This is a genomic window from Streptomyces sp. 8N706, from assembly GCF_052245415.1.
In the GTDB taxonomy this organism is placed as follows: domain Bacteria; phylum Actinomycetota; class Actinomycetes; order Streptomycetales; family Streptomycetaceae; genus Streptomyces.
Window position 1 is genome coordinate 1 of sequence record NZ_JBQQBW010000004.1, and the last position, 57,671, is coordinate 57,671.

General features: G+C 71.7%; 44 protein-coding genes and 1 pseudogene (1 of these 45 running past the window's edge). 21 read left to right on the forward strand and 24 right to left on the reverse strand.

Going from position 1 to position 57,671, the window contains the following annotated elements; translation table 11 throughout:
* Positions 1 to 594: 594 nt before the first annotated feature.
* Positions 595 to 2,040 (reverse strand): transcriptional regulator, encoded by a 1,446-nt coding sequence (locus tag ACTWQE_RS02715; protein WP_443327157.1) that lies wholly within the window; start codon positions 2,038 to 2,040, stop codon positions 595 to 597.
* A gap of 314 nt (positions 2,041 to 2,354) precedes the next feature.
* On the opposite strand from ACTWQE_RS02715, the gene ACTWQE_RS02720 reads away from it, so the two are divergent.
* The 5 genes from ACTWQE_RS02720 to ACTWQE_RS02740 all read left to right on the forward strand — a co-directional run bounded on the left by ACTWQE_RS02720 (position 2,355) and on the right by ACTWQE_RS02740 (position 7,442).
* Positions 2,355 to 3,041, forward strand: coding sequence for a bifunctional DNA primase/polymerase (locus ACTWQE_RS02720; RefSeq protein WP_443327158.1), 687 nt, complete (start codon positions 2,355 to 2,357; stop codon positions 3,039 to 3,041).
* Between the two features lie 585 nt (positions 3,042 to 3,626).
* Entirely contained in the window at positions 3,627 to 4,376 is a 750-nt protein-coding gene (locus ACTWQE_RS02725; RefSeq protein WP_443327281.1) for an ABC transporter ATP-binding protein, read from the forward strand.
* The gene (locus ACTWQE_RS02730) at positions 4,373 to 6,028 is read left to right on the forward strand and encodes a transporter (RefSeq protein ID WP_443327159.1); all 1,656 of its coding nucleotides are present in this window, start codon (positions 4,373 to 4,375) and stop codon (positions 6,026 to 6,028) included. The genes ACTWQE_RS02725 and ACTWQE_RS02730 overlap by 4 nt, the downstream gene beginning before the upstream one ends.
* Before the next feature lie 185 nt (positions 6,029 to 6,213).
* Positions 6,214 to 6,555 carry a hypothetical protein gene (locus tag ACTWQE_RS02735; RefSeq protein WP_443327160.1) on the forward strand — a complete coding sequence of 114 codons (342 nt, stop codon included), beginning with the start codon at positions 6,214 to 6,216 and terminating at the stop codon, positions 6,553 to 6,555.
* 530 nt (positions 6,556 to 7,085) lie between these two features.
* Positions 7,086 to 7,442 carry a hypothetical protein gene (locus ACTWQE_RS02740; protein ID WP_443327161.1) on the forward strand — a complete coding sequence of 119 codons (357 nt, stop codon included), beginning with the start codon at positions 7,086 to 7,088 and terminating at the stop codon, positions 7,440 to 7,442.
* Positions 7,443 to 7,546: 104 nt separating this feature from the next.
* On the opposite strand, the gene ACTWQE_RS02745 is transcribed toward ACTWQE_RS02740, so the two are convergent.
* From ACTWQE_RS02745 to ACTWQE_RS02760, 4 genes are all read right to left on the reverse strand, one after another.
* On the reverse strand, positions 7,547 to 9,697 hold the full coding sequence (locus ACTWQE_RS02745; protein ID WP_443327162.1) for an ABC1 kinase family protein: 2,151 nt from the start codon (positions 9,695 to 9,697) through the stop codon (positions 7,547 to 7,549).
* A 425-nt stretch (positions 9,698 to 10,122) separates the two neighbouring features.
* Positions 10,123 to 10,986, reverse strand: a complete 864-nt coding sequence (locus ACTWQE_RS02750; RefSeq protein ID WP_443327282.1) for an alpha/beta fold hydrolase — start codon at positions 10,984 to 10,986, stop codon at positions 10,123 to 10,125.
* A gap of 815 nt (positions 10,987 to 11,801) precedes the next feature.
* Positions 11,802 to 12,038: a hypothetical protein gene (locus ACTWQE_RS02755; protein WP_443327163.1), complete on the reverse strand. Its 237-nt coding sequence runs from the start codon at positions 12,036 to 12,038 to the stop codon at positions 11,802 to 11,804.
* Positions 12,039 to 12,163: 125 nt separating this feature from the next.
* The gene (locus tag ACTWQE_RS02760; protein ID WP_443327164.1) at positions 12,164 to 12,856 is read right to left on the reverse strand and encodes a metal-dependent transcriptional regulator; all 693 of its coding nucleotides are present in this window, start codon (positions 12,854 to 12,856) and stop codon (positions 12,164 to 12,166) included.
* Between the two features lie 173 nt (positions 12,857 to 13,029).
* On the opposite strand from ACTWQE_RS02760, the gene ACTWQE_RS02765 reads away from it, so the two are divergent.
* A complete protein-coding gene (locus ACTWQE_RS02765) occupies positions 13,030 to 13,791 on the forward strand; it encodes an SIS domain-containing protein (protein WP_443327165.1) in 762 nt (253 codons plus the stop codon).
* Positions 13,792 to 14,006: 215 nt separating this feature from the next.
* Here ACTWQE_RS02765 and ACTWQE_RS02770 read toward each other — a convergent pair whose 3' ends face one another.
* Entirely contained in the window at positions 14,007 to 15,554 is a 1,548-nt protein-coding gene (locus tag ACTWQE_RS02770) for a PAS domain-containing protein (RefSeq protein ID WP_443327166.1), read from the reverse strand.
* Between the two features lie 496 nt (positions 15,555 to 16,050).
* On the reverse strand, positions 16,051 to 16,761 hold the full coding sequence (gene pdxH, locus ACTWQE_RS02775; protein ID WP_443327167.1) for a pyridoxamine 5'-phosphate oxidase: 711 nt from the start codon (positions 16,759 to 16,761) through the stop codon (positions 16,051 to 16,053).
* Between the two features lie 459 nt (positions 16,762 to 17,220).
* Between pdxH and ACTWQE_RS02780 the strand changes: the two genes are divergently transcribed.
* A complete protein-coding gene (locus ACTWQE_RS02780) occupies positions 17,221 to 18,321 on the forward strand; it encodes a citrate synthase 2 (protein ID WP_443327168.1) in 1,101 nt (366 codons plus the stop codon).
* 276 nt (positions 18,322 to 18,597) lie between these two features.
* On the opposite strand, the gene ACTWQE_RS02785 is transcribed toward ACTWQE_RS02780, so the two are convergent.
* The 9 genes and pseudogenes from ACTWQE_RS02785 to ACTWQE_RS02825 all read right to left on the reverse strand — a co-directional run bounded on the left by ACTWQE_RS02785 (position 18,598) and on the right by ACTWQE_RS02825 (position 31,254).
* Positions 18,598 to 19,338 carry a TetR/AcrR family transcriptional regulator gene (locus ACTWQE_RS02785; RefSeq protein ID WP_443327283.1) on the reverse strand — a complete coding sequence of 247 codons (741 nt, stop codon included), beginning with the start codon at positions 19,336 to 19,338 and terminating at the stop codon, positions 18,598 to 18,600.
* A gap of 182 nt (positions 19,339 to 19,520) precedes the next feature.
* The gene (locus ACTWQE_RS02790) at positions 19,521 to 20,393 is read right to left on the reverse strand and encodes an enoyl-CoA hydratase family protein (RefSeq protein ID WP_443327169.1); all 873 of its coding nucleotides are present in this window, start codon (positions 20,391 to 20,393) and stop codon (positions 19,521 to 19,523) included.
* Between the two features lies 1 nt (position 20,394).
* Positions 20,395 to 20,681 (reverse strand): annotated as a pseudogene (locus tag ACTWQE_RS02795) (AMP-binding enzyme); the annotation flags it as partial.
* Between the two features lie 13 nt (positions 20,682 to 20,694).
* Positions 20,695 to 21,861, reverse strand: coding sequence for an acyl-CoA dehydrogenase family protein (locus ACTWQE_RS02800; RefSeq protein ID WP_443327170.1), 1,167 nt, complete (start codon positions 21,859 to 21,861; stop codon positions 20,695 to 20,697).
* Positions 21,862 to 22,033: 172 nt separating this feature from the next.
* Complete coding sequence (locus tag ACTWQE_RS02805; protein WP_443327284.1) at positions 22,034 to 23,962, reverse strand: acetyl/propionyl/methylcrotonyl-CoA carboxylase subunit alpha; 1,929 nt, start codon at positions 23,960 to 23,962, stop codon at positions 22,034 to 22,036.
* Between the two features lie 8 nt (positions 23,963 to 23,970).
* Positions 23,971 to 25,566, reverse strand: coding sequence for an acyl-CoA carboxylase subunit beta (locus ACTWQE_RS02810; RefSeq protein ID WP_443327171.1), 1,596 nt, complete (start codon positions 25,564 to 25,566; stop codon positions 23,971 to 23,973).
* Positions 25,563 to 27,242 carry an acyclic terpene utilization AtuA family protein gene (locus ACTWQE_RS02815; protein WP_443327172.1) on the reverse strand — a complete coding sequence of 560 codons (1,680 nt, stop codon included), beginning with the start codon at positions 27,240 to 27,242 and terminating at the stop codon, positions 25,563 to 25,565. The genes ACTWQE_RS02810 and ACTWQE_RS02815 overlap by 4 nt, the downstream gene beginning before the upstream one ends.
* Complete coding sequence (locus ACTWQE_RS02820) at positions 27,239 to 28,033, reverse strand: TIGR03084 family metal-binding protein (RefSeq protein ID WP_443327173.1); 795 nt, start codon at positions 28,031 to 28,033, stop codon at positions 27,239 to 27,241. The genes ACTWQE_RS02815 and ACTWQE_RS02820 overlap by 4 nt, the downstream gene beginning before the upstream one ends.
* 335 nt (positions 28,034 to 28,368) lie before the next feature.
* Positions 28,369 to 31,254, reverse strand: a complete 2,886-nt coding sequence (locus tag ACTWQE_RS02825; RefSeq protein ID WP_443327174.1) for an FAD-binding and (Fe-S)-binding domain-containing protein — start codon at positions 31,252 to 31,254, stop codon at positions 28,369 to 28,371.
* Positions 31,255 to 31,663: 409 nt separating this feature from the next.
* Between ACTWQE_RS02825 and serC the strand changes: the two genes are divergently transcribed.
* On the forward strand, positions 31,664 to 32,782 hold the full coding sequence (serC, locus tag ACTWQE_RS02830; RefSeq protein WP_443327175.1) for a phosphoserine transaminase: 1,119 nt from the start codon (positions 31,664 to 31,666) through the stop codon (positions 32,780 to 32,782).
* Between the two features lie 404 nt (positions 32,783 to 33,186).
* Positions 33,187 to 33,828: a DUF2238 domain-containing protein gene (locus tag ACTWQE_RS02835; protein ID WP_443327176.1), complete on the forward strand. Its 642-nt coding sequence runs from the start codon at positions 33,187 to 33,189 to the stop codon at positions 33,826 to 33,828.
* A gap of 99 nt (positions 33,829 to 33,927) precedes the next feature.
* Here ACTWQE_RS02835 and ACTWQE_RS02840 read toward each other — a convergent pair whose 3' ends face one another.
* On the reverse strand, positions 33,928 to 34,929 hold the full coding sequence (locus ACTWQE_RS02840) for a hypothetical protein (RefSeq protein ID WP_443327177.1): 1,002 nt from the start codon (positions 34,927 to 34,929) through the stop codon (positions 33,928 to 33,930).
* Positions 34,930 to 35,159: 230 nt separating this feature from the next.
* Positions 35,160 to 36,326, reverse strand: a complete 1,167-nt coding sequence (locus ACTWQE_RS02845; RefSeq protein ID WP_443327178.1) for a helix-turn-helix domain-containing protein — start codon at positions 36,324 to 36,326, stop codon at positions 35,160 to 35,162.
* Between the two features lie 160 nt (positions 36,327 to 36,486).
* Between ACTWQE_RS02845 and ACTWQE_RS02850 the strand changes: the two genes are divergently transcribed.
* The 5 genes from ACTWQE_RS02850 (at position 36,487) to ACTWQE_RS02870 (ending at position 41,149) form a co-directional block, all read left to right on the forward strand.
* Entirely contained in the window at positions 36,487 to 36,714 is a 228-nt protein-coding gene (locus ACTWQE_RS02850) for a hypothetical protein (RefSeq protein ID WP_443327179.1), read from the forward strand.
* Between the two features lie 152 nt (positions 36,715 to 36,866).
* A complete protein-coding gene (locus tag ACTWQE_RS02855) occupies positions 36,867 to 37,739 on the forward strand; it encodes a radical SAM protein (protein ID WP_443327180.1) in 873 nt (290 codons plus the stop codon).
* 275 nt (positions 37,740 to 38,014) lie between these two features.
* Complete coding sequence (locus ACTWQE_RS02860) at positions 38,015 to 38,875, forward strand: methyltransferase domain-containing protein (protein WP_443327285.1); 861 nt, start codon at positions 38,015 to 38,017, stop codon at positions 38,873 to 38,875.
* Between the two features lie 207 nt (positions 38,876 to 39,082).
* Positions 39,083 to 40,321 (forward strand): helix-turn-helix domain-containing protein, encoded by a 1,239-nt coding sequence (locus tag ACTWQE_RS02865; protein WP_443327181.1) that lies wholly within the window; start codon positions 39,083 to 39,085, stop codon positions 40,319 to 40,321.
* A 240-nt stretch (positions 40,322 to 40,561) separates the two neighbouring features.
* Positions 40,562 to 41,149, forward strand: a complete 588-nt coding sequence (locus ACTWQE_RS02870) for an ATP-binding protein (protein WP_443327182.1) — start codon at positions 40,562 to 40,564, stop codon at positions 41,147 to 41,149.
* A 304-nt stretch (positions 41,150 to 41,453) separates the two neighbouring features.
* On the opposite strand, the gene ACTWQE_RS02875 is transcribed toward ACTWQE_RS02870, so the two are convergent.
* Positions 41,454 to 41,666 (reverse strand): hypothetical protein, encoded by a 213-nt coding sequence (locus ACTWQE_RS02875; RefSeq protein WP_443327183.1) that lies wholly within the window; start codon positions 41,664 to 41,666, stop codon positions 41,454 to 41,456.
* 489 nt (positions 41,667 to 42,155) lie between these two features.
* Between ACTWQE_RS02875 and ACTWQE_RS02880 the strand changes: the two genes are divergently transcribed.
* Together ACTWQE_RS02880 and ACTWQE_RS02885 are read left to right on the forward strand one after the other, a co-directional pair.
* Entirely contained in the window at positions 42,156 to 42,833 is a 678-nt protein-coding gene (locus ACTWQE_RS02880) for a GDSL-type esterase/lipase family protein (RefSeq protein WP_443327184.1), read from the forward strand.
* Positions 42,834 to 43,143: 310 nt separating this feature from the next.
* A complete protein-coding gene (locus ACTWQE_RS02885) occupies positions 43,144 to 44,139 on the forward strand; it encodes an aldo/keto reductase (protein WP_443327185.1) in 996 nt (331 codons plus the stop codon).
* Between the two features lie 421 nt (positions 44,140 to 44,560).
* Here the strand turns inward: ACTWQE_RS02885 and thpR are convergent, their stop codons facing one another.
* The gene (gene thpR / locus ACTWQE_RS02890; RefSeq protein WP_443327186.1) at positions 44,561 to 45,124 is read right to left on the reverse strand and encodes an RNA 2',3'-cyclic phosphodiesterase; all 564 of its coding nucleotides are present in this window, start codon (positions 45,122 to 45,124) and stop codon (positions 44,561 to 44,563) included.
* 131 nt (positions 45,125 to 45,255) lie between these two features.
* Between thpR and ACTWQE_RS02895 the strand changes: the two genes are divergently transcribed.
* On the forward strand, positions 45,256 to 45,495 hold the full coding sequence (locus ACTWQE_RS02895) for a ribbon-helix-helix protein, CopG family (RefSeq protein ID WP_443327187.1): 240 nt from the start codon (positions 45,256 to 45,258) through the stop codon (positions 45,493 to 45,495).
* The gene (locus ACTWQE_RS02900; protein ID WP_443327188.1) at positions 45,492 to 45,863 is read left to right on the forward strand and encodes a fic family toxin-antitoxin system, toxin component; all 372 of its coding nucleotides are present in this window, start codon (positions 45,492 to 45,494) and stop codon (positions 45,861 to 45,863) included. Before ACTWQE_RS02895 ends, ACTWQE_RS02900 begins: the two co-directional genes overlap by 4 nt.
* A gap of 160 nt (positions 45,864 to 46,023) precedes the next feature.
* Here the strand turns inward: ACTWQE_RS02900 and ACTWQE_RS02905 are convergent, their stop codons facing one another.
* Positions 46,024 to 47,388, reverse strand: coding sequence for an MFS transporter (locus tag ACTWQE_RS02905; protein WP_443327189.1), 1,365 nt, complete (start codon positions 47,386 to 47,388; stop codon positions 46,024 to 46,026).
* 39 nt (positions 47,389 to 47,427) lie between these two features.
* Positions 47,428 to 47,892 (reverse strand): MarR family winged helix-turn-helix transcriptional regulator, encoded by a 465-nt coding sequence (locus ACTWQE_RS02910; protein WP_443327190.1) that lies wholly within the window; start codon positions 47,890 to 47,892, stop codon positions 47,428 to 47,430.
* Positions 47,893 to 48,026: 134 nt separating this feature from the next.
* Here ACTWQE_RS02910 and ACTWQE_RS02915 point away from each other — a divergent pair, with 134 nt between their 5' ends.
* From ACTWQE_RS02915 to ACTWQE_RS02925, 3 genes are all read left to right on the forward strand, one after another.
* Positions 48,027 to 48,212: a ribbon-helix-helix protein, CopG family gene (locus ACTWQE_RS02915; RefSeq protein WP_443327191.1), complete on the forward strand. Its 186-nt coding sequence runs from the start codon at positions 48,027 to 48,029 to the stop codon at positions 48,210 to 48,212.
* Positions 48,213 to 48,390: 178 nt separating this feature from the next.
* The gene (locus ACTWQE_RS02920) at positions 48,391 to 48,678 is read left to right on the forward strand and encodes a DUF2530 domain-containing protein (RefSeq protein ID WP_443327192.1); all 288 of its coding nucleotides are present in this window, start codon (positions 48,391 to 48,393) and stop codon (positions 48,676 to 48,678) included.
* A 492-nt stretch (positions 48,679 to 49,170) separates the two neighbouring features.
* A complete protein-coding gene (locus tag ACTWQE_RS02925) occupies positions 49,171 to 51,648 on the forward strand; it encodes an HAD-IC family P-type ATPase (RefSeq protein ID WP_443327193.1) in 2,478 nt (825 codons plus the stop codon).
* Between the two features lie 252 nt (positions 51,649 to 51,900).
* On the opposite strand, the gene ACTWQE_RS02930 is transcribed toward ACTWQE_RS02925, so the two are convergent.
* Positions 51,901 to 54,357, reverse strand: coding sequence for a SpoIIE family protein phosphatase (locus tag ACTWQE_RS02930; protein WP_443327194.1), 2,457 nt, complete (start codon positions 54,355 to 54,357; stop codon positions 51,901 to 51,903).
* 594 nt (positions 54,358 to 54,951) lie between these two features.
* A protein-coding gene (locus ACTWQE_RS02935) for a sacsin N-terminal ATP-binding-like domain-containing protein (RefSeq protein ID WP_443327286.1) crosses the window boundary here: on the reverse strand, positions 54,952 to 57,671 show its 3' portion. The gene runs 661 nt beyond the window's last position; only the last 2,720 of its 3,381 coding nucleotides appear in the window; its start codon lies beyond the right edge, outside the window — the gene reads right to left on this strand; the stop codon is at positions 54,952 to 54,954.

Here is a 57,671-nt window from a genome sequence, read left to right on the forward strand (position 1 = left end):
CCGCCGACGCAGCCCGCTCCCACCCCCTCCCGCCGGCGGAGCTACGGGCCCGAGGCAAGCCCGCACCCGGACGACGTGCGACCCTGCCTCCCGCCCGGCTGGGCGCACCCACTGCGCACGCTCCTGGCCGGAATGGATCACGTCCCTGAGGGCGCACAAGCATGCCGTGCGCGGCAGCCCGAGCCCCACGGACATCCCTCCTGGACGGGAGGGGACGGGGCGAACCCCACGGACACGGGCGTGAACGAACTGCCGCCGACCTCGCCCCCGGGGCGGGAAAGGAAGGGGACGGGGCCGTAGGGGTGGGGGTTCTGGAACGTGGGCCCCCATGCCGAAGGCCAGGGGAGTGTGCGTGGGCCGCCAGGCCCGTAAAGAGAGGTTCCAGAGCCCCCGCCCCGAAGGGCCCGGCCCCGGAACCACAGCGTGCCGCACCCGGAGAACCCACCGCACCCCGAAGCACCACACCCCGCCGCACCCCGAGGCACCCACCCCGCGCACACCGGGCAGCCCGCCGACGGAACATCGCGGAGCGGCCCGCCCGGCGAGGGCTGATCGGCCCCGCCCGCGCGGGGGCAGAGCCCCGCCCCGCGAGGGCTACGCCGCCTGCCCCTGCGCGTCCATGCGCGCCGAGAACTCCCGCACCACCGCCTCGTTGCGGAACGGTTCCAGCCGGTGCTGCAGGTCCTCCAAATACTCCGCCCCCCGGTTCGACCGCAGACCCGCCAACAGATCCAGCGCCTGCGTCCCCGTATGGCAGGCCTGTTCGATCTCCCTCTGCTGCACCTGCGCCGACGCCAGCAGCACCAGGTCGATCGCCCGTCGCCGCACCCGTGGCTCCGGATGGCCGGCCAGGGCTTCCTCAGCCCGTCTGCGCGCGGGCTCCGCCTGCCCCAGGTCGCGGTGGCAGTGGGCCAACTCATCGGCCAGATAGGCGTGGTCGAAGTGGGCGATCCACACGGGATCGTCACCCGACGCCGAGCCGGGCCCCGAGCCGCCCGCCGGTCCGGCTCCCGGTCCGGCCCCCGGGACGAGATCCCCCGCCCGTTCCATCGCCGCAACCGCCTGTCCCGCCACGACCTGGAACGCCCTGCCGTCCCCCATCAGCGCATGCCCCCGCGCCTCCGCGGCGAAGAACATCGCCTCGGCCCGTGGCGTCACCCGTCCCCGCGCCCCCTCCTGCGCGGCCCGCGCCAACTGCGCGATCTCCCGCGGATTGCCCAGGGTCGCGGCCAAATGGCTCATACCGGCCGCCAGCACATAGCCGCCGTACCCCCGGTCCCCTGCCGCCTGGGCGAGCCGGAGCGCCTGGATGTAGTACCGCTGGGCGAGCCCCGGCTGCCCGGTGTCGACCGCCATATAGCCCGCCAGCTCGGTCAACCGGGCGACAGCCGCGAAGAGTTCACGCCCGACGGATTCGCGGTAGGAACCGCCCAAAAGCCCCGACACCACGCTGTTGAGGTAGTGGACGACCACCGGCCGTACGCGCCCGCTGCCGAACCGGTGGTCCAGGTCGACGAGCGCATCCGTCATGGCGCGTACGGCCTCGACGTCGGCGAGCCCCACCCGCGCCCCGGCCGTCCGCGCCACCTGTGCATCCACACCCGTGATGAGCCAGTCGCGGCTCGGCTCGACGAGCGCCGAGGCGGCAACCGTCGCCCCGCTCAGGAAGTCACGACGCCCGACGTCGCTGCGCCACAGCTCGCAGACCTGCTCGATCGCTCCCAGGACCGTGGGGGCGAACTGCAGGCCGACACCCGAGGCGAGGTTCTTGCCGTTCGCCATCCCGATCTCGTCGATGGTGACCGTACGCCCGAGCTTGCGTCCCAGCGCCTCGGCGATGATCGCGGGGGCGCGGCCCCGCGGCTGCTGCCCGCGCAGCCACCGGGCTACGGAGGTCTTGTCGTAGCGCAGGTCGAGCCCGTGCTCGGCACCGCACATATTGACTCTGCGGGCCAGACCGGCGTTGGAGCAGGCGGCCTCCTGAATGAGCCCCTGCAATCGTTCGTTGGGCTGACGCGCTACGAGTGGCCTGGCGGCCATGGCACTACCCCCTTGGTCGACGCAAGTGTTCTCTGCCCAGCCCGTATGCTGCGAATTCGTGCTATTTCTGCTGTTCGATGTCTTCGCGGACCTGGTTCTTCGGTTCGCTCGCTCGGTGCTCTTCCTGGGCATCCGGGCGATGAGGCAGAGGGCTTCCGGATGACTCGTGCGTGATGTGCCGCCCTACGGACTACCCGGTCCGCGCAGCCGTTCGCCCGCGCGCCCCCACCCATGCACCCATGCGCCCCACGTGCCAAAACGATGCTCCTCCGGCAACGTGCCCCGCCCCGTAACCCTTGGTCACAAGGGGAGTTGTGTTCCTTGTGGAAGAGACCATTGGAGTGACCGGCACTGATACCCCCCAGATCCCCCAGCAGCGCGGAACCCAGCTGCTCGACACCGCGGTGCGCTACGCGGAGGAGCGGCACTGGGACGTGTTCCCCGGCACATGGCTCAGGGCCGAGGACGGCGTCGAGCGCTGCTCCTGCGAGGCCACCGAATGCCCGGCGCCGGGAGCGCATCCGACCCGGACCGACTGGGCGGGCCAGGCGACGGGGAGTGCGACCGCGGCCCGGCGCCTGTGGGCCAAGCAACCACGGGCGGCGATCCTGCTGCCGACAGGGCGCACCTTCGACGTACTGGAGGTGTCGGAGACGGCGGGGTGCCTCGCCCTGGCCCGGATGGAGCGGATGGCCGTGCCGCTCGGGCCCATCGCCTGCACCCCGGACCGGCGCATGCTCTTCTTCGTCCTCCCCGGCGCGGCGGCCAAGGTCATGGATCTCGTACGGAAGCTGGGCCTGCCGCCGCAGACCCTGGACCTGGTCGCGCGGGGCGAGGGCGACTACGTGGCAGCGCCGCCGACACGCTTCGGCTCGCGGGGCCCGGTGCAGTGGGCACGGCGGCCGACGGCCGCGAACCGCTGGCTGCCCGACGTGGAGGAGCTGATCAGTCCGCTGGTGTACGCGTGCGGGCGGGAGGCCGCGGCGACCCGCGGCCGCTGACAGGTCCACGGCGTCCATGTCACTCCCCGGGGAGCCGGCAGCGCGGCCCGCCTCCCGGGGCGAGGCCGGCAGCACGGCACGCGTTCCTGGGACGAGGGCCCGACTGCACGGCCCGCGTCCTGGCATGAGGGCCCCGCAGCACGGCCCGTCCTGGCGTGAAGGCCCCGCCCCTCGCCCCCGGAGGCCGACGTCCGCCCGCGTCCAGCCCCTGGGACGCAAGGGGGTGACACGGGCATTCCCCCCGCCCGTATCGTGAGCGGCGGACGGGGGCGTGGTGCGCCCCTGCGGGGACGTCGAAAGGCACCACAGATGGCAACGCAGCCGGAACATACCGACGACCGGACGGAAGCCGCGTCCGCTACGGGAACGGGGGCGGCCGGGCACGCCGGAACAGCCGCGGCCGGGGCCGCCGGAGACCCAGGGGCCGGGGCCACCGGTACGACAGGGGCCGGGCCCGCCGGAACCGCAGGGACCGAGACCGCCGGAACCGCCGCGACCCGGGCCCCCGGAACTGCCGGGACCGGGGCCGCCGGAACCGCAGGGGCGGCCGGGGAGCCCGCGGCGGCGCGGCCGCCCGCCGTACGCATCCAGGGGCTGTGGAAGCGCTTCGGTGAGCAGGTCGCCGTCGCGGGGATCGACTTGGACCTGCCCACGGGCCAGTTCGTCGGCCTGGTCGGCCCGAACGGAGCGGGCAAGACCACGACGCTGTCGATGGTGACCGGTCTGCTGCGGCCGGACTCCGGACGTGTCGAGATCGGTGGCCACGATGTGTGGCGGGACCCGGTCGAGGTCAAGGCGCGCATCGGTGTTCTGCCGGAGGGGTTGCGCCTCTTCGAGCGCCTCTCCGGCCGGGAACTCCTGGCCTACACCGGGCGGCTGCGGGGGCTGCCCGGCCAGGAGGTCGACAAGCGGGCCGCCCAGCTGCTGGACGTCCTCGACCTCTCCGGTGCACAGCACAAGCTCGTCGTCGACTACTCGACGGGTATGCGGAAGAAGATCGGGCTCGCTTCCGCCCTGCTGCACAACCCCGCTGTGCTGTTCCTGGACGAGCCCTTCGAGGGCGTGGACCCGGTGTCGGCGCAGACGATCCGCGGGGTGCTGGAGCGCTATACGGCCTCGGGCGCGACCGTGGTGTTCTCCAGCCATGTGATGGAGCTGGTGGAAAGCCTCTGCGACTGGGTGGCGGTGATGGCGGCGGGACGGATCCGCGCACAGGGCACGCTGGCGGAGGTGCGCGGCAACGCAGCGTCGTTGCAGGCGTCCTTCCTGGAGCTGGTCGGCGCGAACGGCCGCGCGACCGGCCAGGACCTGGACTGGCTCGGCGGCGCCCGATGAGCACCGACACCTCGCCCGCTGTCTCCGCCTCCCTCTCCCCCTCGCCCCACACCTCCCCCGCTGCGTCCCTCACCGCGGTCTTCCTCCGGCTGAAGCTGTCGCTGCTCCGCAACGGGCTGCGTCAGTCATCGGGCCGTACGGCCGCCTATGTGGCCTCGATCGTGGTGACCCTGCTGTTCGCGGCGCTCCAACTGCTCGGGCTGATCGTGCTGCGCGGCACCGCGCACGCACCGGCGGTGGTCGTCACCATCACCGCGGTCATCGCCCTGGGCTGGACGGTCATGCCGCTGTTCTTCCCCAGCGGGGACGAGACCCTGGACCCCACGCGCCTCGTCATGCTGCCTCTGCGGCCGCGTCGGGTCGTCACCTCGCTCCTGGCCGCCTCGCTGATCGGAATCGGCCCGCTCTTCACCCTCACCCTGGCGGTCGGCTCGGTGATCGCCGTGGCCCATGGCGTGGCGGCCGTGGCGGCGGGCGTGGTCGCCGTACCCCTGGTGGTGCTGGTCTGCGTGGCCCTTGCGCGGGCGGTCGCGGCGGGCAACATCAGGCTGCTGACCAGCCGTAGGGGTCGCGACCTGGCACTGCTGAGCGGCCTGATCATCGCGGTCGGCGCGCAGTTCGTGAATCTGGGCGCGCAGAAGCTGGCCGCGCCGGACGGGCTGAGGGTGCTGGAGCCCGCGGCGGACGTGCTGCGCTGGGTGCCGCCGGCGGCGGCGGTGGACGCCGTACGGGCGGCGGGCGACGGCTCGTACGTCCAGGCCCTCGCCCAGCTTCTGTTGAACGTCGCGGCGCTCGTGCTGCTGCTTCTGTGGTGGCAGCGCAGCCTCGCTCAGCTGATGACCTCCCCCGACGGCTCGACACTCCAGGCGGCCACCCACGAGGAGAAGAAGGAGAGCCGGAGCGCGGGGCTGGCCCGGCTGCTGCCGACGGGCCGTACGGGCACGGTCATGCTGCGGACGCTGCAGTACGCGTGGCGGGACCCGAAGGCGCGGGCGTCATGGGCGTCATCGCTGGGCATCGGACTGCTGCTGCCGGTGGTGACGGCGGTGCAGGGCAACGGCAGCGTCTACACGGCGTGCTGGGCCTCGGGGCTGCTCGGTATGCAGATGTACAACCAGTTCGGGCAGGACACCTCGGCCTTCTGGATGGTGGCGCAGACCATCTCCTCGCCGCGCGACGCGTATCTCGAACTACGCGGCCGGGCCATGGCGTTGGGCGCTGTGGCGCTGCCGTATGTGACGCTGGTGGTCCTGGGCACGGCGGCGGTCATGGGGAAGTGGAGCGCGTTCCCCGAAACCCTGGGGCTCTCGTTCGGACTGCTCGGCGCGCTGCTGGCCACGGGCGCCCTGGCGTCGGCCCTGTTCCCGTACTCGATCCCGCAGGACAGTGGCTACAAGAACGTCGCGCCGGGGCAGGCGGGGCTGGCCTGGATCAGCATCCTGGGCGGGATGGTGGTCGGGGCGCTGCTGACGGCGCCGCTGATCGGGTCCCTGATCTGGCTGCATATGGCCGGGGCGCACGCCTGGCTGTGGCTCGTGCTGCCGGTGGGAGCGGCGTACGGGCTGGGACTGGCGGCGCTGGGCCTACGCCTGGCGGCGCCACGGACCGCGGCGAGACTCCCGGAGATCCTGACGGCGGTGAGCAAGGGCTGACGGGTCCCGGCGCGGGGGTGCGGGTTCCGGCGAGACTCCGCCCCCTCGCTCGCCGGGCCCTCGGACCTCTCAGGTTCACACCCGCCGGCCGGTCCCCTTCACTGGTCACAGATCATCAGGCCTCGTACGACACAGCAGCGATCAACCAGCTGCATCCAACGACCAACGAGCACCACGGGGGCACCGTGAACCGCAAGAAGAGCACCTTCGCCGTCGGTATCGCCGCAGCGATCTCCGCCCTGGCCTTCAGCCTCGGCGCACCGGTCGCTCAGGCGGCCCACGTCGGCGCGCAGGGCACCGTGGACTGTGACGGCTGGACGCACGCCAACAACCCGGACCACGGCATCGCCGGCTGCAAGAACAACACCGACCACCCGGTCACGTTCCGCGCGGAGATCGTGTGCGGTCTGGCACCGGATGTCTCCGGCCAGTGGGTGACCCTGGCTCCCGGGGAGTACAGCGAGTCCCAGGGCGTCTGCGCGATCTACAGCAGCGGTGTGGGCCGCGTGGGCTGGACCATCCAGTAAAGCCGGGCACCCTCAGCGCACTTCGCACCGAGGGGCCGGGACGCCGACATGAGTCCGCGTCCCGGCCCCTCGCCGTCCGCGGGCCCCACCGACTCCGGTCACCGGCCTACGGCCTGCGCGCCGTAGGCCGGTGGCATCCGCCGTACCACCAGCGCGCGTTCGAGGAGCCTGCCTCTCACGACCGGTCCGTGCCACCTCGGCGTATCACGTGCACCGGGCTTCGGCCCCGGGACGGGTGAGCTCCGGTGCAAGGGGAGTCGGTAGCAACAACGGAGGGGAACCGGCGCCAAGCCTCGGTCACCCCTGGTGGGCGGCTGACGGGTTTCGGACGCGGGACGGTTCCGTCGCGGTCACCGCGGCGACAGCAGGCGGTGACATCGGGGGCGCACCAGGGCGAGCACGCTGGTGAAGGGTGCGACCGGGGAGGCGATGCCGGGCAGCACCGGGCTGCTGCCCATGGGGAACGCCGGGAGCCTCTGGTGCGTTCACCGGGCATGGTGGGCACTGCGTGGCAGGTTACCGGGGGAGCCATGGGGGCGGGCGTTGCCTTGTTCCTCGCGGACCGCGTTCTGTTATGGATGGAGAGCCGGGGATGGGTCTACTGGCGCAAGCGCAAAGGCCTGTCGTCCATAGGCGTCGGCTTCATTCAGGAAGGTGATCCCGGCGCGCAGGCGGTCAAACGTGCCATGGCACAGGAGCGTGTGCGCAAGAACGTCAGACCGGCGGAAGACCCGCCCGTCCAGGTGGACCTGGAGGCGGGGGTGGTGCGTGTGTGCACCGAACACCACGGAAGAGGTGTGAGGGAGTCGCCCGAGCGGTCATCGGCTTGCCGCGACGGCGGAGCGGCGGGTGCGCCGCCGACCCTCGCGATCCGGCGTCGGACGTAGGCTCCGTTTCATGGGTGCGTTCTTGCCGCTCGCGCTCGGCCGGTCGACGACGCTGTCGGCGGGGAACGGCAGACCGCACCGTGCCGTGCGCCTGAGCGCCCTGGTTACGGCGCGCGGCGCATCGCCGCGTAGAGCACCCGCAGCGTCAGAACCGCGCTCACCGCCAGCAGGTTGTAGCCCAGCAGCGGAAAGAGCTCCAGGTGCTTGGTGACACGGGGGCCTTCGCCCGTGCCCAGAACCAGCATCAGGACGGCCATCAGTCCCGTACCCGCGGCGAGCAGGGTGACCAGGAGCTGGTGGACCAGACCCGAGACGAAGCGTCGGTCGCGGTCGTCCGCCAGCAGGCGTACCCGGGCGGAGAGACGCCCTTGTTCGAGGGACGCGGTGATGCGTTCGGCGCGGCGCGGCAGGCGGCGCAGCATCGGGAGGAGGGGCAGCAGCTCCTGAGCCACCGTACGGGCCAGGACCGCGCCGTCCATCGTCTCGGAGCCGGGGCCGGAACGGCTTTCGGAGGTGCCGGTCCAGGTCGCGTACGTACGGCCCGCATGCGCTGCGAGACGTCCCGCGGGCCCACCGGAGAGACGTTCCGTCACCAGCGCGGTCGCCACCCGGCGCGCTTCGCCCACCAGGTCGAAGCCCGGCGAGAGTCGGCTGAGCGTGCCCTCCAGGGTGGCCAGGGCCCGGAAGACGGCCGCGACCTCCGGCGGTACGGCCAGTCCGAAGCGGGCGAGCAGCCGGAAGAGAGCGGTGAACATCTCCGTGTCCGGCTGGCTCGACGGCCCCAGATGGCGGGCCATGAACCGCCCCAGCTCGCGCTCCAGGAGCAGCGCGTCGAGCGCCGGCCCGTCGTGGTGGTCCGGACGCGGCCCGAGGAGTTCGAGCAGGGCGTCGCACATCCCCGCCGAGTCGCCCCGGTCCACGGCCAGCAGCAGATACTGGATGGCGTCCCGTACGGTCGCGTCGATACGGCCGACCGATCCGAAGTCGAGCAGCCCGATACGTGCCTTCTCGACGCCGCCGTCCGCGAGCAGCAGCATGTTGCCGGGATGCGGGTCGGCGTGGAAGACGCCGTCGCGCATGATCTGGCGCAGCATGGCGCCCAGTACGGTACGGGCGAGGGCGTCCCGGTCCAGACCGCGGGCGTCGGCGTCGGCACCGGCGCGTTCGAGGGTCACCCCGTCCAGCCACTCCTGGACCATCACACGCGCCGAGGACAGCTGGTGATGGACGGCCGGTACGCGGACCGGGGCGTCCGGTGCCCGGCCGTCGCACGCCGCGGCCACCGCGTCCGCGTTACGGGCCTCGGTCCGGAAGTCCAGCTCCTCGCGGACCGCCACGGCGAAGCCGTCCGCCAAGTCCCGTAGACCCAGGCCCTGTACGGCACGAGCGTGGACATGCAGCCCCTGCGCCATCGCGAGGACGATGTCGAGGTCACGCTCGACGGACTCCCGGATGCCGGGTCGTTGGACCTTGACCACGACCGTCGAACCGTCGCGGAGCGTGGCCCGGTGCACCTGGGCGATGGATGCGGCGGCGAGCGGCTCGTGGTCGAAGTCGGCGAACACCTCGGCGACCGGCGCGCCCAGCTCCTCCCGCAGAACGGTCTCGACCTCGTGCCAGGCCGCCGGCGGCACATCGCTCTGCAGTCGGCTGAGTTCCTCGACGATGTGCGGGGGCAGCAGGTCGCGGCGGGTGGAGAGGACTTGGCCGAGCTTGATGAACGTGCCGCCGCACTCCTCCAGCGCGAGGCGGAGCGAGCGCGCGGCTTCGCGTCCGGCCTCGTCGGCATGGGCGGCGCGGTCGAGGCTCGCGCGGCCGCGTACGTAGCGGCCCAGGCCGTGGCGCATGAAGATGCGGCTGATCTGGGAGTAGCGGCGGGCGCGGGTGAGGCGGCGGCGCACCGCCCGTACCCACTGCATGGGGCGCGGCCAGCTGCCGGAGGGCACGGCGATCTCGACGAGGACGAGGACCGCCATCGCCGCGAGCAGGGAGACGGTGAGGGAGACCGTGGAGAGGGCGGCGCGGCTGTCGTTGTCGGCCAGGGCACGGTTGAGGAGCTGGAAGGCGGTCATGCCCACGGCGCAGGCCATGAGGGTGCGCAGCGCTCCGATGCGGATCCCGAGCAGACGACGGGCGCCGACCGAGATCGCGGTGAAGAAGACGCCGACGGTGACGACGACGGCCAGAGCGGTGAGGATCCACTGGGCGGCTTGGTCGAAGGCGCTGGCGGCCAGCGGCAGCGGCGACGGCTGCATGACGGGTCCCTCCCGGCGGGAAGCGGTTGCGGTCGGTGCGGGGCGACCGGGCGGGTCGGTGCGGGGTGCGGGTCGCGGGGCGGTGCGACCGCACGGCGCTTACGGGGGCAGGGCTGCGTAGTGGCCGACGCCCGCCCCCACGCGTCGTCCGAATGCCACGGAGCCTAAGGCATCGCACGGTCCCGGCAGCGAACCGGGCTGCGCGGCGGCCCGGCCGGACCAGCAGGCAAGCGCCATGGCACGCCCTCGCCGAGGCGGGCGCCCCACCACACCTCGGCGCAACGCACCGGGCAGCCGGTGGCACGGGCCCGGCCCCCGGCCACGAGGCACCCGGGGCCCCGCCCGGAGCCGGAAGAGCTCCCGCCGCGCCGGGGCGGGACCCGGAGCCCGGGGCCCGTCCCGGGGTCACGGCCGGGCTCTCCGGATCACGCGGGGAGTGAGGCCTCCAGGAAGGGTTCGATCGCGGCGCGCCAGCCGTCGGGCTGGTCGTAGTGCACGAGGTGACCGGCGTCCGGGATCTCGGCGTACTGGCCGCGGGGCAGGACCCGGACCATCTCCTGGGCCTCCGCGCGCCCGAGCTCGCCGTCGAGGCCCCGTACGACCAGGGCCGGGCACTGGACCAGCGCCAGCTCCTCCCAGTGCGCGTCGTACACCCAGGTCTCGCGGGAGGTCAGCATCTGGCGGCGGGAGAACACCGGGCACCAGCCGTCACCGCGCTCGGTCATCACCTCGGCGTAGAACTCGCCGCGCGACGGCCGCGGACGCTCCAGCGCGGGATCGTCCTCCCCGAACCACTTGCGGACGTCCGCGAGCGTCGCGAACGGCAGCGGCCAGGTCTTGAACCACTCCTCCCATTCGCGCTGCGACTGCGCGCCCAGTGCCGAGGCCCGCATGTCGCAGATCACCAACGCCCGTACGAGATCGGGCCGGCGGGCGGCCAGCTGCCACGCGGTGAGGGCGCCCATCGAGTGCCCGATGAGGACGACGGGGGCGAGGTCGAGCTGTTCGACGACGGCCTCGACATCGGCCACGTACGCCTCGCGGGTGTACGGGCCGTCGGCGGGCTTCTCGCTGCGCCCGTGGCCGCGCTGGTCGAGCCCGATGGCCCGGTAGCGGGCGGAGAGCCAGCGGCCGGTGTCGGCCCAGTGCGCCGCCCGTCCCATCAACCCGTGCAGTAACAGCACTCCGGGGGCCTTCTGGTCCTCCCGGCCCTCCTTGGGAGGGTCGCCGAACTCCCAGGCTGCGAGCCGCACGCCGTCGGCTCCGGTCACATCGATGCGCCGCACCATGTGTCCTGGCACCCCCAATCCTTCCGGCCGCTGCGTGTCGTCAGCTGCGGGGTCCTCACATACGTACCCGAGTACGGGGTGAAACACAGACACATTATCGAACCCACATTCGAATGGGTGGCTCCGACTCACAACACCCCTCTTTCGAGTGACCGCGCTCAAGGGTTGACGACCCGCGCCGAGGGGAGACAGCTACCGGGAGGCGGGCCCTTCGGGGAAGGGGGTCCGCGGGGAACGACCCTGAGAGCTCGGGGCTCCGGGTCGCCACGGGGGGACATGGGGAGGCGGGGCCCCGGTTGCGGAACGCACCGGGGCCCTCGCTACGGGCGCTCCCGCCCCTGTTCGACAAGGCCATCACAGCCCCCTCCCCTCCCCGGTGACCGCCCCGTCCGGCGGACCGTGAAAGCCCCCGCGCCATATGCCTCAGCGACAGAGTCGCACGGCCGGGGGCGGAGCGCTGCCATTCCGGCGCCATTGCCCGGGAAACCGGAGAAGTCCGGCCGACCGCGCACCCGGGCGCACGCCCGACATGCCTCCGGTACCACCTGCGCCGATGCCGGCGATCCCCTGGGGCCCGGCCCGACCTGCCGTCTCAGGACGGCCGGGCCGGCGGGACCCAAGGGGTCGCCGGGCCCCGCGAAGAGCCCCCTCCCAGCGGCGTGGGAAGACAACGGGGTGGACGCGCCGCGGACGACGAGGAGAGCCAGGCAGAAGCAGAAGAGGCGGAGGGCGGGAGAGAGGATCTCCCGCCGGAAACCATCGTCCGACGCGCCGTTCAGCCCGCAGCCGGCACCGGAATCGCCTCGGTGCGCCGTTCAGCCCACGGATCCGCGCACGCGCACCGGATAGCCGACTTCACCGTCCCCGGCCCGCTCCACCACGACCCGGCCGCCCTCCCGCCGCGACCCGAACCGCTCGACCGGCGGGTGCTCCCAGCCGCACCGGCGTCGACGACGACCAGCCCGCCGCCCGAGCGCGGGCGGCCACACCTCCGGCTCCACCCGGCCGTCGTCTCCCACGACGGGCGGCACAGAGCCGACCCGCGTCAGCACCGGAATCCATGACGGCGGCGCGTCCGACACCGCCTGCTTCAGGGCGTCGTACGCCGCACCGCCCGCCGGGTCGCGCCGCCGCTCGGGAGAGGGCGTGAGAGGGAGAGGCGGGACGGTGCGTGGCGTCAGCGCTTGGCGACGAAGACGTGCGAAGCGATCTCCGCACGCAGCTCCGCGGCCTCACCGCTGCTGCCGACCAGGACCCCGCCCGCCGACTCCGTCACGCTGACGACGGCCCCCGGCTGCACACCGGCGCGACGCAGCGTGTACATCAGCTGGGCGTCCGTCTGGATCGGCTCGCCGATCCGCCGCACCACCGCGGTCGTGCCCTCGGCGCCCGGGTCGAGGTCCATCAGGCTCACCATGCCGTTGTCGAGGAACGGGTCGGCCTCGGCCTTCTCGCCCAGCTCCTCCAGGCCCGGGATCGGGTTCCCGTACGGCGACTCCGTCGGGTGCCTGAGCAGTTCGAGCACGCGGCGCTCGACCGCCTCGCTCATCACATGCTCCCAACGGCACGCCTCGGCGTGCACCTGCTCCCACTCCAGGCCGATCACATCGACGAGCAGACACTCTGCCAGCCGGTGCTTGCGCATCACCCGGGTCGCCAGCCGGCGGCCCTCGTCGGTCAGCTCCAGATGCCGGTCCCCGGCGACGGTGACCAGTCCGTCGCGCTCCATGCGCGCCACCGTCTGACTGACGGTGGGACCGCTCTGGTCGAGCCGCTCCGCAATCCGGGCGCGCATAGGAACCACACCTTCCTCTTCCAGCTCCAGGATGGTGCGGAGATACATCTCCGTGGTGTCGATCAGTCCGGACATGCGTGCCCCTCGGGATCTCGTGCGGTGGCCCTGGCTTCAATTCTGACGCATCCCGGCGACAACCGGACCCTCCGGTCCCAGGCGGCCCTTGACAGTTCCCCGGACGGCCCGCAACGTGATCCGCGCCACCAGGTACGGACCAGTGGAATCCTACGGAGAGGGCCTCAGCGGCGATGAGCGGGAGCAAGGGGCTGACCGAGAGGTTCTTCGACGCGGCCATCGATCTGTTGCGGCAGGTCCGTGACGAGGAGGCCGGGAACATCGCCACGGCCGGCGGCATGATCGCCGACACGGTGGCCGACGGCGGCCGGCTCTTCGCCTTCGGCGCCGGGCACTCCTCGCTCCCCGCGCAGGACGTCGTCTACCGGGCCGGCGGGCTGGCCGTGATGAACCTGCTCGCCGTACCCGGTGTGGTGGGCGTCGACGTCGTGCCCGCCACGCTGGGCAGCGCGCTGGAGCGGGTCGACGGCCTCGCCGCCGCCGTACTGGACACCAGCCCCGCCCGGGCCGGTGATCTGCTAGTGATCATCTCCCTCTCCGGGCGGAACCCGCTGCCCGTCGAGATGGCGACGCACGCCCGGGCTCTCGGCCTCACGGTGATCGGCGTGACCTCGGTGGCGTACGCGGACGGCACCCGGTCCCGGCACGCGTCCGGCACCTACCTCAAGGACCATTGCGACCTCGTCCTGGACAGCAGGATCGCCGTGGGGGACGCGGAGCTCACGCTCGAGGGCATCGAGGCGCCCTTCGCACCCGCCTCGACCGTGGTGACGAGCGCGCTGATGCAGGCGGTGATGGCGACGGCCGCGGGCGAGCTGGCCGCACGGGGGATCGCCCCACCGCTGCTGCGCTCGGGGAACGTGGACGGCGGACACGAGTGGAACGGGCGGGTGATGGCCGAGTACGGGGACCGGATCTTCTTCCGCCACACGTAGACCACTGCGTATGGGGCCCGCCCACCGGTCGCCATCGGCACCACGCGGCGGGGCCACGCCCTGCGGCTGAGCGGGCGGGACGTGCCCCCGACGGCCGACCGGCCGGGCAGGGACCAGTGCCCTCTTGCTCAGTGTCCGTGCGCCCGGCCCGTACGGGTCGGGCGCGGCCGGGGCCCGTGCGGTCGGGAGCGGCCGGGCCCGTGCGGGTCGCGAGGTCAGCGTAAGCCGCCCGTACGGCCCAGTTGTTGCGCGAGGTCGAGGGCCCCGGCCACCCGGTACGCCACATCCTCCGCATACGCCGCGTCCACCCGCTCGAAAGCGCGGCGGCCGCCCGAGCGCAGGAACGTCGCGACGCCCATCGTCCGGCCGCGGCTGCGCAGCACCACGCACAGCGCGTGGACCGAGTCGTCCGGCCACTGCCGGGCCCGTGCCCACTGCCTGGCGTCCTCGCTGCCCGCCGAACCGACCGTACGGCCCGCCCCATGGGCCCGCGCGGTACGACCGCCCGAGCTGGCCCGGACCGATCCGGCGCGTTCGAGGGCCTGGAGGGCGGGGTGGCCCTCGATGTACCGCGCGGGGATCCCGCCCGGCACGATCGGTGAGCACGGTCCGCCCGAGCCGGCGGGCGTGGCCGCGGCCCGTACGAGCCGGACCGGCTCGCTCTCCGACGCCAGATCCAGCAGCGCGTGGTCCGCGAAGCCGGCCAGCGCGAAGTCCATGAAGACGGTCGCCGCCTCCAAGGGGTCCTCGCACTCGGACGCGGCCTGGCCCGCGCGGTGCAGCTGGTTGCTGCGGAAGCGCAGCAGGGAGCCCTCCTGTTCGAGCTGCTTGGCCTCGGTGACGTCATGGAAGAACCAGCCGACGCCCAACGGAACCGGCTCTTCCGCCAGCGGCGAGGCCAGGCGCAGGAAGCCGCTCCGCCAGCAGCGCCGCTCGCCCTCCTTGCCGTCCGTGCCGCGCAGCGTCACCCACAGATCGGCCGGGGCGGGGGGCGCGCCCTCGGCGAGGACGTGCTGCAGCACGCTCTCCAACTCCTCCACGCCCTGCGACAGCAGCTCGCCCAGCGGGCGCCCGAGCACCGCCGTGCGCTCGGCGCGCAGGGCCCGTACCGCATGGGTGTTGGCGACGGCCGGGCGCAGATCGGCGTCGATGAGCACCACGCCCCACGACGCGCCCTCGAACAGCGCCTCGCTGAGCGCGATCGACCGCTCGAGGTCGATCTGGGCATGCACCTCGCTGAAGGCGCAGTAGACGCCCGCGTACCGGCCGTCCGCGCCCCGTACACCGGCCGACTGGGTACGGACGAGCACCCGCCCGCCGTCCTTGGTCAGCAGCGCGAACTCATGGACCTGTCTGCCCTCCGCCTCCATGGCGCCGAGCAGCCGGCCCTGCACCTCCTCGGCGTCCGCGCTGCGGATCGCCCATCCCGCGAAGCCGTGGCGGCCGACGGCCTCCTCGGCGGTCCAGCCGAGGATGCGCTCGGCCTCACGGTTCCAGTGGGTGACGACGCCGTCGGCATCGAACGCGCAGAGGGCGGCGTCCATACCGTCCAGGAGCGCGGCGAGCAGGTCGGAGTCATCGCAGTCGGGCTGCGACGGAGACGTCGGGGCCTGCGGGCCCGGGCCCGCTCCTGAGGCGGCGTCCGCGGCGTCGCCCGAGCCCTCCGGGGCCGAGCGGGCCGGCCGGGTGGGGCCGGAAGGCCGGGAAGCAGTCACCTGGCACCTCCTGCTGGACGTGGCTGCATGTGCTGCACGTCGGATCATTCAACTGGAACGTGACTCATCCCACAGCGTGTTCCCGGAAATCGTTGTGCACCGGAAATTGGGTTGTCGGGTGCGGAACCGGTGCCTAGCGTGTGGGGTACACGAGAAGGGAGGTGGTTCGGCAGATGTATGCAATCCGGACGCGTGAGGTGACTGCGGGCTAGCAGTCCGTCGTCGCGCTTTGCGCATCGCCGGACCGCACACGCAGATGTGCGGCAGCCGGCCCAATTTCCAGCAGTCACCCGACCCGCGAGCTGCCGGTACGTCCGACCGGCCCCTGCGCGCCCCTGGGCGCCGGGGACAGGCTCGCGGGTCGTCTGCGTTCCGCCTCCCGGCGGTGGGCGCTCCGCGTCGGCGGAGCGGCAGGCGGGCCCGGTGCGTGGGCCGCGCGGAGTCAGGCGTGGGCCGCCCCGCCCGGCTTCGGACTCGGGCCGCCCCGCCCGGCTTCAGGCGTGGCCGCCCCGCCCCGCGGGCGTTATGGGCAGAGGCGTACGTTTTACGGGCAGAGGCGTTCCACGTGCCAGCCGCCTTCGGTGAGGACGTAGCGCAGCCGGTCGTGGAGACGGTTCTCGCGGCCCTGCCAGAACTCGATCGCCTCCGGCCGCACCCGGTAGCCGCCCCACTCCGGCGGGACCGGGACCTGCTCCTCCGGGGGGTAGCGGTCCGCCAGCTCCGTGTACAGCCGGTCCAGTTCGGCGCGCGAGGCGACCGCCGAGGACTGTTCGCTCGCCCACGCACCCAGCTGCGACCCGTGCGGCCGGGTGCGGAAGTACGCGGCCGTCTCGTCGCGGCCCGTCCGCTCCGCCACCCCGCTGACGACCACCTGCCGGGCGATGGGGTGCCAGGGGAAGAGCAGCGAGATGTACGGGTTCGCAGCGAGCTCACGGCCCTTGCGGGACCCGTAGTTCGTGTAGAAGACGAAGCCGCGCTCGTCGAACTGCTTCAGCAGGACCGTGCGGGAGCTGGGCCGTCCGGTCGTGGGATCGGCCGTGGAGACCACCATGGCGTTCGGTTCGAACAGTCCGCTCGCCGCCGCCTGCTCGAACCAGTGGGCGAACTGCTGCATCGGTCCGGCGGCCAGGTCGGCTTCCGCCAGGCCCTCCGCCCGGTAGTGCTCGCGCATGGCGGCCGGGTCGAGAGCGCGCCTGGTCGGGGGGACAGCCGGTTGCTGCGGATCAATGTCGGGCACACGCATATCTTGACGCATGGTCTGCCCGGCCGGTCGGCGGCCCGAGTTCGCGCAGGCCCGGGCCCCGCAGCCTTGCCGGACACGATCGCGGCAGTGTGCCGGATCTCACGCTTCCCCGCCCGTGCCGAACCCACCAAAATCGTACGCCTGGCCACTGTGGCGTCCGGACACCGCGAGATATCGTGCGGCCTGAAACGACCTGAGTGACCTGTAGCGAACCGTAGTGACCTGCATCAACCGGTGATCGACCCCTCACGTACCCGCGGCGCGGACGACCGTACGACCGCCCGCACAGCGGCCCTCTCGGGCCAGCTTGCCGCCGCGACCGGGTGACCAACGCCCGCGCGGGGCATCACCGGGGTGACCGATACGGACAGCGAGCCGCAGCGCCGCGGCCGCGCGAAGTCTCGGCACCGCGCCCTGTACTGACATTTTGGCCATAAGCCGCGTGTCGATCACATTATGAGGAGCCGCCTGATGTCCGACTTCGTCCCCGGACTCGAAGGAGTCGTCGCGTTCGAAACGGAGATCGCCGAACCCGACAAGGAAGGCGGTGCGCTGCGCTACCGAGGGGTCGACATCGAAGACCTCGTCGGCCATGTGTCCTTCGGGAATGTGTGGGGCCTCCTGGTCGACGGCGCGTTCAACCCGGGGCTGCCCCCCGCCGAGCCGTTCCCCATCCCCGTCCACTCCGGTGACATCCGGGTGGACGTCCAGTCCGCGCTGGCGATGCTTGCCCCCGTCTGGGGCCTGAAACCGCTGCTCGACATCGACGAGGCGCAGGCCCGCGACGACCTCGCCCGAGCGGCTGTCATGGCCCTGTCGTACGTTGCCCAGTCCGCGCGCGGCCAGGGCCTTCCGATGGTCCCGCAGAAGGAGATCGACAAGGCGGAGACCGTCGTCGAGCGCTTCATGAAGCGCTGGCGGGGCGAGCCAGACCCGAAGCACGTCAAGGCTGTCGACGCGTACTGGACCTCCGCCGCCGAGCACGGCATGAACGCGTCCACCTTCACGGCGCGGGTCATCGCCTCGACGGGCGCCGATGTGGCCGCCGCGTTGTCGGGTGCGGTCGGGGCCATGTCCGGACCGCTGCACGGCGGCGCGCCCTCCCGCGTCCTCGGCATGATCGAGGAGATCGAGCGGACCGGCGACGCCACCGCGTACGTCAAGCAGGCCCTCGACAAGGGCGAGCGGCTGATGGGCTTCGGCCACCGCGTCTACCGGGCCGAGGACCCGCGGGCGCGCGTGCTGCGCCGTACCGCCAAGGAGCTCGGCGCGCCCCGCTTCGAGATCGCCGAGGCACTCGAGCGGGCCGCCCTGGACGAGCTGCACAACCGTCGGCCCGACCGGGTGCTGGCCACGAACGTGGAGTTCTGGGCGGCCATCGTGCTGGACTTCGCGGAGGTCCCGGCGCACATGTTCACCTCGATGTTCACCTGCGCCCGCACCGCCGGATGGAGCGCGCACATCCTGGAGCAGAAGCGGACCGGGCGGCTCGTACGGCCGTCGGCCCTGTACGTGGGGCCCGCCGCCCGCAACCCGCGCGAGGTCACGGGGTACGGGGACATCGCCGGCTGAACCCGCTCACTCGCGCACTCGCTCAGAGCGCCGCACTCGCTCAGTGGGCTCCGTCCGCTGAGCCCACACGGTCGCCGGGACCACGCGGTCCGACAGGCCCACTGAGCGGGGCCGTACCCAGCCGGTGAAGGCGCCGGACGGATCAGCCCGTCCGGCGCCTTCGGCTGTCCGGAGGGCGGGAGAAGTACCCGCGACGGCCCGGGTCCGCCGCTCCGCAACGGCGTGGCCGGGCGCCCTTCCGGCATCGTTCGCGGCGGTCAAGGCGGGGCGTTCGCGCTACGGCACCGGGTTCAGCACCCCGTCGAGGATGCGGGCCCACTGCTCGACGACCCCGTCGCGCCGTGCCTTGTCGTCCGTCAGGAGATTGGCCAGCCCCAGGCCCCGGGCCATGTCGAGCAGCCCCTGAACGGTCTCGCGGACGCCCGGCCTGCGCTCGTCCGCCCCCAGCAGTTCGACGGCCATCCGGTGTGTCTCCCTTCCCACACGTGCCTCGAGGGCGATCACCCGCTGCCGCAACTGCTCCTCGTTCGAGGCCGCCACCCAGAGCTGCAAGGCGGCCCGGAAGAGCCGGCCGGTGTAGAGGTCGACCAGCTCCTCCACGATCATGCGGGTCCGGGCGCCCGAGCCCGGCGGCGGCAGAGCGCGGGTGACCGCCCGCAGCGCGCCCGACCGCTTCTCGGAGACATGCTCGACAGCCGCCGTGAACAGGTCCTCGCGGGTCGGGAAGTGGTGCTGGGCCGCGCCACGGGAGACCCCGGCGCGCTCGGCGACCACCGTGACCGTGCTGCCGCTCCAGCCGTACTCGGCCAGACAGGCCACGGCGGCCTCCAGCAACCGCATTCGGGTGGCGCGACTGCGGTCCTGCTTGGGGCTGCGGTCCTGCTGCCCGCCGCGGTCCCGCCGGCCTTCCAGGCCCAGCTCGTCCTGCCCGTCGCGGTCCCGCCGACCCTCCTGGCCCGGCCCGTCCGGCCCGCCGACCAGCTCATCCCGCTCGTCCCTCTCCTGCTGGGAGCCCATGCCCTGCCGGAGGTTCAGGTCCTGCTCCGAGCCGCGCTCCCGCTCGGCGTCCCCGCCCCGCCGGGAGATCCGGCCTTCCTCGGAGCCGCTCTCCTGCCGTGCCGCCCAGTGCTCCTCCCCGGAGTCCCCGGTCCCCCGGGCGTCGGCGCCGGAAGAGGGTCCGCGGCCCTGTCCCGGGCTCGTCACCGTGCCCATGCCGGATCCCGCCGTTCGAGGAAGGCCGTCATGCCCTCGCGTGCCTCGTCCGAGGCGAAGAGGCGGGCGGACTGCTCGGCGAGGACCCGGGTGTCCCGGTCGAACGTGCGGAGGACCTCGGCGGTCACCAGCCGTTTCGACTCGGCCAGTCCCTGCGGCGACGCTCGGCGCAGACCGTCCAGGACGGGAGCCAGGGCCTCGTCCACCTCACCCTCGGCGGCAAGGGTGACCAGGCCGATACGGGCCGCCTCGGCCGCGTCGAAACGCTCCCCGGTGAGGTAGTAGCGGCCCGCCGCCCGTGGATCGAGACGCGGCAGCAGCGGCAGGGAGATCACGGCCGGGGCCAGGCCGAGCCGCGCCTCCGTGAAGGCGAAGCTCGCTCCGGGCCCCGCCACCGATATGTCACAGGCGCCCAGCAGCCCGAGCCCACCCGCCCGTACATGCCCCGTCACCCGGGCCACGACCGGCTTCGGCAACTCGACGATCGTGCGCAGGAGTCCCGCCAGCCCGAGCGGCCCGGACGTGGCGGACGCGTGCGACACCGAAGACACCGAAGACGCCGAAGACACCGAAGACACCGAGGACACAGCCGAGCCCGGCGGCGAGGAGTGCGGGTCGGGGGAAGCACCCGGCGCCGCACCGCTCGCCTCGCTCAGGTCCGCGCCCGCGCAGAACGTGCCGCCGGTGTGGGTCAGGACGACCGCCCGCGTCTCCGGGTCCTTCGCGGCCCCGTCCAGCGCCTCGTACAGCTCTCCGACGAGGCGCGTGGACAGCGCGTTGCGGTTGTGGGGGGAATCGAGGGTGAGGGTGGTGATGCCGCGCTCGGAAGCGCGGCGCACCAGCTGTTCCGCATCGGTCATGAGGGGCTGGACTCCTTTGCCGATTCCGTGGTTCACGCCGGAGGATCTTGCCGCTGGCGGCACGGGGGACCGCCTCCAGGAACGCGGCACGGCGCACCTTCTTGTACGGGGCGACGCGCTCGGCAACGTACGCCATGACCTCCTCCGCCGTGATCTCCGCCCCCTGTTGTGGCACGACATACGCCTCAGGGATCTCGTTGCCGTCGCCATCCGTGACCCGATGACCGCGGCGTCGGCGATCCGCTCGTGCGTGAGCAGCACGGCCTCCAGATCCGCCGGGGCCACCCTTTCGAAACACGCCCTAGTACGACTTCGGGAGCCCCAGTGACTGGTGGGAGACGAAGTTGAGGATCATCTCCCGGCTGACCGGGGCGATCCGGGCCACACGCGACGCCGTGATCATCGAGGCGAGGCCGTACGCGCGGGTGAGGCCGTTGCCGCCGAGGGTGTGTACGGCCTGGTCGACGGCCTTGACCGCCGCTTCGGCCGCCGCGTATTTGGCCATGTTGGCCGCCTCCCCCGCCGCCAGGTCCTCCCCCGCGTCGTAGAGGTGGGCGGCCTTCTGGGTCATCAGCCGGGCGAGTTCGAGCTCGATATGGGCCTGGGCGAGCGGATGGGCGATGGCCTGGTGCGCGCCGAGGGGGTCCTTCCACACGGTGCGGGTGCGGGCGTAGTCGACTGCCTTCGCGAGCGCGTGGCGGCCCATGCCGAGGGCGAAGGCGGCGGTCATGACGCGCTCGGGGTTGAGGCCGGCGAAGAGCTGGAGGAGCCCCGCGTCCTCGTCTCCGACCAGCGCCTCGGCGGGGAGCCGCACCTCGTCGAGTACGAGCTCGAACTGCTTCTCCGGAGCGGCGAGTTCCATGTCGATCGGCGTGCGGGTGAAGCCGGGGGTGTCGCGGGGGACGATGAAGAGACAGGCCTTGAGCCTGCCGGTCCTGGCGTCCTCCGTGCGGCCGACGATCAGGGTGGCGTCGGCGACGTCCACCCCCGAGATGAAGACCTTGCGGCCGGTGAGCAGCCAGTCGCCGGTCGCCTCCTCGCGGCGGGCGGTGGTGGTGATCCGGTGGGAGTTGGAACCGGCGTCGGGCTCGGTGATGCCGAAGGCCATCCTGCGGGTGCCGTCGGCGAGTCCGGGCAGCCACTGCTGTTTCTGGGCGGCCGTCCCGAAGCGGGCTATCACGGTGCCGCAGATGGCCGGTGAGACGACGAGCATGAGGAGCGGGCACCCGGCGGCGCCCAGCTCCTCCAGGACGATCGCGAGTGCGGCGATGCCGGCGCCCCCGCCGCCGTACTCGGTGGGGAGGTTGACGCCGAGGTAGCCGAGTTCGGCGGCCTCGGTCCACAGTTCGTCGGTATGGCGGCCCTCGCGGGTGACGGCGGCGAAGTACTCACGGCCGTAGCGGGCGCCGAGAGCGGAGACGGCGGCGCGGAGGTCACGGTGGTCCTCGGTCTCGATGACGGGGGTCATGGCGGGGGCTCCTCCTCGGGTGGTACGGGGTGGACGCGGTGCCTTGCTGTGGTGCTGTGGTGCTGTGGTGCTGTGGTCGTGACCGGCTGCGGGTCCTCGAGACGGCCGCCCCTGGACTCCGGGAGCCCCACCTGCCGGTGCCCGGCCGGCGGGTCCCTTCGCGATGACGCCCCTACGTCCCCTCGTCCCCTCCTGTCGGTGACCGGTTGCCGGGCGTCTCCGATACGACGGCGAGCGGTGTGCCGGGCTCCACCTGGTCGCCGGGTGCGGCGTGCAGGGCGGTGAGCGTGCCCGCGACGGGCGCCGAGATCCGGTGCTCCATCTTCATCGCCTCCAGCCAGAGCAGGGGCTGCCCCGCAAGGACCTCGTCCCCGACCGCGACCTCCCCGATCCGTACGACCGTCCCGGGCATCGGCGCGAGGAGCGAGCCCGGCTCGGTGTGGGCGGTGGGGTCGGGGAAGCGGGGCAGCCGCGTCAGGGTGTGCGCGCCCAGGGGGGAGTCCACGTGGACCCGGTCGCCGTAGGCCGCGACGTGGAAGGTGCGGCGGATGCCGTCCCGTTCGAGGACGACATGGTCCGCTGCGCACCGGATGACGCGGACGGTGTCGTCCTCCGGTGCCAGACCGTCGCGGGTGTGGTGGTAGCGGACCTCCAGTTCGGTGCCGTCCGGTTCGGAGCGGTAGCGCTTGGACTGAGGCCGGGAGGGGACATTGCGCCAACCGCCGAAGCGGGACCGGCCCGTTGCGTCGGCGAGGGCCGCGGCCAGGGCGGCCGTCGCGGTCGCCTCCTCCCCGGTCGTCGTGAGCTCGGCCAGGTTGCGGTCGTAGAAACCGGTGTCCAGGCGGTCCGGCGCGAAGTCCGGGTGGCGCAGGGAACGTACGAGGAGGTCACGGTTGGTGGCCGGGCCGTGGATACGGGCCCGTTCGAGGGCGGCGGCCAGCTTGCGTACCGCTTCGGCGCGGGTCGGCGCCCAGGCGATGGCCTTGGCGAGCATCGGGTCGTAGTGGATGCCGATCACGTCTCCGTCGGCTACCCCGGAGTCGAGGCGTACGCCCGGGACCTCCAGCCGGTGCAGCACGCCCGTCTGGGGCCGCCAGTCGCGCGCCGGGTCCTCGGCGTAGAGGCGCGCCTCGATCGCGTGGCCCGACGGCTCCGGGGGCAGGTCGGGGAGCGGCTCGCCCTCCGCGATCCGGAGTTGCATCGCCACCAGGTCGATGCCGTGGACGCGTTCGGTGACGGGATGTTCCACCTGGAGGCGGGTGTTCATCTCCAGGAAGTACGGGCGGCCGTCGTGCGAGAGGAGGAACTCGACGGTGCCCGCGCCCGTGTAGCCGGTCGCGCGGGCCGCCTCGGTTGCGGCCCGGTGCAGCGCGCGCCGCGTCCCGTCGTCCAGGCCGGGCGCCGGTGCCTCCTCGATGACCTTCTGGTGCCGCCGCTGGAGGGAGCAGTCGCGAGTACCGAGGGCCCAGAGCGTGCCGTGGGTGTCGGCGAGGATCTGGACCTCGACATGGCGGCCGCGTTCGACGTACGGCTCGGCGAAGACCTCGCCGTCCCCGAACGCCGACGCCGCTTCGGCGCTCGCCGCCTTCCACTGCGCGGGAAGGTCCTCGAGGTGCTGGACCAGGCGCATACCGCGGCCGCCGCCGCCTGCCGCCGCCTTGATGAGCAGGGGCAGGTCGCCGGTGGTGGCCCGGTCCGGGTCGACGGGCGCGAGGAGGGGGACTCCGATGGAGGCCATGAGCTCCTTGGCGCGGGTCTTGGAGGCCATGGCCTCGATCACCTCGGGCGGCGGTCCGATCCACAGCAGGCCGGCGTCGAGGACGTCGCGGGCGAACCCGGCGTTCTCGGAGAGGAAGCCGTAGCCGGGGTGCACGGCGTCCGCGCCGGTGGCGAGGGCCGCCTTCACGATGAGGTCGCCCCGCAGATAGGTGTCGGCCGGGGCGTTGCCCGGGAGGCGTACGGCCGCGTCCGCCTCATGGGTGTGCGGGGCACCGGAGTCGGCGTCGGAGTGGACGGCGACCGTGGCGACACCCAGCTCGCGGCAGGTGCGGAAGATGCGGCGCGCGATCTCACCGCGGTTGGCGACGAGGAGCGATTCCATGTCTGTCCTCACATCCGGAAGATGCCGAAACTGCGGGTGCCTTCGACCGGTGCGGTGTGGATCGCGGACAGGCACAGGCCGAGCACGGTGCGGGTGTCGCGGGGGTCGATGACGCCGTCGTCGTAGAGCCGCCCGGACAGGAACACGGGGAGGGACTCGGACTCGATCTGCTGCTCCACCATGGCGCGCAGCGCCGCGTCGGACTCCTCGTCGTAGGGCTGCCCCTTCGCGGCGGCGGAGGAGCGGGCGACCAGGGAGAGGACCCCGGCGAGCTGTTGGGGGCCCATGACGGCCGATTTGGCGCTGGGCCAGGCGAAGAGGAAGCGGGGGTCGTACGCGCGGCCGCACATGCCGTAGTGGCCGGCCCCGTAGGAGGCGCCCATGAGCACCGAGATGTGCGGGACCGTCGAGTTGGAGACCGCGTTGATCATCATGGCGCCGTGCTTGATGATGCCGCCCTGTTCGTACTCCTTGCCGACCATGTAGCCGGTGGTGTTGTGGAGGAAGAGGAGGGGGGTGTCGCGCTGGTTGGCCAGCTGGATGAACTGGGCCGCCTTCTGCGACTCGGCGCTGAAGAGGACGCCCTGGGCGTTGGCGAGGATCCCGACCGGGTAGCCGTGGAGGCTCGCCCAGCCGGTGGCCAGGCTCGGGCCGTAGAGAGGCTTGAACTCGTCGAAGTCGGAACCGTCGACGATCCGGGCGATCACCTCACGCGGATCGAACGGAATTTTCAGATCGCCCGGGACGATGCCCAGAAGTTCGTCGGCGGAGTACTTCGGTGGCTCGGCGGGCCCGGGGTCGGGGTGTGCCTTGCGCCAGTTGAGCCGGGCGACCACCCGGCGCGCCTGGCGGAGGGCGTCGGGCTCGTCGAGCGCGAAGTAGTCCGCCAGGCCCGAGGTGCGGGCGTGCATCGCCGCGCCGCCGAGGGATTCGTCGTCGCTCTCCTCGCCGGTCGCCATCTTGACCAGCGGTGGTCCGCCGAGGAAGACCTTGGAGCGCTCCTTGACCATGATCACGTGGTCGGACATCCCGGGGACGTACGCCCCGCCGGCGGTGGAGTTGCCGAAGACCACGGCGACGGTGGGGATTCCGGCGGCCGAGAGCCTGGTGAGGTCCCGGAAGATCGCGCCGCCGGGAATGAAGATCTCTTTCTGGCTGGGCAGATCGGCGCCGCCGGACTCGACGAGACTGACCACGGGGAGCCGGTTGCGATACGCGATCTCATGGGCGCGGAGGGCCTTCTTCAGGGTCCAGGGATTGCTGGCTCCGCCGCGTACGGTCGGGTCGTTGGCCGTGATGAGGCACTCGACGTCCTCGATCACACCGATGCCGGTGACCGTGGACGCCCCGACGGGGTGGTCGCTCCCCCAGGCGGCGAGCGGCGAGAGTTCGAGGAAGGGCGTGTCGGGGTCGAGCAGCAGCTCGATGCGCTCACGGGCGAGCAGCTTGCCGCGCTCGCGGTGGCGGGCGACGTACTTCTCGCCGCCCCCCGCGGTCGCCTTGGCGTGTTCGGCCTCGATGGCGGCGAGCTTGATGAGCATCGCGTCGCGGTTGGCCGTGTGGTCGGGGCTCGTGTTGTCGAGGGCGGACGCGAGCACGGTCACAGCAGCATCTCCGGTATCTCCAGATGGCGGGAGCGCAGCCACTCCCCCAGGGCCTTGGCCTGCGGGTCGAAACGTGCCTGTGAGGCGACGCCCTCACCGAGCAGCCCGTCGACGGTGAAGTTCAGCGCGCGGAGGTTGGGCAGGACATGGCGGGTGACGGGCAGCGCTCGTGTCTCGGGCAGCAGTTCCTGGAAGCGGGGGACGGTGAGGGTGTGGGCGAGCCAGCGCCAGGCCTCCTCGCTGCGGGCCCAGACGCCGGTGTTCGCGCTGCCGCCCTTGTCACCGCTGCGGGCCCCGGCGACCAGGCCCAGCGGGACCCGGCGGGTGGGGCCCGGAGGCAGCGGCTCGGGGAGCGGGGGCTGCTCACAGCCCTCGAGTTGGCGGGTCTCGGCGGGCGGGGGTACGGCGATCCGGCGGCCGTCGTGGAGCACCGCGGTGTGGCGGACGCTCTCCGCGTCGACGTAGGCCGCCTCGAACACCCCGTACGGCGAGCCCTTTCCGGGCGGTGCCGTGAGATGGAAGCCCGGATAGCTGGCGAGACCGAGTTCCACGGCCGCGCCGCTGACCGCCCGGCCGACCGCCTCCGGGTCCGGGTCGCGGACCACGAGCCGCAGCAGGGCGCTCGCCTCCTCCTCGCGGGGCGCGTCGGACATGTCCGTACGTGCCAGGGTCCACCGCAGCTCGGCCGGGCGGCGGGAGGAGAGCGCACGCTCCATCTGGTCCCGTACGAGCGCGGCCTTGGCCTCGATGTCCAGACCGGTGAGGACGAAGACCACCTCGTTGCGATGGCCGCCGACACGGGTCAGGCCCGCCTTGAGGGTGGCCGGGGGCGCCTCGCCGCGTACGCCGTCGATCCGCACCCGGTTCCGGTCGAGCCGGGTGAGCCGGACGGTGTCGAGGCGGGCGGTCACGTCCGGGCCCGGGTAGCGCGCGCCGGATGTCTCGTACAGCAGCTGCGCGGTGACCGTGCCGACCGTCACGGCGCCGCCGGTGCCCGGGTGCTTGGAGATGACGGAGGAGCCGTCGGCGTGGATCTCGGCGATCGGGAAGCCGGGGCGGCGGACGTCGTGATCGGTGAAGAAGGCGTAGTTGCCGCCGGTCGCCTGCGTGCCGCACTCCAGGACGTGACCGGCGACGACGGCCCCGGCCAGCGCGTCCCGGTCCCGCTCGGTCCAGCCGAAGTGCGCGGCGGCGGGCCCGGTGACGAGGGCGGCGTCGGTGACCCGGCCGGTGACGACGACATCCGCGCCCGCCCGGAGGCACTCGGCGATGCCCGCGCCGCCCAGGTAGGCGTTGGCGGTGATCACCCCGGGGCCCCAGGAGCGGTCCAGGATGTCGTCGCCCTCGACATACGCGACACGGGCGGGGACGCCGACGCGCCCGGCCAGCTCGCGGATGGCCCCGGCGAGTGCGGCGGGGTTGAGGCCGCCCGCGTTGGTGACGATCCGCACCCCGCGGTCACTGGCCAGCCCGAGCCCTTCCTCCAGCTGGCGGAGGAAGGTCCTGGCATAGCCGAGGGACGGGTCCCGGGCGCGGTCGCGGCCCAGGATGAGCATGGTCAGTTCGGCGAGGTAGTCCCCGGTGAGGATGTCCAGCGGCCCACCGGTGAGCATCTCCCGCACGGCGTCGAAGCGGTCGCCGTAGAAGCCGGAGGCGTTGCCGATGCGCAGCGTCATACGGCCCCTTCCGAGGGCGCGCGCCCCGCCCCGGGCGGTCCGGCGAAGGACTGCGCGATGTCGAGCCAGCGGTCGGCGTCGGGGCCCTCGGCCCGTACGGCGAGATCGGCGCGGTGGGCGCGCTGGGTGACCAGCAGACAGAAGTCGAGGGCGGGACCGGTGACACGCTGGGCGGCGTCCGCCGGGCCGAAGGCCCACACCTCGCCGCCCGGCCCGGCGAGTTCGACACGGAACTCCTCCGCCGGCGGCTCCAGTCCCCGGACCGTGAAGGCGAACCCCCGGGCCCGTACACCGATCCGGGCCACATGCCGCAGCCGGGCCGTCGGCGTGCGCTTCACCCCCAGGGCGTCGGCGATGTCCTGTCCGTGCGCCCAGGTCTCCATCAGCCGCCCGGTCGCCATCGACGCGACGCTCATCCGCGGCCCGAACCAGGGCAGCCGTACGTCCCATGGATGCTCCGCGAGCGCCCACTGCACCGCCACCCGCGCGTCCCGCCACCGCTCCAGCAGCTCGGCGGGCCGCTGCGCCGCACCGCCCTCGGCGGCCTCGTCCACAAAGGTTCCGGGGGAGGCCAGCGCCTTCCGGGCCTGTCGGCCGAAGCCCTCGGGGTCGGTCGCGGAGAGCACCGCCTGCTCGTCGGTCCACGCCAGATGCGCGATCTGATGGGCGATGGTCCACCGGGGCGCGGGAGTCGGCGTCGTCCAGGCGCCGGGGGGAAGACCGGCGACGAGCCGGTCGAGCTCCTCCCCCTCGCCGAGCAGATCGTCGAGCACGGCACCGGGATCGGACACGGTGCGCTCCCTTCGTCGGCTGACGTGTCGTCAGCGCGTTCCGAGTGCTCCGAGGGTGGCAGTGGCCCTATAAACAATCAAGCGTGCTTGCATGATTTCTTGCCAGGAGTGCGTCCTTCTCTCCACGGCCTTGAGAGCAGGCCATGTCGTCGGCGGAGTCGCCCGTGGCGGACCAGGGGTGGGCGGCGAGGCCGCCGGAGTCACCGGCGCCCGGCACGGCCGGACGTTGGGGACCCGGCCCTGCTCGGCATGGCGAACGCGCCGCAGGTCGCCCCGGCGAACACGCCGTAGGACGCCTTCGGCCTCACCGCCTGGATCGGTGACGGTGGCAGGAGTCAGCTCGCCGGCCCCTCGGTGCGCCGCAGCGCGTCCGCCAGCACCTCCGCGAGATGGCGGCCGGGGCGGTCCGACAGCTCGCCCAGCTGCGTACGGCAGGAGAAGCCGTCCGCCAGGATCTCCGCGTCGGGCGCGGCCGACCGTACGGAGGGCAGCAGCTGCTCCTCCGCGCAGGCCACCGACACCCCGTAATGCCCGCGCTCGAAGCCGAAGTTGCCCGCCAGACCGCAGCAGCCGCCGCTCAGCTCGCCGGAGAGACCCGCGCGTTCCCGCAGCGTCCGCTCCGCCGCGTCACCGAGGACGGCGTGCTGGTGGCAGTGGGTCTGCCCGGCGACCGGGCGGTCCAGTCGCGGCGGGTCCCAGTCCGGCGCCAACTGGTCCAGTGCCTGGGCGAAGGTCAGTACGGAGGAGGCGAGTTCCGCGGCACGCGGATCCCGCAGCAGTTCGGGGAAGTCCGTCTGGAGCGTCGCCGCGCAGCTCGGCTCCAGCACGACGACCGGCAGCCCCGACTCCAGCACCGGCACGAGGGTCTCCAGCGTGCGCCGCATGACCTTGCGCGCGTGGTCGAGCTGCCCGGTCGAGACCCATGTCAGCCCGCAGCACACCCTCCGCCCGCCGCCGCGCGAGGTGCCCCCGGGCGGCAGGACGACCCGCAGCCCGGACGCCTCCAGCACCGCCACGGCCGCCCTGCCGACCGACGGCGCGAGGTACTCGGTGAAGGTGTCCGGCCAGAGCACCACCGTGCGCCCCGTTCCGTCACCGCCGGGCGTTCTGCCGCCGGACCGGGCCGCCCGCTTCCGCCACCACCGGCTGAACGGCTCCGGCGCCAGCTCCGGAATCGTCCGCTCCGAAGCGATCCCGCCGAGCCGCTTGGCGGCGCCGCCCAGCGGGCTCCGGGCGCCCGCGTTCAGCAACGGCGCCAGCCGGAGCGCGGCTGCCGACCGCAGCCACACCGGCAGCCACCCCATCGTGTAGTGGGCCGCGGGCCGCACCCGGCCCTCGTAGTGGTGGTGCAGGAACTCCGCCTTGTACGTCGCCATGTCCACCCCGACCGGGCAGTCGGTGCGGCAGCCCTTGCAGCTCAGACAGAGGTCGAGCGCCTCCCGCACCTCCTCCGAGCGCCAGCCGTCCGTGACGACCTCGCCCGCGAGCATCTCGTGCAGCAGCCGCGCCCGGCCCCGCGTGGAGTGCTGCTCCTCCCCCGTCGCCCGGAACGAGGGGCACATCACCCCCGCCCCCGCGACCGCGGTGGTACGGCACTTGGCGACGCCCACGCACCGGCGCACGGCCGCCGAGAAGTCCCCGCCGTCGTGCGGATAGCCGAACTCGACATCGACCGGCTTCCTCGGCAGCACCTCGAAGCGCAGATTCTCGTCGAGCCGGTGCGGACGGGCGAGGATGCCCGGGTTCAGACCGCCCGTCGGGTCCCACAGGTCCTTGAACTCAGTGAAGGCGCGGACCAGTTCCGGCCCGTACATCCTCGGCAGCAACTCCGCCCGCGCCTGCCCGTCACCGTGCTCCCCGGAGAGCGAGCCGCCGTGCGCCACGACCAGAGCGGCCAGGTCCTCCGAGAACTCCCGGAAGCGCCGCACCCCCTCCCCGCTGAGGAGGTCGAAATCGATACGGACATGGATGCAGCCGTCGCCGAAGTGCCCGTACGGCGTGCCGCGCAGCCGGTGCTGCGCCATCAGGCCCCGGAAGTCCCGCAGATACGCGCCCAGCCGGGCCGGCGGGACCGCGCAGTCCTCCCAGCCCGGCCACGCCTCGCTGCCGTCCGGCATACGGGTCGCCGTCCCCGAGGCGTCCTCCCGGATGCGCCACAGCGCACGCTGCCCCGCCGGGTCGGTGACCACCGCACGGTCGGTGGTGCCGGCCGCCACCGCCCGGCACAGCTCGTCGGCACGCGCCCGCGCCTCCTCCGCCGTCTCCCCGTCGACCTCGACGAACAGCCAGGCCCCGCCCTTGGGCAGCCGCGCCGCCGCGACACCGGGCACCAGGTCGGAGGCCATGCCCTCCACGGTCAGCGGCCCGTACGGCAGCAGGGTGTACGCGGCGTCGGCGGCCCCGCTCTCGTCCTCGTAACCCAGCACCGCCAGCACCCGCGCCCCGGGCGTCCCGACGAGCCGTACGGTCGCCTCGGTCAGCACCCCGAGCGTCCCCTCACTGCCGGTGAACGCCCGCGCCCAGTCCGTGCCCTTCTCCGGCAGCAGCTCGTCCAGGGCGTAGCCGGAGATACGGCGGGGGAGCTCGGGGTAGCCGGTGCGCAGCAGTGCGAGCCGGGAGGCCACCAGAGCCTCGGCGCCCTCGCGCAGCCTCGCCGGAAGGCCCGCCGTCCGCTCCCCGCGGCCCAGCCGCGCCCGCCCGCCGCCGTACGTCAGCACCTCCAGCTCGTGCACCTGGTCGGCGGTGGTGCCCCAGGCGACCGAGTGGGAGCCGCAGGAGTTGTTGCCGATCATGCCGCCGAGGGTGCAGCGGCTGTGGGTGGACGGGTCGGGGCCGAAGGTGAGCCCGTACGCCCCGGCCTGCCGGCGGAGGTCGTCCAGGATCACCCCCGGCTGGACGACGGCCGAACGGGCCTCCGGGTCGATCGACACGATCCGGTTCATGTGCCGGGTGAAGTCGAGCACCACTCCCACGCCGGTCGACTGGCCCGCGATGGAGGTCCCGGCGCCCCGGGGTACGACCGGCAGCCCGTGCTCGCGGCAGACGGCGAGCACGGCCGCCACGTCGTCGGCGTCCCGCGGTGCGACGACGGCGTCCGGCACGCGCCGGTAGTTCGACGCGTCCATGGTCATCAAGGCCCGGCTCGCGCTGTCGAGGAAGACCTCGCCGCGGACCACTGCCCGCAGCGCGGCGGCCGCGTCGTGGGAGATCCCGGTGTCCATGCGCCCAGCCTGCCCGGAACGGCGCGTCCCTCACCTGACCGTGAAAGATCCCTCGGACGCACGCTCCCGCCAGGTGACCGGCAGTGCCGGGTCGGGGGCCTCCCGGCCGCGCCCACCACGCCACGGGCTCGGCGCGCGCGTGAATCACTGGGCTCGGACCGACGCCGAGCGGTCCGCCCGTCCGGACACGCGGGGCAGCGGGCGCCCTTTCCCCGCCCCTCCTGGGCCCTGGGCGTCCCGGCGCCCGGTGCACCGGTCCGGACCTGTGCGGCCCGGCCCCGGCCGCAGTAAGTGAGCCGGGCGGGTGTGAATGCCTCCGCGGCCCCGCCCCGTACGCTCTGCGGGACGGCGCGTCTCAGCCGCTGGACGCAGTCTCTGGCACCCCGGGCCGACGGATTAGGCTTCCACCGTGGCTGAGATCCAGATTCCCGCTGACATCAAGCCCGCCGACGGTCGATTCGGCTCGGGCCCGTCCAAGGTGCGTACGGAGGCGCTCAGCGCCCTGGCTGCCACCGGTAGCTCCCTGCTCGGCACCTCCCACCGCCAAGCTCCGGTGAAGAACCTGGTCGGGCGGGTGCGCGATGGCGTACGTGCGCTGTTCTCCCTGCCCGAGGGGTACGAGGTGATCCTCGGCAACGGCGGCTCCACCGCCTTCTGGGACATCGCGACGCACGGCCTGATCGAGCGCAAGTCGCAGCACCTCTCCTTCGGCGAGTTCTCCTCCAAGTTCGCCAAGGCCGCGAAGCTCGCGCCGTGGCTGGAGGAGCCGACCGTCATCTCCTCCGACCCCGGTACGCACCCGGAGCCGCGGGCCGAGGCGGGCGTGGATGTGTACGGCTTCACGCACAACGAGACCTCGACCGGTGTCGCCGCGCCCATCAAGCGCGTCGCGGGCGCCGACGAGGGCTCCCTCGTCCTGGTCGACGCGACCTCCGGCGCCGGCGGCCTGCCCGTCGACATCGCCGAGACCGACGTCTACTACTTCGCGCCGCAGAAGTCCTTCGCCGCGGACGGCGGCCTGTGGCTGGCCGCGTTCTCCCCCGCGGCCCTGGAGCGCGCCGCCCGGATCCACGCGTCGGGCCGCCACATCCCGGAGTTCTTCTCCCTGCCGACCGCGATCGACAACTCGCTGAAGAACCAGACGTACAACACCCCGGCCCTGGCGACGCTGTTCCTCCTCGCGGACCAGCTCGACTGGATCAACGGGCACGGCGGTCTGGACTGGGCCGTCGAGCGCACCGGGGACTCCTCCTCGCGGCTCTACGGCTGGGCGGAGAAGTCCGCGTACGCCACCCCGTTCGTCACCGACCCGGCCAAGCGCTCGCAGGTCGTCGGCACGATCGACTTCAACGACAACATCGACGCGTCGGCCATCGCGAAGGTGCTGCGCGCCAACGGCATCGTGGACACCGACCCGTACCGGAAGCTGGGCCGCAACCAGCTGCGGGTCGCGATGTTCCCGGCCGTCACCCCGGCCGATGTGGAGGCGCTGACGGCCTGCATCGACTACGTGGTCGACAAGCTCTGACCCGTACGGACACAGGAACGGGCCCCCGGCACCCCGCCAGGGGCCCGTTCCCGTAGAGGCGGGGTGGCGACCGCCGGGCCCGGGTGCCGCCCTCTCGAGGCGTCAGGGTGCGGAACTACACGCCGCTGAACCCACGAAGAGCCGGATGGTGTGATCCGCCGCCATCGCGCCGCGCACGGACTCCAGGACGCACCACTCGAGGTGCGGCTGCCCGCGCAGCATCCGGGCGCGTCACCCGGCCGCTCCTACGTGGCGCCGCCCTGCCCGGGAGGTCATACCGGCCTGCACGGGGACGCCTGCGGCTCTGAGTAGCCGTACTCATGACCCGTCCCGGAGGCGGTCGAGATGCTGTCGCAAGACAGCGCGCGGTGCCGCGCCTCCCGACGCCTTCGAGGGCTGACTCCATGACTGCCATGCTCACCTCCCGGGCCGTGCCCCCGGCGCTGGCCGCCGGGGTGCTCACCGCACTGGCCGTCTCCGGCCTCCGGCCCCACGACCGGCTCACCTGGCTCCTGGAGACGTTCTGGGTGATCGTGGGAGTCCCGCTGCTGGTGGCGGTGTGGAAACGGTTCCCGCTGAGCCCGCTCCTGTGCTGGCTGCTCGCCGGACACGCCCTCGTCCTGATCGTCGGCGGGCACTACACCTACGCCGAAGTGCCCTTGGGGCATTGGCTGCAGGACACGCTGGACCTCTCCCGCAACCCCTACGACCGCATCGGCCATCTGACCCAGGGCTTCGTACCGGCCGTCCTGGTCCGCGAACTCCTCGTCCGTACCTCGCCGTTGCGCGGGAGTGCCTGGCTGGCTCCTCTGACGGTCTGCGCGTGCCTCGCCTTCAGCGCGTTCTTCGAGATGCTGGAGTGGTGGGCGGCGCTGTCCGGCGGGGACTCGGCGGACGCGTTCCTCGCCACCCAGGGCGACCAGTGGGACACCCAGTGGGACATGGCCTGCGCCCTCGTCGGAGCCGTCGCTTCGCTCCTGCTGCTCAGCCGTCTCCATGACCGTCAACTCGCCCGGCTGGGCAGGGCCGCCGACAACGCCGGGTGACGCTCCCGGCATCAACGCGTGCCGGCTGCTTCCCCGGCGCACCCGAGGTCGCCCGGGCCGTTCCGGGCATCAGCGGCTCCCGTAAGGCCCGGAGGGACGTCAGCCGCGGCGGGCCGCCTTGCGCACACCCATCACCAGCGCGGTCGCCACGGCGAACGTCAGCGCGCCCATCACAAGGTTGCGGTCCTTGTCCCCACCGGCCCCGTCCGCCCGATCCTTTCCGCCCGATGCGCCCTTCTCCCGGTCCTCCGCCGCCGCCACCGAGTCCGGCAGCAGGTCGCCCCGGAGGTCCACCCGCGTCACCCGGCTGCGCGCACCCTCCGTCCCGTACATCAGCGCGCGGCCGTCCGGGGTGAACGTCACCGACTCGCCCTGGCGCTGGATCGGCAGGGTCGGCTGCCCGATCCGTTCCGGCGCGCCGTCCGCCCAGCGGTACTCGACCGCCGAGAAGTAACTGCGGACCACCAGCCTGCTGCCGTCCGGCGAGAACGCGCCGTCCGTCGCCCAGACATCGATGTCGGCGATCCGCTCGAAGGTGTTCACCCCGGACGCGGACAGCTCCTTCGGCCCTTCGTACAGACCGCCGCCGTCCTCGTGCTTGCTGACGATGTAGGTCCGGCCGGTCTTCGGGTGGACCATCAGCGACTCGGCGTCACGCGGCCCGCCCTCGTACCGGACGGTGTAGCGCACCGGGGTGACCGTGGTGTCCCGCAGCTCCTCCGGCTCCTGGAAGCGGTAGATCCACACCTCGGACCAGCCGCCGCCCAGATTGTCCCCGATGTCGCCCACGGAGATCTGTCCGCCGGGCCCGACGGAGACCGCCTCGACATCGCGCGGATCGACGCCGCTGAGCGTGACGGTCGCGACCGTACCGCCCGTGGCGCTGTCGACGGCGTAGACGTACGGGCCGTCGTCGCTGTCGTTGTGCGTCCAGAAGATCCCGGGGTGTTCACGGCTGGCGGCCAGACCGCTGGACTCCGTTATCCGGGGGTCCTCGATGGTGAAGGAGGACGGGGAGTCGTTGTCGCCCGCCACCGCGGGCCCGGCGGCCGGAAGCACGACCAGGGCAGCGGCGCCGAGGGCGCACAGAAGCGAACGCATTCCTCAAGACTGCCACCTGCCGAGCCCGGCCCGCGTCACGTCGCCGGCCCGGGCCGTGTCCGTGGAAACAGGTGAAACCGATCGGCTCAGCCCGGTCGTAGCCGACCAGGGCTCCGCACCCGGGGCGGAAATGCGAGGTGAGGCGCTCGCGTCGAGGATGGTCTGCCGAACGGTCGCCAGGGCACTCCGCGCGGTGGCGGCGAAGCCCCGGCAGCCCTCCAGTGGACGAATCAGATGGTGAAACCGGCCTTCCTTGCGAGCCGGGTGAGCCTCGGATTACTCCTCTTGTGGAGTGACGTGAGCACTCGAAGCAACTCTTGACTCGTGGGATGGACTCTCGCCATCTGAGGCGCCGCTTCCCACGCGTCATGGAGAGAATCCAGAGCGCCCTCTCGGTCGTGCAGAGCCAGTCTGGCCCTTGCCACATTCATATGCAGGGGCCCGATGCGAGTCGCAGGGAGCATAGTGCCCTCACGCAGCAGGCTCTCCGCTGTTTCGAGTGCCCCCCTGTTCTCCTCAAGGTCTACGTCAGTGGAGATGACGTGAATTGCGGTGTTCTCGGGCCCGAAGTGAATGCCGTGGTCGTTCACATCGGCATGAAACTGCTCTGCCACCCTCCAAGCGGCCTTCTTGTGGCGCTTGGCCTGGTTCCTGTCTTTCAGACGCCCGGCGAGGGTCAGCCCCCGGAGGTGGAGGAGCCCCAGCCCAAACGCTTTGTCACGCCCGGTGAGGTCCGTTTCGGCCTGCACAATGGCTTGGTCCACGACAGCGAGGCCGCCATGGAAGTCTCCGCCGTTCAGGAACGTCCCGGCTTCGTCACGGGCCGCGATCGCGGCCATCAGAGGGGTCGATCGCTCTGCGGCTCGGGCCTGCTTCATCACGGCCAGCTCGGCGAGGTGCATCCAGCGGTGCCGCGCGGCCAGCCAATAGACAGCGCTGTAAACATCGGCCACGGCCTGCCAGTCCTTCGGCCTGCCAGTGGCGTGGGCCTGGTTCTGGGCCCTGGAGAGCAGCCCAGGAAGCGCGTGCATCACTGCGAGCAGGTCAGCCTCACCGCGGAGCCTGAAGACTTCCGCCAGCTCGAACTTCAGAGACTCGGGGGCAGCAGGCGGCTCTCCGGGGAGGTCGAAGCGCCGGATGACCCTGCCCAGCTCTTGAAGCCGTTCCTCTTCGTCCGGCTCCACGGGCGCCTTGCCCAGGAGTTCATCCAGGGTGATGCCCATTCCCGCAGCGAGTGCGGCAGCTACGCCCTGACTGAGTGCCCGGTCTCCCACTTCGATCTTGCTGAGCAGAGACGTAGACACACCGGCCCTGCGGGCCAGTTTCTCCTGGCTCATGTCGCGCGCCTTTCGGAGGACGGCGACGTTCCTTCCGGGTCCAGGGGTCTTCGTCTGCATGGGTTCACGTCTTCCCTGTCGCGGTTCCCTTACCGCCAATGGTCTCAAGACGTCGCGCAACGCGGTGTGATGTGTGCAAGAAGTGTGCAAGTCCGCCTGGGTTCCCTGTCGTTGACTGTAAGCAGACAGTAATCGGGCCATCACGAGACAGGGAGTCGGCATGCCGTGGAGCGCAGATCATCGCACCAGGGAAGAGAGCGGTGAGATCATCGCCGTCAACGCTGCGAAGGAGCTGACCGAGGCCCTGGCGCTCATCGGCGTGAAGTTCCCGTCTTTGCGTGGCGACGGAGTCGCCGGGAGCGGTACCGCCATGGTTTGGCTCGGTGGCGCAAGCGCTCAGGAAGCCTTCATCCTCTCGAACTGGATCAGGAAGAGGCTTGCGGAGTGAGCGCGATGGCCGGAGCTCTCCTTGGAGACCGCCGATGGGGTGTTCTATGACCCGCCCCCTGCCGGACCGCAGGGAATGCCTCCTCTGCATTCCCTCCCACTGGCAGGGGGCAGTCTCCATGCCGGAACTTCAACAAAGGAAACATCGAAGAAATGACCGCAGTCGTCGAATTCCCGACTCCCGCACCGATTGGGCTCCTCCGTGTCTTGGAACTGGAGGTCACGGGAGGCTGCCAACTCAGGTGCATTCACTGCCTTTCATCGTCCAGTCCGCAAGGCACGCACGGCACCATGTCGGTAGAAGACTGGCGCGTCCTGATCGCGGATGCGGCATCGCTGGAGATCCCGCAAATTCAGCTCATCGGCGGTGAACCGACCCTGTACCCGGCATGGACAGAGCTGGTGGACCTTGCCTTAAGCCTGAGGCGCAAGGTGGAGGTCTACAGCAACCTTTTCCAGGTACTGCCGCAATGGTGGGACGTGCTCGGCCGTGAAGGCGTCACGCTCGCTACGAGCTACTACAGCGACGAGGCCGACGAACACGACGAGATCACCACCCGAAAGGGCAGCTATCTGCGAACCCGAGCAAACATCGAAGAGGCACGGCGCCGGGGCATCCCGCTTCGTGTCGGCATCGTCGAGATCAAGGACGGACAGCGAGTCAAGGAGGCCCGCGCCGAACTGGCCGCACTCGGCGTGACCAGCGTCCAGACCGACGGCGTACGCGGAGTAGGGCGAGCAGCCAAGGCGACGACCATCACTCCAGACGTGAGCGAGCTGTGTGGACGCTGCGGGGACAGGCGCGCGGCCGTACTACCAGATGGCAGTCTGTCGTTGTGCGTGCTCTCCCGGTTCATGCCGTGCGGGAACGTCAAGGAAAAGCGCCTTGCTGACATCCTCGGAAGCCCCGAATGGTGGGAGGCCATCGAACGCATTCCGCCCCGAAGGGCCATGGCATGCCCACCGGACGACTCGGGAGACTGCGACCCCGCCAATACCCAAGCATGTGACCCCGCGTACGAATAGAGAGGGTGCCCATGGAGTGGCAGCAGCACGCACTACGGCTCGCTGATGAGGTAACAGATCCGGTATCTCGTTGGCGTCTACCCGTATCGAAGGTGCCCCGACATGAGTTGGTCCCCCGCTGGTGGATTCGCAGCAACACAGGTAACTGGGAGCTGCGCGACGGCCCCTCAGATCATGACGCATGGATGCAGGCGGCGTACGGCGACGTGTCATTGGTGACAAGCGTGGGCTCCTTGCACGCGGACCATGCTGCCCCAGGAGACCATCCCGAAGGTATGCCGACTTCCTCAGCGACCCATCCCGGCCTAGTCGTGCGAATGCTGCGGCACGCACGACTGACTGACGGAATGGACCTGTTGGACGTTGGGACGGGTGCCGGCGGTCTGACTGCCTACTCGTCGTACCGCCTGGGGGCTGAACGCGTCACAAGCGTGGACGTAGACTCGTACGTGACGAAGGCTGCGGCAGAAAGACTTGACCGCATCGGACAAAAGCCCCAATTCTTGACGTGCGACGCGACCGGGCCGCTGCCCGCCAAGTACGACCGCCTCATTTCCACGGTTTCCGTGCGTCCGCTCCCCGCGTCGTGGCTAACGGCATTGCGCCCTGGCGGACGGCTCGTCACCACCATCGCGAATACCTCACTGATCCTCACCGCATGGAAGAGGGAGGACGGCGGAGCCGTCGGCCAGATCGAACGGGACTGGGCCGGATTCATGAAGGCCCGCAACGGAGCCGACTACCCACCCCGACTCTGGAAGAAGAGTTTTCTGGACCAGGACGGCGAGGTCACCACAGGTCGGTATCCAGTTCTGAACGTCGAGAACGCATGGGAACTGCGCTCCATGCTCGAGATCAGCACGCCAGGGGTGGAGACCCACTACGAGCAGCAGGGCAAGCAACGAACGGCATGGCTGCTCCACGAAGACGGGTCATGGGCGCGCGCCGCAGCCACATGGACTGACCCGCCCACTGTCCACCAGGGCGGCCCGCGTCGGCTGTGGGACGCGCTGGAACGCATCCGGAACCGGCTGAACACCGAAGGTGGCCTACCGCTCTACGGCAGTCGCGTCACGATCACCCCGGATGGCGTCTGCCACCTCACACGCGGACGGTGGTCTGCCGTCATCGACTAGGCACGAGCAGCTCCGTAGTGCGGTTCGGACGACGTAAGCACGGCAGAGGCCCCGTCTCGACACGACAGGGGAGCTCTGTATGCGCGGTGTCGGCAAAGGCACGTCTCCCAAGGGCCCGCTCGCCGGATGGGCCGGGCGTACCGGCCTCACCACACGCGGGGCTCGACGGGAGTAGCGTCCCAGTAACACCGCCAGGACGGAGTCACCATGTCCGACGAGCCCACGATCGGTCAGAACCTCGCACGGCTCCGCGGTCAGGCGGGGCTCACCCAGCAGGAACTCGCCAGTACGTCCGGTGTCAGTGTCGCCACCATCCGCAAGCTGGAGCGCGACGGCCGGTCGACTGCGCTCATGGGCACCCTCGCCAAGCTGGCACGGGCCCTCGACGTCCGGCCCTCGGCCCTGCTCGGGCAGCCCCAGACGCTCCATCGGGAGGACGGCGAACGCGTCGCGGGCATCGCTGTGGTTCGCCGGACCATTCATGCGCTGGACGAAGTGCCGGGCGTTCCGATGGCGGTGGAGCAACGCGACGCCCCGTCGGTCGAGGATCTGCGGCGCACCGTACGGATCCTGTGGAAGGCCTATCACGACGGACGGCATGCACTCCTGGTCAGCGGCCTCCCGGAGCTGATCGACGGCGCCAAGGCGGCGATGAACAGCCGCCCCCGGTCGGAGTACCGGGCGGCAGCCGCCAGTCTCAGCCGTGGTTACCAACTCGCCGCACACGCCGCCGTCCATCTTGCCCAGGACGATCTCGCCCGGTCGGCACTGGAACGGGCCATGCTCGCGGCCGATGTCGCGGAGGACCCCCTCCTCGTGGCCGCGGGCTGCACCGGCCTCTCCTGGGTGCTCCTGCGACAGAACGAACCGGAACTGGCCGCCCGGGTCGCCATGGCCAAGGCAGACGAACTGAATCCCCGTGTCTCCCCTTCCGCTTACCCCGCCCTGCGCATGTGGGGCCGCCTCATGCTCTGCGCCGTGACGGCAGCCTCGCGGCAGGAGGACTACGACGGCGCCAGGGAACTGCTGGACGAGGCCCGGCGGTGCACCACCGTGGTCACCGATGACGCCACCGACTACACCAACGGCGGCAACTATGCCTTCTTCGGTCCGGCGAAGATCGACATGATCGCGGTCGAAGTGGCCATGTCCCAGGGCAAATCGTCGGAGGCGCTGCGCCTGGCGAAGCGGGTCACGCCCTCGCGCCGCGTCCCCCCGACCGGCCGCAGCCGACATCTGCTGGACGTGGCCCAGGCGCAAACGTGGGAGAACCAATTCAGGGAGGCCGTCACCACCTTGACACGGGTCAAGGAAACGACGCCGGAGTGGATGCGGTACCAGGTCCTCGCGCGCGTGGTCGTCCGGCAGATCGTTGAGGGCAAGGGGCGGCGTCGGATCGACGGCCTTCTGCCCCTGGTCCAGCACATGAACGCGCAGACGGCGTAGCCCGGACAGGAACTGATACGCGGCGTATCACCTCGCGACAAGTCATTGCCCCGGCGCCGTGAGTCCCCATGTCCCGAATTCCCGGAACCGAGTTGGCTGGTCATGTCGCCCGGGAGCGAAAAGCCGGGGGAGGAACACCGGCCTGGGAGAGAAGGTCCGGGCGGCATCCGTGAGCACCTGTTCGTGGGCGGGCCCCACCGTCGACGGACAGGGCACCAAGCAGAGGAGATGCCCCTCCCCATGGCCACCGCCCGTTTCCTGGTCACCGGAGTTCCGTGCGCCGTCGCCCCGGCCCGTCGCCGCATCCTCGCCACGGCACACCGTTGGTTAGAGCTGGGAGACGAACTGGCGGACGCGGTTGAGGTGGTGACCTCCGAACTGCTGACGAACGCCGTGGTGCATGCGGGCGGCGTGATCTCCGTCGGGCTGTTGTCGGAAGCCGGACGTCTGCTCATCGAGGTCTTCGACGGCAGCCCGGACGAGCCCCGGGCGCGGCCAGTATCCGGCGAGGACGAGACAGGCCGCGGCCTGGAGCTCGTCGCGCTTCTCTCGGCGAACTGCGGCTGGGAGCCAACCCCTCGCGGCAAGAAGGTCTGGGCGGAATTCCACCTGGTGCCCAAGGGGAGCCACGCGGACGACCGGGGAAGTCATGAAAGCGCGCAGGGCCGCCTCAGCCATCCGAATGCGAGCGGCGTTATGAGGAGTGAAGCCCGCGCGTTTCTCACCCGCCTCAGCGACGCACGCGGAACCGACGGCGTGACGGTGGTACGCAAGAGCACGGATGGCGCCGACGTGTTCTCCTTGGCCGATCCGCCTTCCCCTCCATAAACCCCGCCCACGAGACGGCCCGGGCGGCGGGGGCGAACAACCACATCCTCAGCCCTGCCGGGGGAGGTGGCGGGCATCACGTCGCAGGCCGCGCCTGCCACATGTTCCGTCCCGGTCCCGGATCTCCAGGCTCCCCTTCGCCTTCGGCCGCCCAGATATATCGTCAGCCACCCCATACGACAACGGCGGCCTTCAAGACCACAACCAGATCTTGAAGGCCGACGTCACACAGGACCCGAATTCACCCCACAGCGGCCCGGGAGATTCCAGGGCTCAGTGGCTGAACGCCTGTCAAAGCTCTGTCTCAACCCGTGATCGCACCAGGGCCCAGGGGGATGTCCTCGACAGTGAGGGTGACGGACTTCGCGGAGCCGTCCACGACAGGCACGCCACCGGGGCCCTGCGTGACCTTGACGGTCAGGCCGTTCACGCTGCCACTGACGGAGAGACCACCCGCGACGCTGTCGAGGTCGGCGTCGGATATCTCGCGGGTCTCAATGCGGGAGCTGTTGCTCATGCTGAGGAGCGTCCTTACTTTTCTCGTGGTGGTTGCCATGCGTGGTGCGTGGCGGAAGCCCTTGCACGACCCCCGCCACGCGCCAGATCAAAGCACCCTCGCGTGGGCGTGGTGAATCAAACGACCCACCCTTCACGCGCTGTTCATATCGCATCACCATAAGTTGGCGGGGACTTATGACATGCCATCAGTCGGCCCCCGACAGAGCGCCCCGGCGCGGGCAGTGTCGTCCACGTGCTGCCCCCGTGGCGCACGGGCGGGCGGCACCATGGGTTCAGACGTGAAGCACTGCACAGGTCCCTGTCTCGACAAGACTGGGCCTCTGTATGTCTTGATCAACTTTGCGTGGGCGGCTCGATTGCCGGCTGGGCCGCGAGCACGCGTGGAGCACCTCAGCGGCAGCAGGGGCGGCGTTCGCCGTCCTGGTGCCCGTACCGGGGTGGCGGGCATCACGTGCAGGCCGCGCCTGCCATCCGGGATGATGGCCCGATGCGCATCATGTTCGTCGGTGACTCCATGACCATCGGCAGCTCCGGCGAGCACACCTGGCGCTACCGGATGTGGCAGCACCTCAACCGCGAGTTCGGTGGCCCGTACCGGATAGTCGGGCCGCGCAGCGGGCTCCACGATCGCTTCGCCGACGCCGACTGCTCCCAGGATTACGCCGACCCGGACTTCCCCGACCGCGCCCGCCGCCATCTCGCGGGATGGGGCGAGGGCTGGCTGCACATGGCACCGCTCATCCGCGAGGCGGTCGCCGAACACCGCGCCGATCTGCTGTTGATCTCGCTCGGCCTGATCGACCTCGGCTTCTACACCGACGCCGACCAGACCGCGGCCAACGTCCGCGGCTTCATCGCCGAGGCACGCGAGGCGAACCCGCGGATACGGATGGTGATGCTGCCTGTCATACCGAACATCCGCGCGGAGTCGGACGCGTCCTTCGCGGCGCAGTGCGAGCGCTTCAACGTGCTGCTGGCGAAGGCGGTGGCCGACCTCGACTCCCCACGGTCCCCGCTCCTGCTGACCTCCCGGCCGGACGGCTACGACTTCCAGCGCGACACCCACGACGGCACACACCCCAACGCGTCCGGCGAGCACCGGCTGGCGGCCGCGTTCGCCGACGCGATGTACCAGGCGTGGGACATCGGCGGCCCCTACGCGTAGGCGCACGTCAACGCGGCGGCGCGTACGCACGGGCACGAGCCCTGGCGCCGTGGGCGGCTTCCGTACCCGCAGCCAGGGACCCGACGCCCAGGCGGCGGCCGTACGCGTAGCACCGGCCCAACCCGCGGGCCGCCGACGGTGGTCGCCGGCGCGGCGCTGTGGGCAGCAGCCCAACACGTAGGCGCGGCCCTACGGCGGACACTGCCCCACCGACGGGCATCGTCCGTACGGGTAGGCCCGGGGCCGGGTCAACGGCCGCTGCGGGTCGTCCCTTGCTTCGAGTGCGCTCCAAGGCGTTGGCTTGGACACCATGAAGTACACGCAGCTCGGACGCACCGGACTCAAGGTCAGCCGACTGGTCCTCGGCACGATGAACTTCGGTCCCGTCACCGACGAGGCCGAAAGCCACGCCATCATGGATGCCGCGCTCGACGCGGGCGTCAACTTCTTCGACACCGCCAATGTGTACGGCTGGGGGGAGAACAAGGGCCGCACCGAGCAGATCCTCGGTTCGTGGTTCGCGAAGGGGGGCGACCGCCGCGACAAGGTTGTCCTCGGGACCAAGGTCTACGCCAACATGGCCACCGGTGGCGAGCCCTGGCCCAACCAGGACAAGCTGTCCGCCCTCAACATCCGTCGGGCCGTCGACGCCAGCCTCGCACGGCTGGGCACCGACTACATCGACCTCTACCAGTTCCACCACATCGACCGCTCCACTCCCTGGGACGAGATCTGGCAGGCGATCGACGTCCTGATCCAGCAGGGCAAGATCCTCTACGCCGGGTCCAGCAATTTCGCGGGCTGGAACATCGCCCAGGCCAACGAGACCGCCCAACGCCGCAGCTCGTACGGCCTGGTCAGCGAGCAGTGCCTGTACAACCTCGCCGAACGCCGGGCCGAGATGGAGGTCATCCCGGCCGCGCAGGCGTACGGCCTGGGGGTCATCCCCTGGTCACCACTGCACGGCGGCCTACTGGGCGGGGCCATCCGGAGGGAGCGCGAGGGCGGAGCGAAGCGCGCCGTCTCCGGACGGTCGGCCGACGCGCTGGCCGATGCCCAGCAGCGTGCGCAGATCCAGGCCTACGAGGACCTGCTCGACAAGCACGGTCTGGAGCCCGGGGAGACCGCACTCGCCTGGCTGCTCACCCGGCCCGGCGTGACCGGCCCGATCGTCGGTCCGCGCACGGCCGACCAGCTCGCCTCCGCGCTGCGGGCGGCCGAACTGGAGCTGGCGGACGAGCTGCTGGCCTCCCTCGACGAGGTCTTCCCCGGCCCGGGCCCCTCTCCGGAGGCTTTCGCCTGGTAGTCCCCGGTCCCCGGGCACGGGCGTTCCCAGGCGCCTGGCCAGTGGCGGCAGCCCCGCCGGGGCAGGTGGCGGCCGCGCCGTCGCTGTCGCCCGCGTACCGGGCGGCAGGGAGCGCGGACGGCCGGGAGGCCCGGGCGCCCGGGCGTCGGTCGACGGCCGGGGACGGCGACGGGGGGCGTACGGCCGCAGGCGGGCGGCCGTGCTCAGCCGCCGAGTGCGGCCGCCACGGCCACGACCACGAGCATCAGGACGAGCGCACCGCTCACGATCCGGGTTCTGGTCTTTGGGTCCACGCTTCGAGGTTAGCCGGGCGTTCTGGAACCCCGGCCACGGCCCCCGGTCGGTCATCGCCACCGGTCAGGGCAGCCGGTCGGTCCGTGGCCACCGTCCCGTCATGCATACGGCCGGTCACGCCCCGCGGTCAGGCCCCGAGCGGCCAGGACGCCACCGTCTCGTACCGCGGCTGCTTCCCCGCGATCCCCTCCACCGGGAGGTGGCTGCGGACCAGGCTCAGCTCGCTCACCGTCCACGGGCTGCCGGCGAAGTCCGCGAGCCCCGCGACGTACGGCCGCAGGTCCACGTGCGTACGGTTCCGCGCGATGGTCAGATGCGGGGTGTAGTGACGGTGCTCTTCCATGGACACCCCGGCCCGGCGGGCGGCGGCGGAGGCCGTGTCCGCCAGCCGTCGCATCGCCTCCCGGTCACCGTCCGCACCCGCCCAGAGCGCCCGGCTACCGAACTGGCCGCCGCCCGCCAGCCGCAGCTCGTACGGCCCGTGGCGGTGGGCCGCGCGCCCCAGCCGCTCACGGAGCTCGGGCAGAACCTCCTCCGGCACCTCCCCGTAGAACGCGAGGGTGAAGTGCCAGCTCTCATGACCGGTCCAGCGCAGGTCACCGGCCTTGGGGAGCTCGCGCAACCTCCGCACCTCTGCGGCGAGTTCCGCGACCGCCTCCTTCGGCGGCAGCACAGCAGCGAAGAGTCTCATCCGGTCAGTGTCGCGCATGGAGAGATCGGAAAGAGCAGGTTCGACGACACTTTCCGAACACTTCGGCCATCGTCTCACCCGATGAGGAACTTCCCCTTTCACCTGCGCAGACACTGTGCCAGCATGGCTGCATGGCCACCAGGATGCTCAGCGTGCGTATAGACAGCGAGACTCTCGAGTCCGTCAAGGAAAGGGCCGCGGCCCGCGGCATGACGGTTCAGGAGTTCGTGGTCACCACCCTGCAGCGGGACGAATTCGAAGAGCGCTTCAAAGAAGCGTTCACCGAAACGCTGGAGACCTACGGCGACGTTCTCGCCGAGGTGGAGGCCGACGGGGACTTCCCGCCACAGGAGGGTTCAGCAGCCGCATGACCCACCACCTCGACTTCCGTCAGCTCCTCTGGGCGGCGGAGCAGCTCCCCGGCGATCCCCAGGTGGACGACTACGGCGCACTGATCGTTGCGGCGGACCGCACCAAGGCCGAGGCCTTCGGCTATGAGGTCTATGGTTCGGTGCCGCTCAAAGCTGCCGCGCTGATGCAGACCATCGCTCTCCTCCAGCCCCTGGAGCGCAGCAACCGCACTTTCGGTTTCGGCGCGGCCCGGGCCTTCCTCCTCGCGAACGGCCTTCGCATCCAGCCCAAGCCGGAGGAGGTACGGGAGCTGCTGACGGCGATCCGTCCGGGCACGGCGGGCGTCCGCGCCATCGCCGAACGACTCAACCAGTGGGCACAGCCGTAGATCGACCCACGCCCGGTGCGCCGGGCGGGCCGACGCCCTCCGGCACCCCCTCGGGACCACACCCGCCCTCCGGCCGGCACCGGCCCCCGGACCACACCGACGCCCTCCAGCCCGCGCCGGCCCCGGGCCGCGCTGTCCCCGGTCCGCACCGGCTCGCCGTTCACGCGGCCGGCGCGAGCTGCTCCTCCGACCGGGACGGCGACCGCGGTACGAACGCCACATGACGGTGGCCACGCCGTAGATCGACCTTGAGGCGCAGGCCGCCGACCCGGACGAGCATCAGACCGACGCCCGCCGCCGCGGCCAGGGAGACCAGCCCGCCCGCCAGAAAGCCGATCCGGGCTCCGTAGAGGTCCGTGAGCCGGCCGACGATCGGGGCGCCCAGCGGCGTACCGCCCATGAAGACCATCATGAACAGGCTCATCACCCGCCCCCGCATCGCGGGATCCGTGGCGAGCTGCACGCTGGAGTTGGCGGTGACATTGATCGTCAGGCCGCACATGCCGATCGGTACGAGCAGCGCGGCGAAGACCCAGAACGCGGGTGCCAGAGCCGCCGTGATCTCCAGGAGCCCGAAGAGGGCCGCCGCCCCGACGAGCAGCCGCAGACGTGAGGTGCCACGCCGGGCCGCGAGGAGGGCGCCCGCCAGTGAACCGGCCGCCATCAAGGTGTTGAGCAGGCCGTAGGTGCCCGCTCCGGCGTGGAAGACATCGTCCACGAAGGCGGTGAGCCAGATCGGGAAGTTGAAGCCGAAGGTACCGATGAAGCCGACGAGGACGATCGGCCATATCAGGTCGGGCCGGCCGGCGACGTAGCGCAGGCCCTCGCGCAGCTGGCCCTTGCCGCGGGGTGCGCGCTCGACCTTGTGAAGTTCGGCGGCGCGCATCACCAGCAGACCGGTGAGCGGCGCGATGAAGGACAGCCCGTTGAGCAGGAACGCCCAGCCGCTGCCGACGGCCGTGATCAGGACACCGGCAACGGCGGGGCCGATCAGCCGGGCGGACTGGAAGTTGGCGGAGTTGAGGCTGACGGCGTTGCGCAGCTCGTCCGGCCCGACCATTTCGACGACGAACGCCTGGCGGGCCGGGTTGTCGACGACGGTGACCACACCGAGCAGGAAGGCCATCAGATAGACATGCCAGACCTCGACATGGCCGCTGAGCGTCAGCGCGGCCAGCACGAGACCGGTGAGCCCCATCGCGGCCTGGGTGATCAGTAGCAGCTGCCGCTTGGGGAAGCGGTCTGCGATCACACCGCCGTAGAGCCCGAAGAGCAGCATGGGGAGGAACTGCAGCGCCGTGGTGATGCCGACGGCCGTCGAGGAGCCGGTGAGGCTGAGCACCAGCCAGTCCTGGGCGATGCGCTGCATCCAGGTGCCGGTGTTGGATACCACCTGTCCGGTGGCGAAGAGCCGGTAGTTGCGGACCTTCAGTGAGCTGAAGGTCCCTCCGCGCGGCTTCGCGGAGACGGTGTCGTGGTGGGGGTTCGGTGCGGGTGCGGGATCTATTCCGGGTCCCGTACTCAAAGTGGGTTCGCCTCCATGTCGTGGCGTGCGGTCGTCGTTCTACAAATGCGCAAGCTTCTCCAGGACGGGCGCGGCGGCACGCAGCGCGGCCCACTCCTCATCGTCGAGTCCGCCCACCAGTTCCGCGAGCCAGGCATTGCGCTTGCGCCGGCTCTCTTCGAGCATGCTTTCGGCACGCTCCGTCTGGGTGACCACCTTCTGGCGGCGGTCCTCGGGGTGCGGCTCCAACCGGACCAGGCCCTTCGCCTCGAGCATCGCCACGATCCGGGTCATCGACGGCGGCTGGACGTGCTCCTTGCGGGCCAGCTCGCCGGGCGTGGCGGAGCCACAGAGGGCGAGAGTGCCGAGCACCGACATCTCCGTGGGACTCAGCGATTCATCGACCCGCTGGTGCTTGAGCCGACGGGCCAGGCGCATCACGGCGGACCGCAGTGCGTTCACGGCGACGGCATCGTCGTCCGGGTGTCCCCCCGCCGGTGGAAGGGGGCGGGCAGGTTCCGACATGTTCCTTAGCCTAGGTCATTACGCAGGCTAAGGACCAGGGGAAAGAATGAGACGGTCAACACTCACTCACCCATACGAGTGAGGAAGCCTCGGAAAGTGACGCACACGGGTCCCGGCGCCGGGAGCGTACGAGCATGGGATCAGATGTGCTCAGCCTGCGGATGGACAGGGAGCTTCTCGACCGAATCCGACAACATGCGGCGAAGCGCGGCATGAGCGTCCAGGACTATGTGATCCGGACGCTCATTCGCGACGACTTCGACGAGCGGTTCAGGTCCTCGGTCGACGAGACCACCCGCTTCTACGGAGGAGTCACCTGACCCACGGACGGTCACCTGACCCGTGGGAGGGTCAGCCGACCCCGAGGGCCTGCTCGATCGGGGTGAGCAGGAAGTGGACCAGGAACCCATCTCCGCGCGTAGATACCCGTGGTGCGCGGGTTCGCCAGTGGCGACCGGCCTCGGACGGCCGCTCCGGCCCGGCCCGTAAGCTGTGCCCATGACGAAGTGGAGAGCCAGACACGAGGCCCCCGAGCCGCTGGAGGGCAACGTCGTCGCCACCGTCACGGGCGGCACCGTCCTGTGGTTCGTCCTCTTCCTGGTCCAGCTCCCCTTCTACCGCTGGTTCGACGAACACGGTCATCTGTGGTGGGTGTGGACCTGTCTGGCCGGGGCCGGGCTCGGCCTGATCGGCCTCTGGTACGTCCGTAAGCGCGAGGCCGCCATCCGCCGGGCAGCTTCCTCGTCCGGGGCTGAGGACCGTGGTCCCGACGACGGCTCCTCCTGACGACGGTTCCTGACCGGGACGCGGGACCGGGACGGATGACCGGGGACACCGCGTCCCGGGGTCGGCGGCACCCCCAAGGGGGCGGAACCGGCGCACTCGGGGCCGGGCACACTCAGGCGTAGGCACGTTCGCGCCCGGCAGCCCTCAGCCCCACGCCCGGTCAAGCGACGCGCACTCGGGCCCACCCGCACTCGGGGCCGGGCACACTCAGGCCCACGCGCACTCGGACCCACGCCCACTCAGGCCCACACCCGACCCCGGCCCCGCTCGGACCCACGCCCACTCAGGCCCACACCCGACCCCGGCCCCGCTCTGACCCACGCCCACTCAGGCCCACACCCGACCCCGGCCCCGCTCTGACCCACGCCCACTCAGGCCGATACACCCGCGCCCGGCTCGCGCTCGGGCCCAGGCGCGCTCAGGCCCCGGCGCCGCCAGGCCACAGGCGTACTCAGGGGGTGAACGGCTCCTTCCCCCCGTACGGTCGTAGACATGACGCAGCGGGCACAGACCGGCGGTGGGCAGCCTGAGCCGTCAGGGGGAGCGGGCACCCGGCAGGCCATCGACGCCGGTGCGGAACTCGACCCCGTGCACCCCGTCGCCCCGCCCGGAGCCGGACGCCGGGCCGTCGCCGCACGGGGCCTGACCGCCACCGAGGTCGCCGAGCGGGTGGCGCGCGGCGAGGTCAACGACGTACCCGTACGGTCCTCCCGCTCCACCGCCGACATCATCCGCGCCAATGTCTTCACCCGCTTCAACGCGATCATCGGCGTGCTGTTTCTGATCATCCTGGTCGTGGGACCGATCCAGGACGGACTGTTCGGCTTCGTCATCGTCGCCAACACCGCGATCGGCATCGTCCAGGAGCTGCGCGCCAAGCGGACCCTGGACCACCTTGCCGTGATCGGGGAGGCCAGACCCACCATCCGCCGCGACGGCGTACCCGCCGAGATCCCCACCGCCGAGATCGTCCTCGGGGACCTGGTCGAGCTCGGCCCCGGGGACAAGGCGGTGGTCGACGGCGCCGTGGCCGAGACCGACAGTCTGGAGATCGACGAGTCCCTGCTCACCGGCGAGGCCGACCCCGTCCTCAAGAGGCCCGGCGACCGGGTGATGTCCGGCAGCTTCGTCGTCGCCGGCGGCGGGGCGTTCACCGCCACCCGGGTCGGACGGGAGGCGTACGCCGCCCAGCTGGCCGAGGAGGCCTCCCGCTTCACCCTCGTCCGGTCCGAACTCCGCAGCGGTATCAGCGAGATCCTCAAATACGTCACCTGGATGATGATCCCGACCGCGATCGGCCTGATCATCAGCCAGAGCGTGATCCAGGACCACGACTGGCGGGAGGCGGTGCGCCGGATGGTGGCCGGCATCGTCCCGATGGTCCCCGAGGGCCTGGTGCTGCTGACCTCCGTGGCCTTCGCGATCGGCGTCATCCGGCTCGGCCGCAGGAAGTGCCTGGTCCAGGAGCTGCCCGCGATCGAGGGCCTGGCGCGCGTCGATGTGGTCTGCCTGGACAAGACCGGCACGCTCACCGAGGGCGGGATGGACGTCACCGCGCTACGGCCCCTGGGCGGCGCGGACGAGCAGCGCGTACGGCTGGCACTCGGCGCGCTCGGGGCGGCCGACCCGCGGCCCAACGCCAGTCTCCAGGCCGTCATCGAGGCCTACCCCGACGGACAGCACTGGCGCTGCACCGGCTCCCTGCCCTTCTCCTCCGCCCGCAAGTACAGCGGCGCGCGCTTCGACGAGGCCGACGGCCGGGCCACCACCTGGCTGCTGGGGGCACCCGACGTCCTGCTGCCCGCCGGCGACCCGGTGCTCACCGAGGCCGACGACCTCAACACCCGGGGCCTGCGGGTGCTGCTGCTCGCCCGCTCCGAGCGGGAGCCGGACGACCCGGAGGTGGCGCGGCAGGTCACGCCCAGCGCCCTCGTCGTGCTGGAACAGCGGCTCCGGCCGGACGCCGGCGACACCCTGCGCTACTTCGCCGAGCAGAACGTCGACGCCAAGGTGCTCTCCGGGGACAACGCCGTGTCCGTCGGCGCGGTCGCCGGAAAGCTGGGCCTGCCGGGGGCCGAGGCTCCGGTGGACGCCCGGAAGCTGCCCGCCGAGCGCGACCGGATGGCCCGGGCCCTCGACGACGGCACGGTCTTCGGCCGGGTGGCACCGCGCCAGAAGCAGAACATGGTCGGTGCGCTCCAGTCGCACGGGCACACCGTCGCGATGACCGGCGACGGTGTGAACGACGTGCTGGCGCTGAAGGACGCCGACATCGGGGTGTCCATGGGCTCCGGCTCCGAGGCGACCCGGGCGGTCGCCCAGATCGTGCTGCTGAACAACAGCTTCGCGACCCTGCCGTCCGTGGTGGCCGAGGGCCGCCGGGTCATCGGCAACATCACCCGGGTCGCGACCCTCTTCCTGACCAAGACCGTGTACTCGGTGCTGCTGGCGGTCCTGGTCGTCTGCTCGCAGGTCCCCTATCCCTTCCTGCCCCGCCATCTGACGCTGCTGTCCACCCTCACCATCGGCGTCCCGGCCTTCTTCCTGGCCCTCGCCCCCAACAAGGAGCGGGCCAAGCCGCACTTCGTCCGGCGGGTCATGCGGTACGCCATGCCGGCGGGCCTCATCGCCGGAGCCGCCACCTTCGCCACGTATCTGCTGGCACGGCACCACTACAGCGGTCCGCAGTCCCTCCCCGCGGAGACCAGCGTGGCGACGCTCACGCTCTTCCTGATCGCCCTGTGGGTTCTGGCGATCGTCGCCCGCCCCTACACCTGGTGGCGGATCGGGCTGGTGCTGGCAATGGGGCTCTGCTTCCTGGTCGTGATCGCGACGCCATGGCTGCAGAGCTTCTTCGAGTTGAAGCTCGTCGGGACGACGATGCCCTGGACGGCCGTCGCTGTCGCGGCGGTGGCGGTGGTCGCCCTCGAAGTGGCGTGGCACGAGGTCAATCTCCGGCTGCCCGGCTGACCTGCCGTACGACAGCGCCGTACAACCGCCGCAACGACCGCGCCGCAACAGCCGCCCCTTACTACGACCACGCCTCGCAACCCTCGTGCGGCGCGGCCGCGAGGCGGGGTCGCCGGGCCCGAGGTCGTGTACCTCGTCCTGCGCGCGAGCAGGACCGAGCGCGAGTGAGGGGGGCGGACTCCACCCGGCCCGAAAGGGGCTGAGGGCGGACTCCACCCGGACCGAGCGGGACTGAGGAGGGACTCCAGGCAGTCACCTGGTCAGGACCTGCTCGGCCCAGATCGTCTTGCCCCGTGCGCCGTAGCGGGTGCCCCAGCTGTGGGCCATCTGGGTGACGAGGTAGAGGCCGCGTCCGCCCTCGTCGTTGTCCCGGGCATGCCTGGCGTGCGGAGAGGTGCTGCTGCCGTCGCAGACCTCGCAGATCAGATTGTGGCTGCGGATGAGTCGCAGGGTGATCGGTTCCTCGCCGTAGCGGATCGCGTTGGTCACCAACTCGCTGACGATCAGCTGCGTGATGTCCGCCTCTTCCCCCAGCCCCCAGTGCTCCATCTGCCGGATGGCCAGCTTCCGGGCGTGTCCCACCGCTTCCGCGACCCGTTCGATGTCCCACGTGACACAGCATTCGGTGGGCAGGCCGTGCAGGCGCGCCACCAGGAGGGCCATGTCGTCCTGGGGCTGTGCCGGCAGCAGTTCGCTGATCAGGGTGTCGCACACCTTCTCCGGGCCCGCCGTCGGCGGCATGCGCGAGAGCGTTTCGCGCAGCTGGTCGAGTCCCGCGCCAAGGCTCTGCTCCCGTGATTCCACGAGGCCGTCGGTGTACAGGACCAGCGTGTCGCCGTCGGCGAGCTTGATCTCACCCGATTCGAAGACGACCCCGCCCAGCCCCAGGGGAGGACCCACCGGCAGGTCGACGAAGCCGACGCTGCCGTCCGCCGACAGCACCGCGGGCGGAGGGTGGCCGGCCCGCGCCATGACGCAGTGGCGCGAGACCGGATCGTAGATCGCGTACAGGCAGGTCGCGGTCATCGCCTCGCTGACCCGGAGTGCCTCGTCGTCGCCCTGCTCATCGACGAAGCGGTTCACCTGGTCGTCGAGATGGGTGAGCAACGCGTCGGGCGCCATGTCGAGATCCGCGAGGGTCCGCACGGCGATCCGGAAGCGCCCCATCGACACCGCCGACTGCAGATCGTGACCCACCACATCGCCCACCACCAGCGCCACTCGCGCACCGGACAGGGGGATCATGTCGAACCAGTCGCCACCCAGGCCGGCATGGCCACTCGCCGGCAGATAACGCGACACCGCTTCCACGGCCGTGGTCGACGGCAGGCGCTGGGGGAGCAGGCTGCGCTGCAGGGTCAGCGCGGTCGTCCGCTCCCGGCCGTAGCGGCTGGCGTTGTCGACGCACACCGCCGCGCGGGCGACGAACTCCTGGGCCAGGAGGACGTCGTCGGCCTCGAACCGGCGGGGGTTGCGGAAACGAGCGAACACCGCCGTACCCAGCGCGGCGCCCCGAGCGATCATCGGGACGAGCAGCCAGGAGTGGACGGCGGTGTCGTGCCCCGGCCCCGCCCGGTCGGGACCCGCCGCGGCAAGCCGGGCGCGCAGCTCCTCTCCGTTCAACAACACCGGCTCGCCGTGCATCAGCGCCTCGGGAGACGGCGAGCCGGCCACGGTGGCCAACGCGTCGATGTCCCCCACCGCCTCCGCCGTGAGCCCGTCGCCGCTCCCGTCCTCGAGCACGCTGCGCTGCGCGGCCCGGCGCAGGACCACGGCCTCCGGTTCCTGCAGGCTGCGCGGCTCACGGCCTTCGAAGACGGAGTCCAGCAGATCGACGTAGGCGACGTCGGCGAAGTGCGGCACCGCGACATCCGTCAGCTCCCGAACGGTCTGCCACAGGTCCAAGGTGCTGCCGATGCGCGTACTGGCGTCGTTGACCAGAGTCAACCGCTCCCGCGCGTGTGCCTGTGCTGTCACGTCGGACACCGCGTGGGCCAGTGCGATCACCTTTCCCGAGCGGTCCGTGAGCGGAAGGATGGATTCGGACCAGACGTACTCCCGGCCGTACTCCCCGGGCGGGCTGCCGGGCACGACATGGCCCACGACCTCGGTGCCGATGAGGGCCTTGCCGCTCTCCAGAACGTGCTGCTGCCGGGCCTCGAGGGCATCGAAATCGAGCAGACCGGCAGGGTAGACCTCGCGCATCGTGTGCCCGGCGCGACGGGACCGCGCGACCACTCCCTGACGTCGGTTCTGCGCCAGGAACCGCAACTGCCTGTCGAAGACATCGATGAGGAACGGGGAGTCGGTGAACAGTCCCTTCAACAGCGCATGGCCGAACTGCTGGGCCGCCACGACGTCCGTGCCCGCGGCCTGGAGCAGCCACTGGCGCTCGCCGGACGGCGTGGTGAGGGAGCACACCCACACCTCAGCCACCACCGGCTGCCCGTTCCGGTGCCGCAACACCATCGTCCCGAGCCGGATCGTGGGGTTACTGGCGTCCCGCCGTAGCAAGGCCTCGATGTCCGTTCGGCCATCCATCAGCTCCGCCACCGGGTGCCCGAGTACCTCCCGCGCCGGATAGCCCAGCAAGCGCGAGGCTCCGACCCCCCACCCGACCACCACACCGCGCGAGTCCAGGACCACACCGGCCTCGTCCCCCGGCTCAGGAAATCTGCTGGAGTCGCCTTGGAAGGAAAGGTCGCGCATCCCGTCACTCCGGGGTCGGTCCCTTATTGCTGATAAAGAAACCCTAATACGTCGCCCTTGCTTCGGAAGCTGAGGAATGAACTCTTCCCAGCTTTCCGCGGACACCCTCCCAGGCTGTGGAGGACGGGCCGCGTCACCTCCGTACCAGCAGCCGCTCCCTCAAGGTCCGGCACCCTCGCCACCACCTCTGACCAGTAACGATGCCAGATCGCAGAAGGGCCGGTCCTGGCCGACGGGGAGCGCGGCGGGTGCATTTCCCGGGACCCGGTCCAAACTCGCTGAAAGCGAACCGGAGCCGATGGGAGGTTGCGTGTGCAGTGGCGTGTGCGAACCCCTCGGTGCGGATTTCGCGACTGCCGAGAACCGGAGCGTCCCGGGATCACAACGGGGGTTCCCCCGGCGAAAGAGTTCCCGGGACACGCCCGGATCAGCGAACGGCGCCCGTGACCTGTCCTCACCGGTGGGGCGGCAGCTCCCTGACCTCCCGGCAGGGATCGGGTGGAAGCCGGCTGCATCCGCGTGTGCGGTGAGGGTTACGGGAGTGCCCGCAAACGGAACCTGGAGGAGCGGCCCCGGCCGGCCGGTGGGCGGCGGCTACTGGTCGAACCAGCGGTCCCGCGCCAGCTCCTCCGTGCGCGAGGAGTCCTCCAGCAGCGCGGCGACCTCGAAACGGCGCGGCCACTGGCCCGCCGCCCAGGCCAGGCCGGCCGCCACGCCCTCCAGAGTCGCCGCGTGCAGCACCCCGTCCGGCGTACGGCGCCAGTCGGTCCCGACCCCGTCGACGAGCAGCTCCTCGTGCTCGACATACGTCGCGGGTGCCGCCGGGCCGAGGAGCGTGCGCACCGCCTCGGGTACCTCGTACGTCTCGCCGCCACCCGAGGTGATCCGCCCCTCGTACACATCGCTGAGCCGCCGTACCTGCAGCAGCTCCGCCAGATCCGCCGCCCGCCCGGGCCGTACGGGCAGCAGAGCCCGGCCCGGGGCCAGCGGCAGCAGGTCGGGGGCGTCGGCCACCAGCGCCTCGGCCGCGTCCACGACCCGCACCTCGCCGTCGACGACCGCCCGCAGCTCGTCGGGGAGCGTCACCTGCTCCGGGTCCAGCTCGGCCAGCGCGCTGTAGAGGGCGTGCAGTTGCGCCGCCGCGACCGGACGCCCGGGGTCGGCGAGGCGGGCCAGCAGCTCCGCCGCGCCACCCGGCTCGTCCAGCAGCGCGGCGACGGAGGTGCGGACGCCGAGCGCCCGCAGCACCTGTTCGTCCTCGAAGCCGTGCGCGTCCGCGGACTCGTAGAGCCCGGCGAGCAGCGGGTCACCGCCCGCGGCCCGGAGCCCGGCGGGGCGGCGCCCGTCCAGCACGGGGTGGCCGCGCAGCCACCACGCCGTGTACGGGCGTACGGTCTCGGTCGTCCCGTCCGGCAGCAGGACCCGTACGGGGGCGGTCAGCGCGTCCCGCAGCGGCGGCTGGGCGAGCAGTGCGAGCGCCTGCGGCCAGGCGTCGTCGTCGACCAGGTCGAGATCGCGGACGGCGATGATCTCGGTGGCGACGGGCGGCACCGGGGTGTCGGGCAGCCGGTCGAGCACGTCCTCGCACCACACGTCCACGGAGTCCAGCAGTCCGGCGTCGTCGGGCTCGGCGAAGTCGCCGTCGCGGGGCTCGAGTTCATCCGGATCGAGGACGACGTCCGTGGCCCGGACGAGCGCGAAGTTCGCCAGCACGCCGACCGCGGTGAGCGGCTGCTCGCCCCATCGGTCGGCGAGGTCCGGATCGCAGGCGGCCAGCTCGCCCTCGCGCATGATCTGTTCGAACGGGCTGCCGGGGAGGACGAGTTCACCGGCGGGGGCGAGTTCACCCTCGTCGTCGGGGAGCGCGAGAGCGGCGAGCCACGGCTCGTCGCCGGGCTCGAGCTGGGCGTCCCGTACGAGCCCGAGCACGGCCTCGGCCAGCTCCTCCGCGTCGAGCGCGTCCTCGTCCCAGATCTCGTCACTGTCGAGGGAGCCCGCCACGGCGTTCCGCACCTGCGCGGTGGTCAGCACGGCGCGGGGCGTCGCGGGGGTCGCGCCCAGCTTCTCCAGGAGCGGGTGCGCGGCGTCGGGGTGGGCGACCTTGAGGCCGAGCCGGGCGAGGGTGGCGGCACTGGTCGGCCCCGGCGCGGCGGCGGTGACGGTCCCGGTGCCCGCCTCGGTGCCGGGGGCGGTCCCGGTCGCGGGAGCGGGGATGAGGGTCGCCCCGACGACGACGTCGGACACATCCGGGTGCCGATGCCCCTCGGCGGTGTCCCCGGCGCCCGGGAGGGGCAGCAGGATCTGCCGCGGGCCGATGGTCGTCCGGCCGTCGGCGAGCGGCACCGGCAGACCGCTGAGGCGGTCCGGATCGGTACCGGCCAGGCTGTCGTAGAGCCGCCGCCACCACGCGGGGGCGCGCTCGACACCGGCGAGCCGGTCGATGGCCTCTCCGAGGGGCACCCGCGCGACCCCGAGCGCACGCAGCTCGACGCGCCGCTCCAGCCCCGCGGGCAGCAGACTCGGGAACAGCTCGGCGAGGACCCGTACGGTCCCGGCCCCGGCGCCCTCGATGATCTCGGCGTCGGCGGGCCGCAGCGCGTGTCCCTCCCCAGCGGTAGCGCCCCGCGGCGCGAGCGGATCGTCCCAGTCCGCCCGGTCCGCCTGCTCCTCTCGCTCCGGATGCGCACCGCCCTCCCCCGGACCCGGCGCGGGCGGAGCGGCGCTCGGGAGGAAGGGGACGCGGGGCAGGAGGCGGAGGATCTCGGAGCGGAGACGGCCATCGAGTTCGCCCGAGCCGAGCGGGCCGGGGACCAGGTCGATCGTGCCGGTGCCGACGGGCCGCCAGTCGCGCAGCAGTGTGACGTACGCCTCGGCGGCGCGCTCCACCAGGAAGTCCGTGAGCGGGCCCGGCGCGGCGTGACGGCGGGTGGGCTCCAGCGGGAGCGAGGCGATCAGCAGCGCGGGCAGACCGAGCGGCTCGTCGGTGGGGGTGGGCGCATGCACCACGGGCGCGGTGCCGGGGCGCGCGGGCGCGCCGTCCTCCGTGTCGCTCACGGGCACCGCCCAGGTCACGGACCACGCGGGGCGCAGCCGCTCCTCCACGGGCCGGTCGGCGAGCAGCGCCGCGTCCAGCCGGCCGCCCACGGCCGCGGTGCGCCAGCGGGTGGTACCGCGCACGCTGTCCTCGATCACGGCGTACGGGGCTTCCTGACGATGCGTCAGTGTCCGTACGCCCTCGGGGGTCTCTACCACGATCTCGGACAACCCGGGGAGGGTGAGCAGCAGCGCGTCGTCGATCCCCTCGAGGAGCCGGG

Excerpts from the sequence above, each read along its gene's own strand:
- ACTWQE_RS02715 (WP_443327157.1), bottom strand. The coding sequence starts at position 2,040 with ATGGCCGCCAGGCCACTCGTAGCGCGTCAGCCCAACGAACGATTGCAG.
- ACTWQE_RS02730 (WP_443327159.1), top strand. The coding sequence starts at position 4,373 with ATGAGCACCGACACCTCGCCCGCTGTCTCCGCCTCCCTCTCCCCCTCG.
- ACTWQE_RS02740 (WP_443327161.1), top strand. The coding sequence starts at position 7,086 with ATGGGGGCGGGCGTTGCCTTGTTCCTCGCGGACCGCGTTCTGTTATGG.
- ACTWQE_RS02745 (WP_443327162.1), bottom strand. The coding sequence starts at position 9,697 with ATGCAGCCGTCGCCGCTGCCGCTGGCCGCCAGCGCCTTCGACCAAGCC.
- ACTWQE_RS02750 (WP_443327282.1), bottom strand. The coding sequence starts at position 10,986 with ATGGTGCGGCGCATCGATGTGACCGGAGCCGACGGCGTGCGGCTCGCA.
- ACTWQE_RS02760 (WP_443327164.1), bottom strand. The coding sequence starts at position 12,856 with ATGTCCGGACTGATCGACACCACGGAGATGTATCTCCGCACCATCCTG.
- ACTWQE_RS02765 (WP_443327165.1), top strand. The coding sequence starts at position 13,030 with ATGAGCGGGAGCAAGGGGCTGACCGAGAGGTTCTTCGACGCGGCCATC.
- ACTWQE_RS02770 (WP_443327166.1), bottom strand. The coding sequence starts at position 15,554 with ATGATCCGACGTGCAGCACATGCAGCCACGTCCAGCAGGAGGTGCCAG.
- pdxH (WP_443327167.1), bottom strand. The coding sequence starts at position 16,761 with ATGCGTCAAGATATGCGTGTGCCCGACATTGATCCGCAGCAACCGGCT.
- ACTWQE_RS02780 (WP_443327168.1), top strand. The coding sequence starts at position 17,221 with ATGTCCGACTTCGTCCCCGGACTCGAAGGAGTCGTCGCGTTCGAAACG.
- ACTWQE_RS02785 (WP_443327283.1), bottom strand. The coding sequence starts at position 19,338 with ATGGGCTCCCAGCAGGAGAGGGACGAGCGGGATGAGCTGGTCGGCGGG.
- ACTWQE_RS02790 (WP_443327169.1), bottom strand. The coding sequence starts at position 20,393 with ATGACCGATGCGGAACAGCTGGTGCGCCGCGCTTCCGAGCGCGGCATC.
- ACTWQE_RS02800 (WP_443327170.1), bottom strand. The coding sequence starts at position 21,861 with ATGACCCCCGTCATCGAGACCGAGGACCACCGTGACCTCCGCGCCGCC.
- ACTWQE_RS02805 (WP_443327284.1), bottom strand. The coding sequence starts at position 23,962 with ATGGAATCGCTCCTCGTCGCCAACCGCGGTGAGATCGCGCGCCGCATC.
- ACTWQE_RS02815 (WP_443327172.1), bottom strand. The coding sequence starts at position 27,242 with ATGACGCTGCGCATCGGCAACGCCTCCGGCTTCTACGGCGACCGCTTC.
- ACTWQE_RS02825 (WP_443327174.1), bottom strand. The coding sequence starts at position 31,254 with ATGGACACCGGGATCTCCCACGACGCGGCCGCCGCGCTGCGGGCAGTG.
- ACTWQE_RS02835 (WP_443327176.1), top strand. The coding sequence starts at position 33,187 with ATGACTGCCATGCTCACCTCCCGGGCCGTGCCCCCGGCGCTGGCCGCC.
- ACTWQE_RS02840 (WP_443327177.1), bottom strand. The coding sequence starts at position 34,929 with ATGCGTTCGCTTCTGTGCGCCCTCGGCGCCGCTGCCCTGGTCGTGCTT.
- ACTWQE_RS02845 (WP_443327178.1), bottom strand. The coding sequence starts at position 36,326 with ATGCAGACGAAGACCCCTGGACCCGGAAGGAACGTCGCCGTCCTCCGA.
- ACTWQE_RS02850 (WP_443327179.1), top strand. The coding sequence starts at position 36,487 with ATGCCGTGGAGCGCAGATCATCGCACCAGGGAAGAGAGCGGTGAGATC.
- ACTWQE_RS02855 (WP_443327180.1), top strand. The coding sequence starts at position 36,867 with ATGACCGCAGTCGTCGAATTCCCGACTCCCGCACCGATTGGGCTCCTC.
- ACTWQE_RS02860 (WP_443327285.1), top strand. The coding sequence starts at position 38,015 with ATGCCGACTTCCTCAGCGACCCATCCCGGCCTAGTCGTGCGAATGCTG.
- ACTWQE_RS02865 (WP_443327181.1), top strand. The coding sequence starts at position 39,083 with ATGTCCGACGAGCCCACGATCGGTCAGAACCTCGCACGGCTCCGCGGT.
- ACTWQE_RS02870 (WP_443327182.1), top strand. The coding sequence starts at position 40,562 with ATGGCCACCGCCCGTTTCCTGGTCACCGGAGTTCCGTGCGCCGTCGCC.
- ACTWQE_RS02875 (WP_443327183.1), bottom strand. The coding sequence starts at position 41,666 with ATGAGCAACAGCTCCCGCATTGAGACCCGCGAGATATCCGACGCCGAC.
- ACTWQE_RS02880 (WP_443327184.1), top strand. The coding sequence starts at position 42,156 with ATGCGCATCATGTTCGTCGGTGACTCCATGACCATCGGCAGCTCCGGC.
- ACTWQE_RS02885 (WP_443327185.1), top strand. The coding sequence starts at position 43,144 with ATGAAGTACACGCAGCTCGGACGCACCGGACTCAAGGTCAGCCGACTG.
- thpR (WP_443327186.1), bottom strand. The coding sequence starts at position 45,124 with ATGAGACTCTTCGCTGCTGTGCTGCCGCCGAAGGAGGCGGTCGCGGAA.
- ACTWQE_RS02895 (WP_443327187.1), top strand. The coding sequence starts at position 45,256 with ATGGCCACCAGGATGCTCAGCGTGCGTATAGACAGCGAGACTCTCGAG.
- ACTWQE_RS02900 (WP_443327188.1), top strand. The coding sequence starts at position 45,492 with ATGACCCACCACCTCGACTTCCGTCAGCTCCTCTGGGCGGCGGAGCAG.
- ACTWQE_RS02910 (WP_443327190.1), bottom strand. The coding sequence starts at position 47,892 with ATGTCGGAACCTGCCCGCCCCCTTCCACCGGCGGGGGGACACCCGGAC.
- ACTWQE_RS02915 (WP_443327191.1), top strand. The coding sequence starts at position 48,027 with ATGGGATCAGATGTGCTCAGCCTGCGGATGGACAGGGAGCTTCTCGAC.
- ACTWQE_RS02920 (WP_443327192.1), top strand. The coding sequence starts at position 48,391 with ATGACGAAGTGGAGAGCCAGACACGAGGCCCCCGAGCCGCTGGAGGGC.
- ACTWQE_RS02925 (WP_443327193.1), top strand. The coding sequence starts at position 49,171 with ATGACGCAGCGGGCACAGACCGGCGGTGGGCAGCCTGAGCCGTCAGGG.
- ACTWQE_RS02930 (WP_443327194.1), bottom strand. The coding sequence starts at position 54,357 with ATGCGCGACCTTTCCTTCCAAGGCGACTCCAGCAGATTTCCTGAGCCG.